The sequence below is a fragment of the Streptomyces sp. NPDC001410 genome (genome assembly GCF_042895235.1).
GTDB lineage: Bacteria > Actinomycetota > Actinomycetes > Streptomycetales > Streptomycetaceae > Streptomyces.
The window spans coordinates 1-46,237 of the sequence record NZ_JBIAWE010000034.1; the positions used below are offsets into that span (position 1 = coordinate 1).

General features: G+C 67.3%; 44 protein-coding genes and 8 pseudogenes. 24 read left to right on the top strand and 28 right to left on the bottom strand.

The features are described 5' to 3' along the window. Positions 1-482: 482 nt before the first annotated feature. A complete protein-coding gene (locus ACFY3C_RS43680; RefSeq protein ID WP_390774882.1) occupies positions 483-992 on the bottom strand; it encodes a hypothetical protein in 510 nt (169 codons plus the stop codon). Positions 993-1,170: 178 nt separating this feature from the next. On the opposite strand from ACFY3C_RS43680, the gene ACFY3C_RS43685 reads away from it, so the two are divergent. Both ACFY3C_RS43685 and ACFY3C_RS43690 read left to right on the top strand, forming a co-directional pair. Then, positions 1,171-1,785 (top strand): class I SAM-dependent methyltransferase, encoded by a 615-nt coding sequence (locus ACFY3C_RS43685; protein WP_390774883.1) that lies wholly within the window; start codon positions 1,171-1,173, stop codon positions 1,783-1,785. Positions 1,786-2,148: 363 nt separating this feature from the next. Further along, entirely contained in the window at positions 2,149-2,334 is a 186-nt protein-coding gene (locus ACFY3C_RS43690; RefSeq protein WP_390774884.1) for a hypothetical protein, read from the top strand. A gap of 622 nt (positions 2,335-2,956) precedes the next feature. Here ACFY3C_RS43690 and ligA read toward each other — a convergent pair. Then, positions 2,957-5,041 (bottom strand): NAD-dependent DNA ligase LigA, encoded by a 2,085-nt coding sequence (gene ligA, locus ACFY3C_RS43695; protein ID WP_390774885.1) that lies wholly within the window; start codon positions 5,039-5,041, stop codon positions 2,957-2,959. Positions 5,042-5,324: 283 nt separating this feature from the next. Between ligA and ACFY3C_RS43700 the strand changes: the two genes are divergently transcribed. Together ACFY3C_RS43700 and ACFY3C_RS43705 are read left to right on the top strand one after the other, a co-directional pair. Continuing rightward, entirely contained in the window at positions 5,325-5,738 is a 414-nt protein-coding gene (locus ACFY3C_RS43700) for a hypothetical protein (protein WP_390774886.1), read from the top strand. A 23-nt stretch (positions 5,739-5,761) separates the two neighbouring features. Beyond that, the gene (locus ACFY3C_RS43705; protein ID WP_390774887.1) at positions 5,762-6,469 is read left to right on the top strand and encodes a hypothetical protein; all 708 of its coding nucleotides are present in this window, start codon (positions 5,762-5,764) and stop codon (positions 6,467-6,469) included. A gap of 14 nt (positions 6,470-6,483) precedes the next feature. On the opposite strand, the pseudogene ACFY3C_RS43710 reads toward ACFY3C_RS43705, so the two are convergent. Next, positions 6,484-7,090 (bottom strand): annotated as a pseudogene (locus ACFY3C_RS43710) (IS5 family transposase); the annotation flags it as partial. 857 nt (positions 7,091-7,947) lie between these two features. Between ACFY3C_RS43710 and ACFY3C_RS43715 the strand changes: the two are divergent. The 3 genes from ACFY3C_RS43715 (at position 7,948) to ACFY3C_RS43725 (ending at position 10,022) form a co-directional block, all read left to right on the top strand. After that, on the top strand, positions 7,948-8,385 hold the full coding sequence (locus ACFY3C_RS43715) for an Rrf2 family transcriptional regulator (RefSeq protein WP_390774888.1): 438 nt from the start codon (positions 7,948-7,950) through the stop codon (positions 8,383-8,385). Positions 8,386-8,508: 123 nt separating this feature from the next. Beyond that, entirely contained in the window at positions 8,509-9,507 is a 999-nt protein-coding gene (locus ACFY3C_RS43720) for a zinc-binding alcohol dehydrogenase family protein (protein WP_390774889.1), read from the top strand. A gap of 32 nt (positions 9,508-9,539) precedes the next feature. Then, a complete protein-coding gene (locus ACFY3C_RS43725; RefSeq protein WP_390774890.1) occupies positions 9,540-10,022 on the top strand; it encodes a GNAT family N-acetyltransferase in 483 nt (160 codons plus the stop codon). 242 nt (positions 10,023-10,264) lie between these two features. Here the strand turns inward: ACFY3C_RS43725 and ACFY3C_RS43730 are convergent, their stop codons facing one another. Continuing rightward, entirely contained in the window at positions 10,265-11,104 is an 840-nt protein-coding gene (locus ACFY3C_RS43730; RefSeq protein ID WP_390774891.1) for an SDR family oxidoreductase, read from the bottom strand. Positions 11,105-11,196: 92 nt separating this feature from the next. Between ACFY3C_RS43730 and ACFY3C_RS43735 the strand changes: the two genes are divergently transcribed. Further along, positions 11,197-11,568 carry a winged helix-turn-helix transcriptional regulator gene (locus ACFY3C_RS43735; protein ID WP_390774892.1) on the top strand — a complete coding sequence of 124 codons (372 nt, stop codon included), beginning with the start codon at positions 11,197-11,199 and terminating at the stop codon, positions 11,566-11,568. 126 nt (positions 11,569-11,694) lie between these two features. On the opposite strand, the pseudogene ACFY3C_RS43740 reads toward ACFY3C_RS43735, so the two are convergent. The 6 genes and pseudogenes from ACFY3C_RS43740 to ACFY3C_RS43765 form a co-directional block, all read right to left on the bottom strand. Then, positions 11,695-11,891 (bottom strand): annotated as a pseudogene (locus tag ACFY3C_RS43740) (transposase); the annotation flags it as partial. Positions 11,892-12,114: 223 nt separating this feature from the next. After that, positions 12,115-13,122 (bottom strand): RNA-binding protein, encoded by a 1,008-nt coding sequence (locus ACFY3C_RS43745; RefSeq protein WP_390774893.1) that lies wholly within the window; start codon positions 13,120-13,122, stop codon positions 12,115-12,117. Between the two features lie 131 nt (positions 13,123-13,253). Continuing rightward, positions 13,254-14,507 carry a cytochrome P450 gene (locus ACFY3C_RS43750; RefSeq protein WP_390774894.1) on the bottom strand — a complete coding sequence of 418 codons (1,254 nt, stop codon included), beginning with the start codon at positions 14,505-14,507 and terminating at the stop codon, positions 13,254-13,256. Between the two features lie 143 nt (positions 14,508-14,650). Beyond that, positions 14,651-15,784: an IS630 family transposase gene (locus tag ACFY3C_RS43755; RefSeq protein ID WP_390774895.1), complete on the bottom strand. Its 1,134-nt coding sequence runs from the start codon at positions 15,782-15,784 to the stop codon at positions 14,651-14,653. Positions 15,785-15,811: 27 nt separating this feature from the next. Next, complete coding sequence (locus ACFY3C_RS43760) at positions 15,812-16,582, bottom strand: hypothetical protein (protein WP_390774896.1); 771 nt, start codon at positions 16,580-16,582, stop codon at positions 15,812-15,814. Between the two features lie 310 nt (positions 16,583-16,892). Beyond that, the gene (locus ACFY3C_RS43765; protein WP_390774897.1) at positions 16,893-17,552 is read right to left on the bottom strand and encodes a TetR/AcrR family transcriptional regulator; all 660 of its coding nucleotides are present in this window, start codon (positions 17,550-17,552) and stop codon (positions 16,893-16,895) included. 188 nt (positions 17,553-17,740) lie between these two features. On the opposite strand from ACFY3C_RS43765, the gene ACFY3C_RS43770 reads away from it, so the two are divergent. Continuing rightward, positions 17,741-18,859 (top strand): serine hydrolase domain-containing protein, encoded by a 1,119-nt coding sequence (locus ACFY3C_RS43770; RefSeq protein WP_390774898.1) that lies wholly within the window; start codon positions 17,741-17,743, stop codon positions 18,857-18,859. A 144-nt stretch (positions 18,860-19,003) separates the two neighbouring features. Here ACFY3C_RS43770 and ACFY3C_RS43775 read toward each other — a convergent pair. After that, a pseudogene (locus ACFY3C_RS43775) lies at positions 19,004-19,298 on the bottom strand (transposase); the annotation flags it as partial. Between the two features lie 343 nt (positions 19,299-19,641). Then, the gene (locus tag ACFY3C_RS43780; protein WP_390774899.1) at positions 19,642-20,340 is read right to left on the bottom strand and encodes a hypothetical protein; all 699 of its coding nucleotides are present in this window, start codon (positions 20,338-20,340) and stop codon (positions 19,642-19,644) included. Positions 20,341-20,499: 159 nt separating this feature from the next. On the opposite strand from ACFY3C_RS43780, the gene ACFY3C_RS43785 reads away from it, so the two are divergent. After that, complete coding sequence (locus tag ACFY3C_RS43785; RefSeq protein WP_390774900.1) at positions 20,500-20,679, top strand: hypothetical protein; 180 nt, start codon at positions 20,500-20,502, stop codon at positions 20,677-20,679. Between the two features lie 444 nt (positions 20,680-21,123). After that, the gene (locus ACFY3C_RS43790) at positions 21,124-21,522 is read left to right on the top strand and encodes a DUF6234 family protein (protein WP_390774901.1); all 399 of its coding nucleotides are present in this window, start codon (positions 21,124-21,126) and stop codon (positions 21,520-21,522) included. 81 nt (positions 21,523-21,603) lie between these two features. Here ACFY3C_RS43790 and ACFY3C_RS43795 read toward each other — a convergent pair whose 3' ends face one another. Continuing rightward, positions 21,604-22,419 (bottom strand): hypothetical protein, encoded by an 816-nt coding sequence (locus ACFY3C_RS43795; RefSeq protein ID WP_390774902.1) that lies wholly within the window; start codon positions 22,417-22,419, stop codon positions 21,604-21,606. 158 nt (positions 22,420-22,577) lie between these two features. Here ACFY3C_RS43795 and ACFY3C_RS43800 point away from each other — a divergent pair, with 158 nt between their 5' ends. Both ACFY3C_RS43800 and ACFY3C_RS43805 read left to right on the top strand, forming a co-directional pair. After that, positions 22,578-22,661 (top strand): hypothetical protein, encoded by an 84-nt coding sequence (locus tag ACFY3C_RS43800; protein WP_390774921.1) that lies wholly within the window; start codon positions 22,578-22,580, stop codon positions 22,659-22,661. A gap of 238 nt (positions 22,662-22,899) precedes the next feature. Further along, complete coding sequence (locus tag ACFY3C_RS43805) at positions 22,900-23,286, top strand: hypothetical protein (RefSeq protein WP_390774903.1); 387 nt, start codon at positions 22,900-22,902, stop codon at positions 23,284-23,286. A gap of 36 nt (positions 23,287-23,322) precedes the next feature. Here ACFY3C_RS43805 and ACFY3C_RS43810 read toward each other — a convergent pair whose 3' ends face one another. Next, positions 23,323-23,748: a contact-dependent growth inhibition system immunity protein gene (locus ACFY3C_RS43810; RefSeq protein ID WP_390774904.1), complete on the bottom strand. Its 426-nt coding sequence runs from the start codon at positions 23,746-23,748 to the stop codon at positions 23,323-23,325. Positions 23,749-23,857: 109 nt separating this feature from the next. Further along, positions 23,858-24,628: a transposase family protein gene (locus ACFY3C_RS43815; RefSeq protein WP_390774905.1), complete on the bottom strand. Its 771-nt coding sequence runs from the start codon at positions 24,626-24,628 to the stop codon at positions 23,858-23,860. Between the two features lie 160 nt (positions 24,629-24,788). On the opposite strand from ACFY3C_RS43815, the gene ACFY3C_RS43820 reads away from it, so the two are divergent. Next, positions 24,789-25,295, top strand: coding sequence for a DinB family protein (locus ACFY3C_RS43820; protein ID WP_390774906.1), 507 nt, complete (start codon positions 24,789-24,791; stop codon positions 25,293-25,295). Positions 25,296-25,341: 46 nt separating this feature from the next. After that, positions 25,342-26,109, top strand: a pseudogene (locus ACFY3C_RS43825) (transposase). A 427-nt stretch (positions 26,110-26,536) separates the two neighbouring features. Here ACFY3C_RS43825 and ACFY3C_RS43830 read toward each other — a convergent pair. The 3 genes and pseudogenes from ACFY3C_RS43830 to ACFY3C_RS43840 all read right to left on the bottom strand — a co-directional run bounded on the left by ACFY3C_RS43830 (position 26,537) and on the right by ACFY3C_RS43840 (position 29,145). After that, on the bottom strand, positions 26,537-26,695 hold the full coding sequence (locus ACFY3C_RS43830) for a hypothetical protein (protein WP_390774907.1): 159 nt from the start codon (positions 26,693-26,695) through the stop codon (positions 26,537-26,539). Between the two features lie 701 nt (positions 26,696-27,396). Further along, on the bottom strand, positions 27,397-27,936 hold the full coding sequence (locus tag ACFY3C_RS43835; protein WP_390774922.1) for an SMI1/KNR4 family protein: 540 nt from the start codon (positions 27,934-27,936) through the stop codon (positions 27,397-27,399). A 295-nt stretch (positions 27,937-28,231) separates the two neighbouring features. After that, positions 28,232-29,145: pseudogene (locus ACFY3C_RS43840) on the bottom strand (IS982 family transposase). 70 nt (positions 29,146-29,215) lie between these two features. Between ACFY3C_RS43840 and ACFY3C_RS43845 the strand changes: the two are divergent. Beyond that, positions 29,216-29,605: a hypothetical protein gene (locus tag ACFY3C_RS43845; RefSeq protein ID WP_384685512.1), complete on the top strand. Its 390-nt coding sequence runs from the start codon at positions 29,216-29,218 to the stop codon at positions 29,603-29,605. 149 nt (positions 29,606-29,754) lie between these two features. Here the strand turns inward: ACFY3C_RS43845 and ACFY3C_RS43850 are convergent, their stop codons facing one another. Beyond that, on the bottom strand, positions 29,755-30,630 hold the full coding sequence (locus tag ACFY3C_RS43850; RefSeq protein WP_390774908.1) for a phytoene/squalene synthase family protein: 876 nt from the start codon (positions 30,628-30,630) through the stop codon (positions 29,755-29,757). Positions 30,631-31,465: 835 nt separating this feature from the next. Between ACFY3C_RS43850 and ACFY3C_RS43855 the strand changes: the two genes are divergently transcribed. Continuing rightward, positions 31,466-32,251, top strand: coding sequence for a hypothetical protein (locus tag ACFY3C_RS43855; RefSeq protein WP_390774909.1), 786 nt, complete (start codon positions 31,466-31,468; stop codon positions 32,249-32,251). Between the two features lie 682 nt (positions 32,252-32,933). Here ACFY3C_RS43855 and ACFY3C_RS43860 read toward each other — a convergent pair. Next, a complete protein-coding gene (locus ACFY3C_RS43860; protein WP_390774910.1) occupies positions 32,934-33,902 on the bottom strand; it encodes a TIGR01777 family oxidoreductase in 969 nt (322 codons plus the stop codon). A gap of 574 nt (positions 33,903-34,476) precedes the next feature. Between ACFY3C_RS43860 and ACFY3C_RS43865 the strand changes: the two are divergent. Next, a pseudogene (locus tag ACFY3C_RS43865) lies at positions 34,477-34,830 on the top strand (IS701 family transposase); the annotation flags it as partial. A gap of 434 nt (positions 34,831-35,264) precedes the next feature. Here ACFY3C_RS43865 and ACFY3C_RS43870 read toward each other — a convergent pair. Beyond that, complete coding sequence (locus ACFY3C_RS43870; protein WP_390774911.1) at positions 35,265-35,864, bottom strand: hypothetical protein; 600 nt, start codon at positions 35,862-35,864, stop codon at positions 35,265-35,267. Positions 35,865-36,508: 644 nt separating this feature from the next. Here ACFY3C_RS43870 and ACFY3C_RS43875 point away from each other — a divergent pair. Next, a complete protein-coding gene (locus ACFY3C_RS43875) occupies positions 36,509-36,976 on the top strand; it encodes a DUF6210 family protein (protein WP_390774912.1) in 468 nt (155 codons plus the stop codon). Positions 36,977-36,997: 21 nt separating this feature from the next. Here ACFY3C_RS43875 and ACFY3C_RS43880 read toward each other — a convergent pair. Beyond that, positions 36,998-37,410 (bottom strand): annotated as a pseudogene (locus tag ACFY3C_RS43880) (transposase); the annotation flags it as partial. 39 nt (positions 37,411-37,449) lie between these two features. On the opposite strand from ACFY3C_RS43880, the gene ACFY3C_RS43885 reads away from it, so the two are divergent. Continuing rightward, complete coding sequence (locus tag ACFY3C_RS43885) at positions 37,450-39,012, top strand: hypothetical protein (RefSeq protein ID WP_390774913.1); 1,563 nt, start codon at positions 37,450-37,452, stop codon at positions 39,010-39,012. A 46-nt stretch (positions 39,013-39,058) separates the two neighbouring features. Here the strand turns inward: ACFY3C_RS43885 and ACFY3C_RS43890 are convergent. Both ACFY3C_RS43890 and ACFY3C_RS43895 read right to left on the bottom strand, forming a co-directional pair. Next, a pseudogene (locus tag ACFY3C_RS43890) lies at positions 39,059-39,469 on the bottom strand (Tn3 family transposase); the annotation flags it as partial. Positions 39,470-39,740: 271 nt separating this feature from the next. After that, complete coding sequence (locus ACFY3C_RS43895; RefSeq protein ID WP_390774914.1) at positions 39,741-39,923, bottom strand: hypothetical protein; 183 nt, start codon at positions 39,921-39,923, stop codon at positions 39,741-39,743. A gap of 136 nt (positions 39,924-40,059) precedes the next feature. Here ACFY3C_RS43895 and ACFY3C_RS43900 point away from each other — a divergent pair, with 136 nt between their 5' ends. Beyond that, positions 40,060-40,359: a hypothetical protein gene (locus ACFY3C_RS43900; protein WP_390774915.1), complete on the top strand. Its 300-nt coding sequence runs from the start codon at positions 40,060-40,062 to the stop codon at positions 40,357-40,359. 607 nt (positions 40,360-40,966) lie between these two features. Here the strand turns inward: ACFY3C_RS43900 and ACFY3C_RS43905 are convergent. Continuing rightward, positions 40,967-41,332 (bottom strand): hypothetical protein, encoded by a 366-nt coding sequence (locus ACFY3C_RS43905; protein ID WP_386577213.1) that lies wholly within the window; start codon positions 41,330-41,332, stop codon positions 40,967-40,969. Positions 41,333-41,892: 560 nt separating this feature from the next. After that, the gene (locus tag ACFY3C_RS43910) at positions 41,893-42,426 is read right to left on the bottom strand and encodes a GNAT family N-acetyltransferase (RefSeq protein ID WP_390774916.1); all 534 of its coding nucleotides are present in this window, start codon (positions 42,424-42,426) and stop codon (positions 41,893-41,895) included. A 581-nt stretch (positions 42,427-43,007) separates the two neighbouring features. On the opposite strand from ACFY3C_RS43910, the gene ACFY3C_RS43915 reads away from it, so the two are divergent. Together ACFY3C_RS43915 and ACFY3C_RS43920 are read left to right on the top strand one after the other, a co-directional pair. Next, positions 43,008-43,421: a hypothetical protein gene (locus tag ACFY3C_RS43915; protein WP_390774917.1), complete on the top strand. Its 414-nt coding sequence runs from the start codon at positions 43,008-43,010 to the stop codon at positions 43,419-43,421. A gap of 102 nt (positions 43,422-43,523) precedes the next feature. After that, a complete protein-coding gene (locus tag ACFY3C_RS43920; protein WP_390774918.1) occupies positions 43,524-44,060 on the top strand; it encodes a hypothetical protein in 537 nt (178 codons plus the stop codon). Between the two features lie 279 nt (positions 44,061-44,339). Here ACFY3C_RS43920 and ACFY3C_RS43925 read toward each other — a convergent pair whose 3' ends face one another. Then, positions 44,340-44,510, bottom strand: a complete 171-nt coding sequence (locus tag ACFY3C_RS43925; protein WP_386577207.1) for a hypothetical protein — start codon at positions 44,508-44,510, stop codon at positions 44,340-44,342. Positions 44,511-45,036: 526 nt separating this feature from the next. On the opposite strand from ACFY3C_RS43925, the gene ACFY3C_RS43930 reads away from it, so the two are divergent. Further along, a complete protein-coding gene (locus ACFY3C_RS43930) occupies positions 45,037-45,393 on the top strand; it encodes a hypothetical protein (RefSeq protein ID WP_390774919.1) in 357 nt (118 codons plus the stop codon). Positions 45,394-45,396: 3 nt separating this feature from the next. Here ACFY3C_RS43930 and ACFY3C_RS43935 read toward each other — a convergent pair whose 3' ends face one another. Continuing rightward, positions 45,397-46,044 (bottom strand): hypothetical protein, encoded by a 648-nt coding sequence (locus ACFY3C_RS43935; RefSeq protein ID WP_390774920.1) that lies wholly within the window; start codon positions 46,042-46,044, stop codon positions 45,397-45,399. Between the last annotated feature and the right edge of the window lie 193 nt (positions 46,045-46,237).

The window sequence follows — 46,237 nt, forward strand, 5'->3', positions numbered from 1 at the left end:
CCGCCTCCAGGCCATCGAGCGGGACACCGACGTGGCCTGAGCAGTGGTGCACATAACTCTGTACTTGGTGGTGCACTCAGACGAGTACGGGGACAACGGGCTCGCCGACCGCCTGGGCCATCCCGAGCACCCTCTCCATCTCATCGTTGATCGGGTAACCCACAACTACATCGATCTGAATGCCCATGATGCCTGAGGCTACTGGCCGCTTCTGACACGCCGGCCCAAAGCTCCTGCGCCTCGTCGACCACGGCGTCGTCTGACCACTGCGCGCAGAGTGCCCCAAGGGCGGACATGACCGTCATGGCGCCGAACACGGCGCCGAGGGGGTTGGCTCAATGATGGGTGGCGGTGCATGAAGTGGGCGATACTTCCGTCTCGTCGCAACACGTCAGTAGCCTCCACGATCAGCGCGCGAGAGTCGGCGGTGACCTTCTCAGCAGCCCGTGAGCGGCCTTCTCCTGAACGGCAGGAATCCGAGGTCAGTACCAGCGGCTGAACGCAGCAGCGCCGGATCCGGTCTCTGCGGCGTGTCGAATAACCCGCACCGGCGCCTCGATGAGTTCCACCGCATCGAAATTGGGGGCGTCGCCCATCGCGGTCATGCAGGTGGTGACCCGGGTGAGGGCCGCGCTTCGCTGTGTGCTGGAGAGGAGAAGGGCTCCCTCGGCCCGGGGCAGGGCGGTCCTACCCTGCTCGGCGGACAGCAGGAAGTCCCCAAACCAGCCGGGGAGCATCGCCGATCGCTGTGCGCCAAGTCCATAGCGCAGGGCCGTGACCGGGTTTGCCTTGCGGGCAGTCGCGACCAAGAGGCCGACGCCCTCCGTCTCGGGCATGAGCGTCATGCTCGCGTCCGCGACCAAGAGGCCGACGCCCTCCGTCTCCGGCATGAGCGTCATGCTCGCGTCCCGCATGGCCTCCGCCGCCTCAGTGGGCGCGTTGGCGTCCTCAACGAAGCGCGCGAATCGCCGGGCGACCGGCGTGGGTGCCAAGGGTTCTGAAGGGTCTGCGGGACGCTCGAAGAAGGGCTCTTGGACGCCGTCGTTCGACCACCACGCAAGCGCCTCACCAAAACCCGGCGGCCTCTCCCAGACGCCTGGCCGTTTGAGGTGGATGTAGCGATCCGGCAGTGCGCGGGCCTCCTCGTCAGGGTGCCCTTACGATGATCCGATGCGCCAGGCCGACCCGAAGCCGTACTGGAACACCAACGTCGCCCGGCACCCGGGCATCCTCCGCGCCGTGCCCGAGGGTTGCGGCGACGCGTTGGACGTCGGCTGCGGGGACGGCCTGCTGGCGCGGAAGCTGGTCGGGCAGGCGAAGCGCGTCACAGGGATCGACAAGTCGCCGGAGATGATCGCCTGTGCACGCGAACTCGCTGCCGGCTACCCGGGGCTCACATTTGTCGAGGGCGACTTCCTCACTGCCGGTCTCCCCGCCGCGGGCTACGACTTCATCTGTTCGGTGACCACGATCCATCACATGGACTTCGAGGCGGCCCTTGTCCGTATGCGTGAACTGCTGCGGCCCGGCGGCACGCTGGTGGTCGTCGGCCTCGCCCGCGAGGCGAGCATGGGGGAGTGGGCAGCAATGATCGCGGCTGCCCCGGTCGTGCGGATCACGAAGGTGCTGCGTCGTGCGCGCGGGCCGGAGGGCATGCCGGTCGCCGTCCCGCAGATGAGCTACGGGCAGGTGCGGGCTGCGGCACGATGCCTGCTGCCCGGTGTGCACTACCGTCGGCACGTGCTCCGCCGGTACTCGCTGACCTGGGAAAAGCCCGCCCGCTGATCTGGCCTCGACGATTGAGCCCTCTCTCCGTATCGAAGGGTTTGTGCGTCATGTGATCTTCGTATCTCGAATCCTCCTGAATGGTCATGGGTAGCGCGGAGTTCGAGACCGAGGGCCATGGTCGTCGCGGAGCTGCTCATGTTTCTCGTCCCGTGGTTCGGATTGCCGATGGGCAGCCCGGAAGGCGAGGAGAACGTTTGGACGTAAGTGATTAAGGAGTGGCTGCCCGGGCTGACAGATAGACGGCTTCGGCAGGTGACCTGGCCGGAGATCGACAATCACCGCGACTACATCAAGAACCTGCTGGAGACAGTGACCGTCTCGACCATGCACCAGCCGCTGCGTGACGAGTAAAAGGTCCAGGTGCCGATCTCCGTCTTCCGCCGCTGGGGCTACGCCATGCTGCCGGACGAGGCGGCGAGGTCGCAGGTCACGGTCTTGCGGGAGGAGGTCGAGCCCGGTTCGGAGGCCCAGATTGACTACGGCTTCCTCGGGCAGTGGATCAACGTGCGCACACAGGCCGGCGGCACCGGGTCTGGGCGTTCGTGACGGTGCTGCCCTACTCGCGGCACATGCTCGTGCGTTCGGTGCTGCATCTGGACCAGTACGCATGGACGGAAGCGCACGTCGCTGCCCGGCCCGAGCGGAGCGGAAGGTTTCCTCGTCATCCGGCAGCTCGTCCACAACGACATAGGGCAGGCGGAGGTAGGCGCACAGCACCTCGATGCAGGTCTGGCGCAGAGCTGCAGTCGGAGTGGCAGGGCGCAGGGCGCTGGCCCCTTCGATGCGATGGCCCGCCTCGTAGACGCGTTGGTGCCGGTAGCCGTTGACCAGGGCGTCGACGGCCACCCCGATAGGACAGCTTCATGAGGTCGAACAGCGTCTTGGAGTGGCTACAGAATCAGACTGCCCTGCTGTTCCGGCCGAGGCCGGGGGCGCAGGGCAGTCTCACCCTCCACGGGAACATCACCGGCCCCCGCCGGCGGCGGCGACGGCGACGGCAACGCGCCGCCGTACGCAGCCTGTCCCCGGGATGCCGTGTGAACTCCGGACAACCTCACGTATCCGGGCCGCAGCAATGCAGCAGGCTGGCTCCGCCCACTGGCAACGGCACCTACCTGCACGCTGGACGCGACCTCACTCCCAGTCGCGTCCACGCCTCCCCGAGGCCTCAGGGGAGGAGGTCGGCGACCAGGGTGGCGAACTCGTCCGGGGTGGCGAGACGGATGCCGAGTTGCTCGGCCTTGGCGCGCTTGGAACCGGCTCCGTCGCCCGCGACGACGAGGGTGGTCTTCTTGGAGACGCTGGAGGAGGAGCGTCCTCCGGCTCGTTCGATGAGTTCGTTCATTTCGTTGCGGGAGAGTTGTTCCAGGGGGCCTGCCATCGCGCCGGTGACCACCACGGTCATTCCCGCGAGGGGGCCTGTCTCCGTTGGGGCGGCGGCCGAGCCGTCGGGGACGGTGGTGCCGGCTGGGGGAGGGGTGGCGCCGGGCTCGGTCATGTTGACTCCGGCGTTGGCGAGCTTGTCTATGAGCGGTCCCAGTTCCGCAAGCTCTGCGACGATCGAGGGGGCTTTCTCAGTTCCGATGCCGTTGACCTGCTGCATCGCTTCAGGGGCGGCGGTGCGGATGTTGTCCATGGTGGCGAAGTGGCGTGCGATGCGCCGGGACATGGACCGGCCTGTGCCACTGACGCCGAGCGCGCACAGCACCCGTGCCAGCGGCTGCTGCTTGGCCTTCGCGATTGCGGTGAGGAGGTTGTCGGTGCTGGTTTCGCCCATCCTCTCGAGGTCGAGCAGCTGTTCGCGCTTCAGGGTGAACAGGTCGGCGAGATCGGTCACCAGGCCCGCGTCGACGAGCTGGACGACGCGGGTGGTGCCCAGTCCCTCGATGTCGAGCTGGTCGCGGCCGGCGGCGTAGGCGAGGGAGGCAACCAGGTGGCAGTTGCGGCCTTGTACGCACCGCCAGCGTTCCTTGCTCTTGTCGATGTCGGACCCGCAGCGTGGACACTGCTCAGGGAACGCGATGGGCTTTTCGTCGCCTGTGCGCAGGTGGGTGACCGGGGCCTCGATGCGGGGGATGACGTCTCCGGCGCGGTGGACCATGACGTGGTCGCCCAGGAGCAGGCCGCGGCGGGCGATGTCGGCGGGGTTGTGCAGGGTGGCGTAGGTGATGGTGGAACCGTCGATCACGACAGGTTCGAGGACCGCGCGCGGCGCGATGATACCGGTGCGGCCGACGTTCCACTCCACCTCCAGCAGGCGGGTGATCTTCTCCACGGCCGGCAGCTTGTAGGCGATCGCCCACCGTGGTGCGCGCGAGCCGGATCCGGCTGCCTGCTGGTCGGCGGCGAGGTCGGCCTTGATGACGATGCCGTCGATGCCGAATGGCAGCTCGGCACGCGCAGTGGCGATCTCCTGGATGTGGACCAGGACCTGCTCGTGGGACTCGGCCACGACGTCAGGGACCGCTGTCCGGGCGCTGGTGTGCACGCCGAACTCGGCGGCCAGATGCATCAGGTCGCTGTGTGCGGAGGCATTCAGTCGCTCGGCAAGGGCTGGGTTTGTGTCGGGCAGCGGCAGCAGGCCGTAGCCGAAGAACGTCATCGGGACCGTGTAGGCGCGATCTTTGGCTCGCAGTGTGCCGGCGGCCGCGTTGCGGGGATTGGCGAACGGCTGTCCGCCTTGTGTCGTGCGCACCTCGTTGGCGTGCTCGAACTGGGCATTAGTCATGAGAACTTCGCCGCGCACCTCCACGGTCACCGGCTCGGCCAATGTCTCGGGCAGCCCCTCGATGGTGCCGATCGCGTGCGAGACGTCTTCTCCGGCCGTTCCGTCCCCGCGGGTGATCAGCTGGGTGAGGCGGCCGCCGTGGTAGCGGGCGGCGATCGCCAGCCCGTCCAGCTTCGGTCCCACGCTGAACCGTGTGACATCACGCCCGATGCGGCGGGCCAAAGACGCCGTCCAAGCGGTGAATTCCTCCGCAGAGAACACGTTGTCGAGGCTGAGCATCGGGACCGTGTGTGGCACATCGCCCTCTACGGCGCCGCCGGCGACCTTCCCTGTGGGGGAGTCGGGCAGCACCTGATCCGGGTGCTCGGCCTCCCATGCGGCGATCCCCCGGACCAGCCGGTCGTAGGCGTCGTCGTCCAGCGGCGAGGTCCCGCCTGCGTAGTAGGCGGCCGACGCACCAACCGCATCCTCGACGGCCTGTGCGTAGGCGGCGGCGTCCACGATCACTGCTGCAGAAGTTGTCATGTCCGGCATCTTGCCGCTCACCACTGACAATGGGCCCGGCTGTGCCGGGTCACCCGCCTGGGGTCTTGTTCGAGTTGGGCGTGATCTCGCACGCTGCGAGGCCGCAGCTCCCGTCGAGGCGGACCTCGGGTCCGTTGAAGCCGAAGTTTCACGTCGACGGACAGCAGGCTCCGGTGGCCCGCATGCCCAAGGACACCGTGTACAGCAGCTTGAGCGAATATCGCGTGCGCACCGGCGCCCCGGGCTCCACCAACTTGCCAGCTGTGTAACCAACTTCGGCGTCATGTCGGCCGACCGCCTACCGCTCGGCAAGGTCGGCTCGCGGAGGTGGGCGCTGCGTGACGGCGAGTGGACCGTCATTCAGGACGGGCTGGGCGAGTTGACCGGTGAGTCGGTCGGTGTCGGTACCAAGCTGCGTCCCGACTCCAGACTGGGAAACCTCATCGCGGTGCCGGCGAGCGAGTTCGCCTTCATCACCCGCCTCGACTTCCGGTCACCGGAATCCGCCGGGTTCGAACTGACACGTCTCCGTGGAGTCCGTGCACGATGCGCCGCCACAATCCACGACGACCGTGTCAACAGGCTGCTCGTCCTGGACTGCGTCGCGAACAACGCCGAGCACCACGCCCAGGAAGCGGCGTCTTGGAACCACTACGAAATGACTTCAAAACCGCGTTGGGGCTTGGACGGTGGGTAGCGGCCGCATGCGAGGATGCAGCTGTGCTGGATGAGATCGACGCGGTGGACTGGAGTTCCATACCGGGCCATCCCGACTGGTATGAACCTGATCGTGCCGCCCGTGGTCTACGTGCCCTGGCCGAGGCAGCGAACCTGGTACAGGCGGCGGAGGCCGGCTCGCGGCTCGGCGGCGGTGGAATTGTTCATGGCCACAGTGCCGCTGTGTTCCCAGCGGCTGTAGTTGCGGTCCCGCGGCTTCTGGACATCGCCCAGCAGGGTCACCCGGCGGCAAAGGACACCGCGTTGGGGCTGCTTGACGAGGCTCTGTCGTGTTATCCGCATGCCGGGTACACGCGCGTGGTAGCTCCTGACGGCACTGCGGTTCCCATCTGCTGTGCCATCGCCCACCATCTGCGAGCCCGCACCGATTTCCTTGTCGGACTGGGCAAGAGGGGCAAGTCATTGCTGGCCGACGCGGCCGCGCACTGGCGCTTCGAGATCCGCGAGTGCGTCGCCGACAGCAGCGACACGGCAGCCTTCGGCACCTTGGCCGGCTGTTTCCCCGACGGCGTGCATGCTGCGGAAATGCATCTCGAGGGTGTCATCACCGTGCTGAGCGAACTCACCCTCGAATACCCGCCCGCGGAGGGCTCTCTCGAAGCATGCCTGCGGGTGATCGCCCGGCATCCGGGCGAACTGCCCCCAGGTGCCCTGCTGTTTCCGGCGGAGTGCGGGGATCGCGTGCACTGACCGGCTCCAGTCCATCAAGGACCCTTTGGTCCAGAGACCGGCTGCGGTCGTGACGCGGTAAGACACCTCCAGTAGATCAGGGCGCACCTGAGGGTGAGGAAGGCTTCGTGGATGTCGTCGCGGAGCTCCCAGCGGATCCGCAGGCGGCGGACCCAGTGCAGGTGGGCGAAGGCGCGCTCGACGACCCGGCGTTGGATGGCCAGCCCGGAGCCATGCTCGATGCCGCGTCGTGCGATCTCGGGCTTCACACGGAGGTCCCAGACAAGGCGGTGGTACCTGTCGTGGTCGTAGCCGCTGTCGCGGAGAACGAGGTCGGGGTGGCGCCGGGGGCGCCCGCGCAACCGCGTACCGAGGGCACCGCTTCGAGCAGGGGAATGAGCTGGGTGACGTCGTTGCGGTTGGCGCCGGTCAGCGTGACGGCGAGGGGATGCCGGTGGCATCGGCGATCAGGTGACGTTTGCTGCCCCACCTGCCCCGATCGACAGGGCTTCGCCACGTCTTGGATCTCCCCTTTGGCGCTCGGAAGTGCGAGCCGTCGACCGCCGCCCGGGAGAAGTCCAGAGCGTTCGCGCTGCGGAGCCTGGCGAGGAGGGGCTCGTGGAGCCGGGGCCACACGCCAGCCCCGGGGGCCCCGGAGACCCAGCAGTACTACGCCCCACGGGGTCGTCGTCCAGGCGGATGATGCCGTTGTCAGCGAGCAGGCTCGTTCTGCACCGCAGGAGGGCCGACGATCTGGTCTGTGCATCGAGGATCGATCCGGCGTCGGCCCCTCGGGGCGTGATGCGTCTGGGAATCCTCGTGCGATAGAACGGAGTTCTGGACACGGTCATGGTCGGAACCTGGGACATTCTCGGGGGGAGACTCATGGCCGTCATCACCGGCATCCTGCACGCCAGCGACGCCATCGACGCCGTCCGCCGCGACGACGGCACCATCGTCCCGTCCCGCGGAGCCTGGGCGCCGCAGCAACACGTCGACCAAGCCCGTAAGGACGGAACTCCGATCACCATGAAGGGCCTGGCTGCTGCGGCCGGTATCTCCACCGACTTCATCTCCCCACACCCCGACGTACGCCACCAGGTGGAGGCTCTGCCTCGGGCGCGAAGGTGCGGGGCGGGAGTGGCGACCAACAGTGTTCCGGACGTCGATGCAGCCTCCAGCACGCTGGTCCGACGACTGAGCCAGGAACCGGCTGGCGCCCGGCGTAAGTACCGTGAGGAGGTAGCCGAGCTCCGCCAAGCACTGGAGGTAGCCCATGGCGAACTCCTCATTCCGACCGGACGGTTGAAGAATTCGACGGATGGAGCAGACTGGCCCTCGGCGTCTCCGCATACCTGGCCTGGTGCGACTTCATGGACCGGGTCCGTTATGAATGCTGCTCTGAGGGCGCTTCGTTGTTCTTTCGATGAGCACCACCCGAACCCCCCCGACCGAAGCCCTACTGTAACTGTTATGGTTGCAGCGAGGGGGTGAAGGACGTGAGCGCGAACAGCAGGATGACGGTTGCCGTCCATGTGCTGACCTGGATGGCCCTGGTGCACGGCCGCGGGCGCGATGTGGTCACCTCGGACCAGATCGCCACGAGCGTGGCCACCAACCCCGTCGTGATCCGGCGCAGCCTCGCCGATCTGCGGAAGGCGGGCCTTGTGACGGTCCGTCACGGCGCCGGGGCCGGCTGGACGTTGGGTCGCCACCCGGAGTCCATTGCGCTTCTCGACGTCTACGGCGCGGTGCACGACGAGCCCCTGTTCGCGCTGCATCGCGGCGAACCGAACCAGGCATGCCCCGTCGGCCGCGGCATCCAGCCCGCGCTGCGCCGCGTCTACGTCGACGCGGAGGAGGCCGTCCGGCGGGAGCTCGCGGGGGTCTCGATCGCGGACGTCCTGCGGGACACGCTGGCCACCCGTTCCGGCTGAACCGTCGAGCGGTGCCGGCCGGGGCTCGCCCTTGCGTGCAGTTGTAACAGAACCTGTTTCATTGACTTGGACCATCAAGGGTCGCCGGACGGCCCGTGATCCGACATACGGAGGTGGAACGCCATGCGGGCGATCGAGTACCGGCGCCACGGCGGCTACGACGAAATGCGGCTCGTGGACCGTCCCGCCGAACCGGCCACCGGCGGCCGGGCGTCGATCCGGCTCTCCTACGCCGAGGTGAGTCCGGCCGACAACACCATCAGGGCAGGCCGGATGGACCCCTCCCTGCACCAGACGCCGCCCCATATACCCGGCGGCGGCGCGGTGGGGCGGATCACCGACCCCGGCGCGACCGGCCTGGCCGAGGGCGCGCGCGTCGTGGTCGGCGGCGGCGGGCTCGGCTGGCGCACCGACGGCACCTGGCGCGAGCAACTGACCGCGGACGCCAATCAGCTGATACCGATTCCCGACGGGGTGAGCGACGAGGCCGCCTGCGCGCTGTTCGCCGGTGCCGGATACAGCACCGCCTACCTCGTCCTGACCCGACTTGCCGGGCTGAAGGCCGGCGGTACCGTCCTGGCGCCAGGCATCGGTGGCTCCGTCGGCATGGGCACCGTGGAGGTGGCCCGCGAACTCGGCGCATCCCTGGCCGTCTCCACCGCAAGCCGCACCGACAAAGCCGAAGCCGCCCGTGCCGCCGGCCACGAGCACGTCATCGACCTGTCCCGCGAATCCCTGACCGACGGCGTCGCGCGCATCACCGACGGCAGGGGCGTGGACGTCGTGGTCGACGGCGTCGCCGGTCCGCTCCTCGGGGCCTGTATCGCCTCTCTCGCGCACGGCGGCGTCTACGTCGGCGTCGGATACTCAGGCGGCGTCGAAGGCACGGTGAACATCACCGATCTGATGTGGAAGAACGCCACCGCCTACGGCTACACGTTCACGATGACCCCGCCGGACGTGGCACGCGCCGCCCGCGTGACCCTGCTGGAATGGCTGCGCGCGGGCCGCATCACCCCCGCCATCGCCCGCGTGTTCCCGCTGGAACAGGCGGCCGAAGCGCAGCGTCATCTGATCGAGGACCGGCCCTTCGGCCGCGTCCTGCTCACCATGGTCCGCTGAACCGGGCCGAAACAGCAAGGGGGAGCTACGACATGCAGCCTCGCAAGGCCTCCACAGCAGATATACCGGAACTGATCCGGCTGCGCGCCGTCGCGCTGGAGAGCCTGAGCACCGATCCCGGACCGGCCGACGCACCGTGGCGGCAGATCGCCCGCGACTGGTTCGACGAGCGCATCAACCGCCGCGACGACTGCGTCTGTCTCGTCGTCGGCGGCGACCCCGGCGAGCCTCTCCTCGCCTGCGGTATGGCCTGGGTCACCTACCATCTGCCCGGTTCGCGCTGGCCGGACGGGCGCCGGGGCTACCTCGACGGCATCGTGACCGACGCCCCGGCCCGCGGCCGCGGCCACGCACGCCGCATCGTCGACGAACTGGTCGGCTGGCTCCACGAGGCGGGCATTCACTACATCCAACTGCACGCGAGCAAGGCCGGGACGCCGGTCTACGAAGCCGCGGGCTTCGTCACCGGCCACTACCCGGGCATGGACCTGATCACGGCACCGCCGGCCAACTGACCCCTCATGGGCCGCGCAAGGCGCACGCGGAAGCGAGTCGGTCTTCGAGCTTGTCCTCGGTGTGCCCGGCGGCGTCTTGCCGCTGACGCTGTCACCAGTGCAATTAGCTCCGTTCACCATCGCGACGCCAGACCTGCGCGGCCCAGCACCTCGCGCGCCGACGACGGCGGCAGTACGGAGGTGGGCGCCTCGTGCGGCCGCAGCCGCACGAGGCTGCCCGGGTGCTTCAACTGAGTTGTGCCTCAGCGGAAAACGGCGATGTTGCGGGCGACCCAGTCGTTGAAGTGGCGCGGGGCACAGCCGAGGACTCGTTCCACGTCCGGGCTGATCCGCAGTTCGGCCGGGTTCGGGGCGGAGATGATGTCCAGGGTGTCGTCGGCGAGTTCCACCGGCACGAACTGGGTCATCGTGGACTTGGCCTCGTCGCGGGTGAGTTCGTGGAACCGTACAGGCGAGCCGAGCGCGGCGGCGATCGCCTCCGCCTGCTGACGCGGCGTGATTACCTTCGGCCCGGTGAGCTCGTACACCCCGCCGGTGTGCCGGTCGTCCAGCAGGCAGGCCGCCGCGACCTCGGCGATGTCCGCGGGGTCGATGACCGGCACCCCTACGTCGCCGAAGGGTGCGGCGACCGTCCCTTGCGTGCGGACGGACTCCGCCCAGGCCAAGGCGTTGGAGGCGAAACCGCCGGGTCGCAGGACGGTCCAGTCCAGGCCGGACTCCCGCAACGCGTCCTCCACCGCCCGCATCGCGACCCGCGACGGGCCGAGCGGCCTGGTCGCCACGCCCTGCGAAGACAGCAGGACGACCCGGCGGACCCCACTGGCTGCGGCCAGTCCGATGATGTCGGCCGGCCTGGCTTCGGGGGTGTGCAGGTCGCCGGACAGCAGGAGGAACAGCGTCTTCGCCCCTTCCAACGCGGGTGTGAGGCTTGTCAGCTCGGCCAGGTCGGCCGCCACATGCCGGACTCCGTCCGGCATCGCCACCGCGTGCCGCGACACCGCCGTCACCTGCTCGCCCGCCTCGGCCAGGGCCTGAGTCAAAGGCCGGCCCACATTCCCGGTAGCCCCGGTCACCACGATCATGTTCAGCTCCCAGTTCGTTGTGCACTGCGGCAATTGACGCTAGGAGTCGGGCTTACTTTTCGTAAGAACATACCCAGAGGTAAGCTCCCGACATGAGGGAAGGCGCGCAGCTGACGCAGGCCGAGGCGGGCCATCGACATGAGGTGTTTCACACCGACTGCCCCGCGCGTGACGTGGTCGACCACGTGACCAGCAGGTGGGGTATCTGGGTGCTGATCTCCTTGCGGAACAACGACCTTCGGTTCTACGAGTTGCGCGACAGCATCCAGGGCATCAGCGAGAAGATGCTCGCTCAGACCCTGCGCGCGCTGGTCCAGGACGGCCTGGTCTGGCGGGAGGTAGAGCCGACGTCGCCGCCCCAGGTCACCTACGGGCTGTCCGACTTCGGTCAGGACGTCAGCGAGCCGCTGACGGACTTGTTCAACCGGATCACACAGCGGCTACCCCCGCGCGGCCCGGCATAGTGCGGTAGTGGTCGGCCTCGAAGGCGAATCCAGCGTGACCTAGTGACCTACGTCGATGCGTCGGCGGTAACCGGCGAGGCTGTCGAGGATCTGCTGGAGCTTCTTGCAGGTCAGCTCGGCGAATCACGGCTCGACCAGGTTCAGCCAGGACGAGCTGGTCGGGGTGAAATGCAGGTGGAACCGGGGTGGGCCAGCAGCCACTTGCGGACCGGCTGGGTCTTGTGGGTGCCGTAGTTGTCCACGATCAGGTGCACATCTAGGCCGACCGGGACCTCCCGGTCGAGTTTGGCGAGGAACTTCTTGAATTCTGCGGTGCGGTGCCGAACGGTGGGCCCATCTCACAGGCATGGAACGGCCCTGAAGGAGCCCACTTCGCTCGCAATCAGGACCGTGCACGAGGGCTTCAACAAGGTGCGCAACGACGCCACTGGAATCACCGGAGACGACCGGCCCCCACGGTCTCGGTCGTGGCACCCGGCAGATGCCCTGGCCAAAGGGACGGCATCCGAAGCTTGCCGCGGGGCCCCATCGACCTGGTCGGAGGGCTCACCCTTTGGGCTGACGGAGTGCCCAGTCTCGGTCGCTCGGCGTCGGCTCGGTTCGCCAACGAGCTCGTAGGACTCCGTCGTTGTCGGGCATGACAGCGGTGCACAGAGGCACACGTTCACCGGCATATACAGGCAGGAGTGCGGCAGCGCGGGCACTGGATATCCGGGCGGTCAGTTCCGGGAACTGCTCCTCGTCGGCGATGGCGCTGTGGATGAGGCCGTCGTCGTGCTGCCACAGGGCTTCGACGAGGCCATCGGCGGGGAAGGCTCTCAGGACGGCGTCGATGTCGGTGGACAGGGGTGGCCAGACAGCGAGACGGGCCCGGGGAGCCAGTCCAACGCGAACCGGGCCGATGGCGCCGCTGGTTAGGTGGTGCCATCGTGAGACGCCTTGGAGATACATCTCTTCCAGGATTCCTGCGTGGCCGGTGGCGACTGCTCTGTGCAGGTCTGCCCAGAAGTCATCATCTCCGGGCCGCTGGATGTCTTGCTCTTCCTCCTCGGACCTGAATGCGTACGGGGAGGCGTCCAGGCGTTCTGGGAACAGCCCGAGTTCGCGGGTGCGGGCCAGCGCTTCCTCGCAAGGCTGGCTGCTGCTCACGTAGACGTATTGGTCCCACCCCACGTGGACCGCGAACGTGTCCTCCGCCTCCAGTCGGCACCAGGCACCGCTGTCGCGCAGCATGACCCGCACCAGCTCCAGCGCGACATCGAGCAGCACCTGTGCCCCGTCGTGGAAGCCGGCCTGGCCGGCTCGGAAGAGCCCGTCCAGGCCGAAACCGTCTGCCGGAGGCTCGACACCGAAGTACGCGACGGAGGGAACCTGCGGTTCGCGTACGACCAGGTGATCGATGCCGGTGTCCGTGGCGAAAGCCGCGACCGCCTGAAGATAGGCCGCCTCGATCTCGCCGTGGTCGCTAGCAGTGTCCTCAGGGCCGGTGTAGTGGCCATGTTCGTCGCGGTCAGCGGGGTCGTACTTGGTCACGCGGTACACGTAGGTCAGCACGGCCCCATCCTTCCGCACACGCTCGACACCACACCGAGGCCCTCAGCGGTGGAGTGGGGTGTCCTCATGCCCTTCAGCGTGGGGCCTGGTGAGCCGAGGTCAGATCCGGGAATCCGGCGCCACACCGCGCCTCAGCGTCGGACCGGGCGGACCGGGAGCGCTTCGACGCTGTTGCCGATGAAGCTGCGCTGGCGGGGCAGTTCGGCCTCGGGGACGGCGAGGTCGAGGTCCGGGAAGCGGGCGAAGAGCCGTTCCAGGGCGATGGTGGCCTCGAGGCGGGCGAGTGGGGCGCCCACGCAGTAGTGCACGCCCTGGCCGAAGGAGAGGTGCCGGGCCGCGCCGGGCCGGGTGACGTCGAAGCGGTCGGCGTCCGGGCCGTGGACGGCCTCGTCGCGCCCGGCGGCGGTGTAGCCGGCGAGGACCGGGGTGCCCTGCGGGATCACGGTGCCGCCGAGGGCCAGGTCGCGGGTGGGGTAACGGAAGGGGAACCAGCTGACTGGTCCGTCCCAGCGCAGCGTCTCGTCCACCACGTCCGACCAGGTGGCCTTGCCATCCAGGACCAGCGCCAGCTGGTCGCGGTGGGTGCACAGTGCCCGTACGGCATTGCTGATCAGGTTGAGGGTGGTCTCGTGACCGGCGGCCAGCATCAGGCGCATCGTGCCGATGAGTTCGGCCTCGTTGAGCCGGTCGCCGCCGTCCTCGCGGGCGGCTATCAGGGCGCTGGTCAGGTCGTCGCCGGGGGCGGCCCGACGGGCGGCCGCGATCGTGCCGAGCAGGTCGACGAGCTCGCGTACGGCGGCCATCACCTCTGCCGGGGTGGTGTCGGTGGCGATGATCACCGTGTAGGTGAGGTCGTGGAGCCGGCCGTGGTGCTCGGGGTCCACGCCGAGCAGCTCGCAGATGACGCTCAGCGGGAGCGGGAGCGCGAAGTGGGTGCGCAGGTCCGCGATGCCGTCCGGGTCCTCGGCGGCGGCTCGGCCGAGGTCGTCGAGGAGGCTGGCTGTCAGCTCCTCGATGCGTGGCCGCAGCCGCTCCACCTGGCGGGCGGTGAAGGCGCTGCCGACGAGGGAGCGCAGCCGGCGGTGGTCGGCGCCGTCGGCGGTGTGCATGCCCTGGGCGTTGGCGAAGACCCGTAGCGGCCAGTCCGCGGGGATCGTGCCGTCGTTCAGGGCCGGGCAGTGGTGGGCGTCCTTGGCCACGTCGGGGTGGGAGAGGAACTCCTTGAGCGCGTCGTGCCCCAGGACGACCGCTGCGGGCACCCCGCCGGGCAGAACGATGTCCGCAACGGGCCCCAGGGCTCGCAGGTCGGCATTCAGGGCGTGCGGGCAGCCGCCGGCGGGGTCGACGACGTGGGCGGGCACGGGAGCGGGGGTGGGGGAGGACAAGCTGGGACTCCTGACCGTATGGACGAATACCGGGCCAACAGTGCGGTGTCGAAGGCCGGTTGTACAAGTCCGTCCCGCCGACGCCTCGGCCGGGGGCCCGGTCCCGGCGCGGCAGCGCAGCGCCGACAGCTCCTAGTGCCGTGTCAGGCAACGTTCGCCCTGTCGACCACCCCGCGGAGGCGTTCGTCGGCGGCGTGCTTGTTCCGCCAGATGATGTAGCGGCGGATCATGCTGCCCTGCTCCTTGTGGCTGGCGTGGTCCGTCCCGTCCAGTGCGAAGTAGCGCAGGGCGGTGAACTGGGCCTCGATGCGGTTGAGCCAGGAACTGTTGGTCGGCGTGTAGGCGAACTCGACGTTTTTGGCCGCGGCCCAGTCGCCGACTCGGGTGTCCTTCTTCGTGGTCAGGTGCGGGGAGAAGTTGTCGAGCACGATCGCGATGCGGATTTCCGGCGGGTAGAGGCTGCGTAGGTAGCGGCAGAACTCCAGGAACCTCGTCCGGTTCTTCTTCGGCTTGATGTGGCCGTAGAGCTTGTCATTGCCGAGGTCCAGGGCGGCGAACAGGTGCCGGACCCCGTGCGGGCGGGTGTAGGTTGCCCGCCTGCGGCGCCTCGGCTCACGGTCGGGGTCCCTGTGCCGTCCGCCGCGCTCGGCCCATTGCCGCCCGGGGTGGGGCTGAAGGTTGAGCGGGCCGAACTCGTCGAGGCATAAGACGACTTCGGGTTCGCCGTCCTCGGGTATGACCTCGCCGTCGGCGATCGCGTAGAGGTGCTCGACGCGGGCCTTCTTGGCGGCGTAGTCGGGATCGCGGGAGGTTTTCCAGGTCTTTATGCGTTGAAAGGACACGCCCTCCTCACGGAGCAGGATCCGAAGGCCCTCGTGGCTGATGTCGTCGACCACCCCCTCGGCGACCAGGAAGTCGGCCAGCTTGGCCAGGCTCCAGGTCGAAAACGGCAGGTCGTGCTCGGCCGGCTGGGACTTGGCGATCTTCTTGATCTCAAGTCGTTCGGGCAGCGTGAACTTCTTGGGCCGGCCGCCCTTGTACTTCGGGTAAAGGGAGTCGAAGCCGTCAGCGTTGAAGTTGTGGATGACATCCCGGACCCGGTCTTCGCTGGTGAACGTCACCTCGGCGATCTTCGCCACGGTCATGCGCTGCGCGGACAGCAGCACCATCTGAGCCCGCCGCCAGGGCACCACCGACCCGGTGCCCCTGCGGACGTTACGCAGCAGGCGCCGTCCCTCGCCGTCATCGAATCCGCGAACCCGTACCTGCTCTGCCATCCGCACATGATCTCGTTCAGTGCACGGTCATGCGGGTATCCCGGGCGGCGCGTAGTGGCGCAAGTAGTCACGCAACTGAGGCCCGAGCCCGGACAGGTCATTTCCGTTCAGGGCATGCCAGAGACGGTTCTCGATCCAGAACCGATGGGCGAATTCCTCGAACGAAGGTGCACACCAGAGGATTGCGGCCCTTTGCTCCTCCGGATCGTCGAGATTGGTCTCCGTCTCTTCCCCATCGCGCCGTGCCTCGTACTCGTATTCGTAGTCGAGATAGGAGTGCACCACGAACGCCTCACCCGAAGAACGGAGGTAGAGGTACCAGATGACGCAGTCCTGTTGATCCCGCAGGAATCGCACGAGGAAGGCCCCAGGCTCGACCGGACTGGGCAAGGGCTCTGAGATATCGGTCCAGCAGCAGGTCACCGAGACCTCGTCTAGCGAGTAGTGCAGCTTCGAGTCGGCCTGGAAGGTGGCGAAGTCCCGCGGCAACGTCAAGCCTCTGGCCGACAGGTCCTCTGCCAAACGATTGAGCGCCGTGACCTGTTCGGGAACGGGTTCGCCGGTACCACCGAGCCATTGAAAGACGCCCGTGAACTGGGTGGAGTCGAGAGGTGGCAGACTCTCGTACGGGTAGTACTCGTAGGTGTAGCGGCAGGTCCGGTATTCACCCAGGTCCGTGGCACACCACGCAGAGTCGAAGCCGACCGAGGACAAGTCAGGCCCTGATCGTTCACCAGGCATCGGCCCCCCTTTGATCACCGTGAGCGGAGTTGTCGGCGTCAGCATCGCACCGCCCACTGACACCCCCTGCAACGGGTGGGCGAAGCTAGCTCTCACTGGTAAGGGCGAACGTTGCCTGATGCGGCACTAGTTGCGCCACCAGACCAAACGCGTGTGACCGTCCTGTCACTGCCTTGCCTGAAGCGACCGCAGGTGGTGGCTGGCGCCCTCCTGCCGGCCCCAAACGGGGTGATACACCGTCAGGCGCTGCCCTGTCCGCCCTCGCCCGCGCGTGAGCGCATGGCGCAGCTGCTGCATGACGAGGTCGAGCTTCGGGCGGCACGCCCTCGCGCCGCCCGCGATCGGGGTTCTCTCCCGAGCCGGTCGGCTAGCTCGAGCGGATTGCGGCTTCGATGTCGGCGAGTTGGGCAGCGAGGATCTCCTCGAAAGCGGCGCGGCGGTCCGCCCCGAGGGGGCGGACCTCACGGGCAAAGTAGGCCAGGGCCGGGAAGCGTTCGGGGTCGGCGCCCAGTACCGCCATGCGGAACAGCTCCATGCCCTGTTCGTGTTCTTCCGGGGTGACCGTGCCGGCCTCGGCCTCGAAGGCGATCAATGCGACGATGAGGACCGCGATCCGGTGGTAGCGCACCGGGATCTCCTCGTCGGGCAGTCCCGACGCGCGCAACGCCTGTAGCACCTCTTCCATGACCAGTCGGGAACCGGTGCCGCCTGATGCGTAACGTCCCCAGACTGCTGCGAGCTGGGGCTGCTGCCCGAAGGCGTCTCTCACGCGCAGGGCCAGGGCGGTGATGCGCTGCTTCCAGTCGCCCTCGGCGCGGTGGCCGTCCATGGCGGCCAGGAGAATCCGGTCGGCGACCGCGCGTAGCAGTTCGGTCTTGCTGCGGAAGTGCCGGTAAAGACTGGAGGAATCGGTCCCGAGGGCCGCGGCCAGCCTACGTACGCTGAACGAATCCGCGCCGCTCGTGCGCAGCAGCTCCGCCGCCGCATCCAGGATCTCTTCGGTCGACCAACGCCTGCGGCCTGCCATCTTGCTCCTCTCGCCGGATTTCAGCCTAGCCCATGCACTTGGTGTTGCACGCACCGCGTGCATAATGGGGACATCGGCACGCCTGACGGTTCGACAGGAGGCGGGCCGGCGTGCCACTCGTGCCCTGTTGTCCGGGGTCAGACGACCGATACGGAGCTGACCCCGGGGAATACGAAAGGACGCATGACATGAAGAACCCACTGGATTCCGCAGCGCTGGACGCGGCCATCGAAACCGTCCACCGCGCCGGGATGCCGGGCCTGTTCGCCGAGGTGCGAGACGGCGACCAGGTCTGGCGCGGCGCCGCCGGGGTCGCCGATGTCGCCACCGGCCGCCCCGTCACCGCCGACATGCGGCACCGCGTCGGCAGCATCACCAAGACCTTCACCGCCGCCGCGGTGCTGCAGCAGGTCGAGAGCGGTCAGATCGGGCTCGACACACCGATCGGCCGGTACCTTCCGAAGCTGGTTCCCGGAGAACGCGGTGACGCGATCACGGTCCGGATGCTGATCAATCACACCAGCGGCTTCGCCGAGTACCTCCCGTACGCCTACCCCTCCCTCAAGGCGTACCCCGCCCTCGCGGACACCGGACCTCAGAGCCTGGACGACCACCGGCTCACGCGGTTCGACCCCACCGAACTGATCGAGATGGGTGTCACCGCACCTGCCGTCGGCCCCCCGGGCGGTACGCCGGGGGTGTACTCCAACACCAACTACCTGCTCCTCGTCCAACTCCTGGAACAAGCGACGGGCACCACGGCCGAGCAGTACATCACCCGGAATGTCATCGAGCGCGCCGGGCTCCGGGACACCGAACTCCCCGCCGGACCGCACGTCAACGGGCCGCACTCGCAGCTCTACGAGGCGTGGTTCGGCATGATCGACCCGCCACGCGACTACAGCGTCTACGACATGTCATGGGTGGGGCCGTCGGCCTCGCTGATATCAACCGTCTCGGACGTCAACCGCTTTTACACCATGCTGCTGGCCGGGGAGATCGTCAGCCCGTCGTCGCTGGCGCAGATGCAGCGCACTGTCCCGGTCGTCTCCCAAGAGGGAAAGACGATCGAATACGGCCTCGGCCTGCACCCGATGGAAGGTCCCGGTCAGGGCATCTTCTGGGGCCATGGCGGCACGGTCTGGGGTGGTGGAGCGCTGGCCATGACTCGTGCCGACGGCAAGCGGCAGATGGCGGTCGCGGTGAACATGCAGAGGTGGAACAGGCTCGACTCCTCCAGCAAGCCGCAGCCTCATCCCATCGACGACGCGCTTGCGACTCTGTACCGCGTGGCGATGTACGGCTGACCTGGATCGTAGGGGGCAGCACTGCGCGGGCTGAGGGCGGCCACAGCCCGGCTCCGGGCTCGTGCACGGCCACGGTCCGCAGCGGCCGGTGGCCCTGCTCGTCGAGCTGGGCGATTTCCTGTTCGTATTCGACGGTGATGGAGCGCGCAGCTCGGCCAGCGTGACCTCGTGCAGACGCGGCCAGACTCCCGCCTCGGTCCACTCCCGCAGCCGTCGCCAGGCCGGCCGTCACCCCACTGCAGCCGATGCGCTCGGCAGGCAGATCGGCCCCAGCTCACTCTCTTGCACAGCACGCAGACGATCCCGCAAAGAGCCGCCCGTCGTCCACCAGCAGACGGCCCGGATAGCGACGACGACGCGGCGCACGGGGCAGGAGTAACGGGACCATGCGCTCCCACACGTCGTCCGGCACAAGATCATCCGACACCCGCAAGACCATGCCGCTATGCGGTCCAACTCGTCGAGTCCGCCGCTCAGGCCCGCTGGCGAGCTGTGAACGCACCCGACCTCGTCGCCCTCGTCCGAGCAGGAGCCGATTCGAACGAGGTGAACTCGTCGAACGCCCCGATGCTCACGCAGCCTGAACTGCCCCACGAACCATAGGATTTGACTGTTCCACTGTTTCTCGGCGTCGTGGTGGACCACTCACTCTGGGACGTGATCTCAACGCCTCCCCCTGTGACTCGTGCTCGGGCCTCCCCGTGTGGTGGACGCGCTGATACGGCGACTCGGCACTCTTGAGCAGCGGGCGTGCGGTATAGGGCCTGGTGCTCAGCTTGAGTTCAGGGGTAGAGGGTGCTGCCCACGTGCCGCGAGAGCTGGGCGGCCCACGCAATGGCGCGGTTGCGGCCCGAGCCCTCGCCGTCCGAGACGGTGAGCAGCACACCGCCGACCCGGACGTGCACCCTGTACTCGGTGTGCCGACCCTCGTAGTTCAGTGTGTGGATCTCCAGGAACGCCTCGTCGCCGATCCCCTCCAGCGGCTCCACGGCGTATTCCTCGCTGGCCGAACCTGCTTCCGCGTCGGAGGTGAAGGACGGACAGTGCCGCATGATGTCCTGCTCGACGCGCAGGAGGTCGCGGGCCGAGGCGATGGGCAGCGACGTGAGCGTCTGTGTGGCCACCGCATGCCCTTCGTTGGCCTCGCGGTCCACGAACATCGAGATGGCTGTCGCGATCGTTCCGCGGTAGGAGGCCGGGCCCAGCCAGGCCGGGTCCTTGTTGGGCGAGAGCGAGAGACAGTAATCCCACCGACCTCGCCGCTGCTCACGGGTGCTTTCGAAGACCATGGTGTGCGACTCGCCGGGCTCCAGATTCCGGCCGAAGGCAGAGTCCGGCAGCAGCGTCTTGCGCAGTTCCTCGCCCGTGAAGGTCCGCTGGGGCGGGGCAGCGGCGTCGCGACCGGGTGCGGTCGCTGGCCCTGGGGGCGTCGTGAGCCTGGGGCCAGCGGTGGGGCTCTGCCGCGCAGCGGTAGGGCTCACGGACGGGGACGGGACACCGCCCGCCTGGCTCCGGTTGCCGCCGCACCCCGCCAGGCCTGCACCCGCCACCACTGCCGCCGCAAGCGTCCCGATCGCTCGATGTCTGTTCACCGGTTCCCTCCCCAGGCTTGCCGATCGCCGGTCGCGTCACCGTAGTCGATGGCAAGCCGTCTGGCCGCCGCCGTCACCGACCCCGACGGCAACGGCGAACTGGCCACCGAGGCCGACAGCCCGAGCGGCAGGAACGTGACCGACACCTGGACCACCCAGCTGGTCCTTGGCCACACCCAAGACATGTCCGTGATCGATGGAGAGGCCGAGGGCCTGGCGATCGACTAGCTGCTGCAGGAGCAGGGCGACCGGATCGCCGCACGCACCGGCTTCGATCCGCGCACGCTGACCACGCCATACCGCTGGTTTCGCATCACCCCGCGCACGCCGCATCCAAGCCTGGTGCGAGGAGAACGAACTGCGCGACCGCGCGCTGATGCGCGGTGGCCGTTGGGTGATCTGACGCTCCTGCCAGGCGCACCGCCCGGCAGGAGCGTCAGATCGATGGGAATGCAGAGAGATCCTGTTGCATGGATGACCCGCGGACATACCGGTGGCGAAAAGTTGATCACTGGGCCGTGATGTGAAGGAGCGCCAGGACGCGATCGTGGAGCCGCACGGAGGATGCCGCTGTCTGATCTCACGTCACTCAATCCGCAATCTTGGTAATTACTCCCGGAGTTGAGTACATGTGCTCATGCACATCAGCACCAGCCGCGGCACCCTGCACCCATGACCGACACCCTTGCAGCCCCGGAACGCCGGCGCCCCTGGTCGCACAGAACACGCCTGGGCGTGGACCTCACCCTCGCGATCCCGCTGTTCTTGTTGGAGACCGCGTGGCTCGTACTGGACTGGATATACGGCTTCGGCCTGGAAGTATGGGCAGCGCAAGGCGACCAAGCACGGATCGACGCGGCCAGCCTCGCGCACATGGGGCGGGTACGGATGCTGCTGATCGCCGTACTCATCCTGGCAGTTCTCGCGGGAATCTTCCGTGCCCGCTGGACGGTGATCGCACACCTGCTGGTGGCTCTCCTGGCAGGCGGAGTGCTGGCAGCCGCGCGGCACGAGTGGGACAACAGCCACTCCACGTCACCCGCTTGCGTCCGCTACAGCGCGAACTGCTGAGCCAGCCGGGCGCGGATCGTGCCACGCTGTCGCCTGTTGCAGACGTATCGTGTACCTGGAAGTTCCAGGCGATCGCATCGATCACCTGACGGTGATCACGCCGTCGCTCGCCCTGCTCAGGCGCCCGGTCCGGTAGCAGCGGCTCAATCCGCGCAACTGGGCGTCACGCAACGGCACGCCAGACCAACGATCAGATGATCGGAAAGACACTCCCTGGTGGCGGGATTGATTCAGCGGGCGGTCACTTGATCGCTTTCCGTGTTTCGGCACGGACCTGGAGCATGGTTTTGGTGGCTCCAGGTCGATGTCGGAGGGGTCCTGATTGGTCGTCGCTGCGGTGTACCCGCCTACGCAGGCTGCCGTGTTGTCATCTGCCCAGGCGCAGGGCGGGTAGAGCATGGTCGTTGCGGCCTTCGCGAGGCTGATCACCTCGCAGGTCACTGTGGTGTTCGAGCCGGCCGGGGTGAAGTCCTGCGGCGGCTCGGCCACGCTCTCCTTGTCGGCGTCGGTCACGGGCGTCATGAGCCTGCGGCAGAGCAAGTCGGGGGTCTTGAACCGGCCGTAGACGCCGGAGACCGTGAGGACGCCCTTGGCCTGATCTCCGCCCAGGGTGTACCGGCTGACCACGGCCTTCACGTCCCTGACCTCCCAGTCGGTATTCGCCTCCTCCTCGATCTTCGGGCCGTCGGTGTCGGAGAAGTCTGCCGAAAATGTGTAGCGGCCGTCGACAACGGTTCTGGGCTGGGTCAAGGCGTACTTGGCGTCTGAGTATCCGCCGTCAAACTTCACGCCGGCCAGCGCGAGCGTCACCCCTATCGCGGTGAACCCGGCGACCAGGCCAGCGACGACAATGGCGATCCGCCGCTTCGATGAAGCCCGCTGACGTGCTGGGGGCACGCCCCAGGCGTAGGGCTGCTGGGGTGTCCAGCACCGTACTGCGGTGGGACAGGCGGTTGGTGGCCGTACGGCCAGGCGGGCCCGGCGGCTGCTGAGGCGGAGGAGGCATCGACACGCCAGCACGCTACTGCAGCGCCGAAGGCCACTCGATCGTAGAAGTGTCCCGCCAGCTGCGGACCGCTCCGGACACGGTCCAAACCTGGCACCGCCGGTTCCTCGAACGCGGTCTTGATGACCTGTGAGACGACCCGCGCTCGGGTGTTCCACGGAAGATCACGGACGCTGATATCGAGCGGGTGATCGTCAAGACACTCGAGGAGACCCCGAAGAGCGCGACGCACTGGTCGACCCGGTCGATGGCTGCGGTCACGGGGATGTCGCAGTCGACCATCTCGCGGATCTGGCGGGCGTTCGCGCTGGCGCCGCATCGGTCACAGACGTTCAAGCTGTCCACGGATCCGCTGTTCATCGACAAGGTCCGTGACGTCGTCGGCCTCTGCCTCGCCCCCACCGGAGAAGGCCCTGGACCGGTCCCAGCCAGTGCTGCCGATGATGCCCGGTGTCCCCGAAAGCCGCAGTCACGGACTACGTCCGCGCCGGCACTACCACCCTCTTCGGCTCCCTCCACATTTCACGCCCGCCAGCGCGTCGTGGCTGAACCTCTTCGAGCGGTGGTTCGCCGAGCTCACGCAGAAGAAGCTCAAGCGCGGCGTCCACCGCTCCGTCCAGGCCCTCGAACGCGACATCCGCACCTGGCTCGCCGACTGGAACGACCACCCCAGGCCCTTCATCTGGACCAAGACCGCAGACGAGATCCTCGACAAAGTCTCCGCCTACTGCCACCGAATCTCTGGTTCGGATCGTTAGCCCTTCGCGAGTTCCTTCACCCGCGCCTTCATCGGGTCAGCGAAGCGATTCGAGCCGCGCGACGAAGCGGGCGAGCTCCTCGGCGGCGCCACGAGGCAGGTCGGCGACTACTGCCTCCGGCAATGCCGTGATCACGGTGCGCAGCCGTGCGCCGAGGTCTGGCAGCAGGGACCAGGTCGAAGCGGGGGCATTCACGGTGGCAAGCAGCAGGTCGCCCTGGTAGAAGTAGGCGTCAAGCAGCGGCTCCTCAAGCAGCAAGCGCACTGCGAGCGGAAGGACGTACGGCAGCGCCACCTGCTGAGAGATGAGGGTGTGCAGATCCGCCGGCCCGAGTTCGCCCAGCGGAACACGCCGCAACTCATGCACCTTGCGAACCAAATGGGTCGCGTCAGAGGCAGGAGGCACCCGGTGGGATGGGTCCAGTTCATCGAGCGTGCGGCCGAGGTGCAGCAGATGGTCCATAGGGTTCATTCTCGCCGGAACGGGCAGGAGATCTCAGACTCAGGTCACTAAAGGGTGTCGCACAAGGCTGTCTTCGGGCAGGCCAGAGCCAGTGAGCGGGGCTGTCTGCTCATGCGGCGAGGGCGAGGTTGTGCATGTGGGCGACGGCCTGGACCGCGTGATGGAGCCCGTCGCCGCGCTGGCGGCAGTCGCGGAGGATCTTGTAGTTCTTCATCCGGCCGATCACATGTTCCACGCGGGCGCGGACCCTGCGGTGCTGGGCGTTGTCGTCCTCCTCGCCCTTCAGCAGAGGTCGCCCGGGGCGTTTGCGGTGCGGCACCGCCGTACCGCAGTTGAGATAGGCACCGTCAGCGAGCACCGTCAGGCCCTGGCAGTGCTCGCTGAGCCGGGAGGCGCGCCAGGCGTGCGCGTCCGCCGTGGTGCCCGGCACCGGACGCGCAGCTGCGATCACCAGACGCGTCTCCGCGTCCACGATGACCTGCACATTTGCCGAGAACCGGTAGTTGCGGGAGGAGGCGCCCACGCCGCGGTCGCGGACCGGGACGAGCGTGTCGTCCACGATCCACAACCGGTCTGCTGTATCGGCCGGGCGGGAGGCGGGCTCGAGTGCGAGCAGCGGTCCCAGCCGCTGGATGACACGGCACACCGTGGAGGAGGAGACGTCGAACAGCGGGCCCAGCTGCCGCATGGTCAAGTTTGTGCGGTAGTACACCGCGACCATCAGCACCCGCCCGGCCAGCGGCAAGGACCACGGCCGGCCCCGCAGAGTGCCGTTGCCGCCCCGCTCCCGCACCACCTTCAACAGACCCGAAAACTGCGTCATCCGCAGCCCCGTGAATATCTCCACCCACACCCGCTCAGCACGTAACACCGCGGCCATACATAGGAGATGCCCAGCTCAGAGCCTTGTGCAACACCCTTTAAAGGTTGTCCCGCAATTGATCTCTGGCCCCTCAGCGTCGGTGGAATAGTTGGGCGTTGGCGTCCGCCCTTCGGATCAGGGGTGGCCTGCGGGAACGCATTCTCGCCATGATCGCCTGGTGGACGATGACCAGCGCATACACCCCTCGAAGGTGGCCGACGACCGTGTGTCGCTCACCTCGTTCCTCGACTACCAGCGGGCCACCCTGGCCATGAAGTGCGCGGGTCTGACCGGCGAACAGCTGAAGCAGAAGGCGATCCCGACCTCAGGACTCACGCTCCTGGGCCTGGTGCGCCACGCGGCCTCCGTCGAGCGGAGCTGGTTCCGCTTCATCGTGAACGCGGAGGACGTCAAGACGCCTTGGCCCGGCGAGGTCGACGGCACGTTCGCCGAGTTCCATGTCGAGGACGCTGACGTTGGCGAGGCGTTCGGTGTCTGGCGCGAGGAGTGCGCCCGTGCCCGCGCCGTCGCTTCTTCCTTCGATTCCCTCGACGACACCGTCAACTTCCGCGGCGAGACCATCTCACTCCGCTACGTCCTCACCCACATGATCGAGGAGTATGCGCGTCACAACGGCCACGCCGACCTACTGCGCGAGGCGATCGACGGAGCCGTCGGCGAGTAGATAGGGGAGCGTTACGGGTCGGCGAGCACCACGAGATGATCGCATCATGGTTGCTGTGATCACTGCGGCGGAGCCCTCTCGGATAGCCCCGTTCACTGGGGTGAGCCCGCGCTGCTTCTCCAAGTTGGTGACTGCACTGCGGCGCGAGGGAGCCGACTCGGTGCGGCGGGGCCGGCCCTGGAGCCTGCCGCTGGAGGACCGGGTGCTGCTGGTCGCGGCGTACTGGCGCACGAACTTGACGCTGCGCCAGCTCGCTCCGCTGTTCGGCATCTCGAAGTCGGCGGCCGACCGGATCATCGACCAGCTTGGGCCCGTGCTTGCGTTCCAGCCGCGTAAGCGGTTCCGCAAGGACACCGTGCTCATCGTGGACCGAACCCTCGTTCCCACCCGTGATCACAACGTCGCTGAGCAGTCCAAGAACTAACGGTATTCCACCAATCACCAGGTCGTCATCGACGCTGATACCCGACTCGTCGTCGTGGTCGGCCGACCACTGCCCGGCAACCGCAACGACTGCAGGGCATGGGAACTGTCCGGCGCGAAGAAAGCTGTCGGCCGCACCACCGTAATCGCCGACGGCGGCTACCGCGGCACCGGTCTGGTTATCCCGCACCGTCGCCGAAAGGGCGAAGACCTGCCGGACTGGAAGGAGGAACACACCCGGTCGCACAAGCAGGTCCGGGCCCGCGTCGAGCACACCTTTGCGCGAATGAAGTGCTGGAAGATCCTGCGCGACTGCCGGCTCAAGGGCGACGGCGTCCATCGCGCCATGGTCGGCATCGCCCGCTTGCCCAACCTCGCGCTCGCGGGGTAGCGGTGCGGCCCGCACAGCGACCGCCCTCACTTCAACCAACTCAAAGATCATTTACGGGACAGCCCTTAGGTAATGTCCCTACATCGGGTTCAGCGGCCGGCGTCAGTCGCCGCACAGCGGCTCCTGGAAGTCCGGGCAGTCGACTGCGTGTCACTCGCAGACCAGGATCTCCCCTTCACTGAGCATGACCACTGCATGCCGGGGCATGCAGTGGTCGCACGGCCAGATCTAGTACGCAGTGCCGTCCTCGGTGAAGGCCCGCAGGCCGAGGGAGCCGACGGGGGCGTTGCGGGTGATGTTCGGCCTGCGCGCATGGGCGTCGGTCACCGGTCCAGTATCCGCGTCGCGGAGGGATCCGGCCCCAGGGCTGGTGGGCTTGCATGTTGAGGTGTCGTGTATTCAACGTCTGCGCAGGAAGTTCAGCCATTCAGCGTGTGCCGTCGCTCTCCGGTGCAGCTGCGATGTGGCGGAGGCAGAGGTCTGCTGAGGTGAGGTGCGGCTTGTCGAGAGCAGCTGAGTAGAGGTTCATCTCACGAGCTGCCTCGTCGAGGTGCTGCCAGAAGGCCAGCGGCAGCTCACCGGTCATGCCCGAGGTCGACAAGGTCGTCGAAGGCGAGTCCCAGTTCGTTGTGGTCGAGCCACTCGTGCACTCCGCTTGGGCCGATCTCTGTTGCCTGGGTAAGGCAGGACGTTGCTGCAGTGAGATGGTCTCGAGTGGTGGTCCACGAGGGGGTAAGCGGGTGATCAGTCACCTGGAGATCCTCTCGGATTAGACGGCTCCGACGCCGTGATCACATCAGGCACACCAAGATCATCACGCTTGTGGCCATTGCTCGTTGTAGCATCACGCGCCGCAAGGACGAAGCGATCGATGGTCGGCCGTCCCTATGGCGCACCACTACCGGCGGAAGGCAACTGAGTGGAGACAATGGAGCGGCGCTCCCCAGTGTGGTTCAGGGTGCCGATCGCCTGCTCGGCCATCTCGACTGTTGCGGCCGCGGTGGTCCCGGCCTCCAGCGGCCGGTCCGGCCTGTCGGCCGAGCATGGTGACGGCCAGTGCCTCCAGAGAGCACGGTGGACCCGGCGAGCAGCAGCATGCGAGGTAGGTGCCGCGCGGGCCATGCGCCAGCGCGCTCTGATGCGCCAGACTCAGGAACATGGCCTTCGTATTGGTCCGCTCTGGGACGGAGTACAGGATGAGACGAAGGCCGTCTTCACATCCGCTGAACATGCGAGAACACAGCACAAGGTCGAGTCATGTTCGACACTGGATCATGAATGGCAGGTTCAGGGGGTGTGCGTGAACTTGCGGAAGTTATGCGGGCTGGTGGGAAATGCCGAAGACAGGATGTCTGAGCGGATGTCGCCCTGGAGTACAGCTGTCAGGTACTCGGCGAAGCTCAATTCGAGGAACTCCCAGCGTTCACCGCGGGCTTCGTTGACCAGTACCGCGAAGTCGGTGGGTTGTTGGCCAGGCAGGATCCGCCAGAAGAGCCATTCACCATTGTCGGTGGTGCTCCACGGGATGATGCGGCTTCCCTCCGGTTCGAGCTCGGCTGGTTTGTCCTCGAAGTCGAAGATGTCTTCGTAAGCCTCTTCCCGCTCTGCGGCTGACTTGGCGAGATCGTAGTGCTGGTTCGGAGAGGACGGCGCGAGGATGTACAGGTAGCCGTCGACCTTGCCGCCGCCGACTTGCTCGACGAACTCCTTGTAGTCGTCGGGCAGCGTCACCTGGAGTTCTGACTCGATGCCGGACCAATTCTGCTGCTGTGCAGTGGTCGTGTCTGCTTCCAGGATTTCGATCAGGCGACGTACATGCTCGTTCACTGGAGCTGTCCTTTTTTCAGTTCTTGGGTTCGTTGGGGAAGTAGACGCGGTTGGTGCCGGTGCCTGAGGCCGGGAGCTCATATGGGCCCGCCGCCAGGTCACCACCGACCCACTGCCCCGCCGGACGATCCGCGGCGGCCGCTGCCCCCCATCGTCATCGATTTCGCGGACCCGCACACGCTCAGCCACCCACTCAGCATGACGCAGAACGAGCCGCCCGGATCACGGACCGGACGGCGCGTCACAACAGGGCGAACGTTGCCCGATGCGGCACTGGATGATCTAGTCCAAGGGGTCAGTGATCGTAGGCGATCAGTGAGCGTAGGACGGTGTGTCCGGTGGCGTCGTTGTGGCAGATCGCAGCGGTCAGCGCGAGGATGCGTTGCATGACGCAGGCTATGACACCTTCGGGTGTGCGCCCCCGGTGCCGTTCGAGGTCAAGCTGTCCCTTGAAGGTCTTGTTGATCGATTCGATGACCTGTCGCAGTGGCTTGAACAGGGCTGCGCCAGGCCGTTCCCGTTCACCTTTACGGGCAGGCCGCAGCAACTGGACTCCATGCTCGGACAGTTCGCGTTCGATACCACGGCCGATGTAGTTCTTGTCGCCGATGAGGGTCTGTCGGGGGCGCTCTCGCAGAAGCTCGCATTCGGCTGCCAGGAGGTCAAGGAGGGTCTCGCGTTCGTCGGTCTTGGCCCCGGTCAGGGCGAAGGCGATGGGCAGGCCCTGAAGGGTGCAGACCAGGTGCAGGCGCAGGCCCCAGAAGAAGCGGCTGTGGCTGGCGCAGTAGCCGTATTCGGCCCAACCTGCCAGGTCGGAGCGTTTGACGGTCTCGCGGGAGCGGCCGCATTCCACCGGGGTGGAGTCCACGACCCATACGTCGTCGCTCCACACCGAGGTGGTGGTGGCCAGGATCCGGTTGACGCTTCGCATCAGACCGGCGGCCTTGCCAGCCGCTTGTTGTAGCCGGGCTGCTGGGGCAGGTAGGGGAAGAGGTGGCGCAGGTGGGCACGGGCATGGCGGAGCCATTTTGCCTCGGAGGTGTAGCCGAGTATGGCCTGCATCGTGGCGAGGGTGACCAGTTCGGCATCGCTCAGGCGGGGCGTAATGCCGACCGGCGGGCGCCACGGCGCCAGGTCGGGATGCTCCTTCAGCATGTCGTCGGTCGTCGCATAGAGTGCTGTCGCGAGGGTGTCCACGCCGTTCGTCACAAAACGATCTTGGACACCCTCGTTCTCGTCTCCGCAGGCACCCCTTGGACCACACCACCAGGAGGAACCAGTGTCATACCCGCAACTGCTCACCCCCGAGGAGAAGCTCGCCGACGCGAAGAAGCTGTTGAGCCTCCCGCGTATCGTCGTGATCTGCGGCTCCACCCGCTTCATGACCGAGATGAACAAGGCCGATCTGCGGGAGACCAAAGCCGGAAAGATTGTCGTCAAACCGGGCTGTGACATGAAGTCGCCGCACGAACTTTGGTCCGATCCTGTCGAGGCCGAGGCGCTGAAGGTTCGACTCGACGATCTGCACCGGGCGAAGATCCGGCTCGCTGATGAGGCGCTCGTAGTCGGCGACTACATCGGAGACAGCACCCGAGCCGAAATCGCCTACGCCCGGTCGCTGGGCAAGCCCGTGCGGTTCACGCACCCTGAAGTAGACCCTGACGCCTGACCGCCCGCTGCCACCTCGACAACCAGGGCCGGCAGCCCGCCGCCTGACCGTCTCGCGGTGGCTTCGGCCGCCGCCCACCCCACGCCCTCCGCAGGCATCCCTTGGGATTGATCATCTAGTGCGCAGAGCAGCGCACAGCTTCTACGCCTTCAGCGCTGTTGCTTCCTGAACGCCCGATACTCCTGCCAGAGGATCTGCAGAGTCGTTGAAGCGGCTGGGCTCGCCCCGTTCTTGAGGACAGAGCCGCCGACGGCCTTCACTGCCTGAAGGCGCAATTTCTGGACGGCGATCAGGGCGCGCAGGAACGGGCGATACTGCGGCTCCACGAGTGCGGGCAGCTCCCGTGCCTGCAAGAACACGTGATCAGCGAGAGCTGCTTGGGCGTTCACCACCCTCTCCATCGCAGGCACGCACGCCTCGGGCCGTTCACGAAGATCTTCAACGTCCAGACCATGACGCATCAGCTCGTCCCGGGGAACGCCGATGTGCCCTTCCTGCAGGTCCTCGGGCAAGTCGGCCAGGAAGTCGGTGCGCTGCATCGCCTCGATGAGCTGGCGGCACCCCCTCTCGAACGCCTCGTACTGTTCAGCCCCTGGGAGCGGGCCAATGAGGCAGGCCGTGAGCATCAGGGCCGGCATCGAGTAGCAGTCCACGTATGTCTGCAACTCGGCCTCGCTCTCGAAACCGTGCCAGGCGGCCTCGACGGGAGTTCCGTCCAGGAAGTCGCGTACGCGCTCGGCCATCTGCGGATGGCGCCGCACTGTGTCTTCCAGGGCCCGGAGTGTGTCCTGTTCGGTCTTCGCGCCATCCAGGACTGCCTTCACCTCACCGTTCCAGGAGTGAAGAGCCTCGTGCCGAGCACTGAGGTCTCCGAGGTCGATTCGGCGGTCCGTTTCGTGCATGAAGGCGACTGCGGCCAGGACGTATGGGCGGAGTTCGGCGGGAAGCAGTAGGCGAGTCGCAAGGTACTCCTCACGGCGGTACCTCCGTACGAGCTTGCGCTGGACGTCGTAGTCCCGCCGCATGCTCTGATCACTGATGCCAGCCTGGGTCAGGGCGGCGGACCATCGGGACACAGAACGATCTCCTCGCGTCGTGGCTAGTTCCTGGCTCATGCGGCGGCAGTCAGTGGTCAGGCGCAGGGGCCGTGCGCATCAGGCGCGGGAGGTCCGCGTTGCCTCGCTGACCGGGGCTGATGCCTTGAAGGTCCAGGATGTTCTGGGTCTCGGGCCGGCGGTGAGCCCAGGCAGGTTGCTTTCTCTGGGCGGTGCCCTGCGAGTGCCGGCGAGTACGACAGGGAGGCGTCCTTGCACTTCGCCGTTTCGTACTTGTCCTACGGCCTTTGATGGTGTGTCCAGCCGCACACCCCGGTGGTGTGGTGGATGCAGTGGTGGGCCGTGTTGGTGAACGGCAGTGTCGCCGAAGCGGTCGGTGCGCTGAAGAAGGCGCCGGCCAGGGCGACAGCGAGGGCCGGGACAGCAAGACGTGCGCGCAAGGGAATCCCCCCTCTGATGTGGAGCAAGTGCAGCGGGAGTTTATAGCTGTTTGAGCCAACAGCGATGCCAGATCGATTGGTGCTTGGGGCGAGGCCTGTGTGTGGGCCAAGGTGCACGCCGTGATGGTCACGCGACCGCGGATTTGTCGGCCAGGGACCGGAGTTTGGGTATCAGGTCGGGGTGGTCCCGGCGGGGGCGTGCCGGACGGCGATGGCTGGCGACAGTCTGGCCGTCGAGCCGAGGGACTGCTCCAGTGCGGGCACGAAGTCGCCGGTCGAGCCGGGTTCAATCTCCTGCGAAGAGCGTCGTGCTCATGCATGACGCCGCACACGAGGCTGACTCCAGGACGCTATAGCCTCCACCTGTGACCAACAGCCGCAGCCAGAGCGACGAACCTCACCTAGCAGAAATTCCCCACCATCAAGAGCTTTTGGACGGTACGGATTGGTCTTCCCTCGAGACCCCGTCTGGGACGGGCGAACGCCTGCCGGCGGCGCTGGCACGCCTCCTTGACACCGACCCGGTCGTCAGGGCGGCCGCCATGGTTGACGCGCTCGGGGCGGTGATCCACCAGAACACCATCTACGAAGCCACCGTGCCCGTTGCCCTGTACGTTGCGGCCATCCTTAACCACCCGGCCACCGAAAGGGGCGACTTGGGCCAGGACACCACCCCGGCATTGCATTACCCCACCCGCGCGGCACTGCTGGAGTGGCTCAGCAACACCGCCTACGATGCCAACGACGAGTGCGTCGCCGTCGGCGAACGCATCTGGGGTGACGGCTATCTCGACGAATACCCGGAGATGCGCGCGTTTCGGGACCTGCGCCCGGCGATCTACTCTGCCGTCCACCCACTCCTCGGTCACGTCACCGCGAATGTACGCGAGGCGGCCCTCGTCGCCGCCATCCCCCTGGCAGAGCATCCTGTCCTCGCTCCACAGCAAGGTGAACTGGCCGACCATGCCCGCTCTCTGCTGACCACCAGCACCGACCGCCGCAAACGCGACCGAGTCCTGGAGGCAATGGAGGTGTGGGGCCACGACATCAGCGGCCTGGAAAACGCCGACGACGTTGCTGCTCGCGAATTCCATGCGCGGCGGATCGCCGAGCGCTGGACGGGCGGGTACGTCGAAGACCCGCCGTTTTGACTCGGGATCCCGCAGTGTATCCGGGCGTCACCGCGTCACCCGGAGTGCGCGTACCACAGAGACTGAGCCAGAACCAACTCGGTCCCGCGGTGGTGATGACCTTGAACGGGGTGCCCTTGCCGTCGCAGATCAGACGATGCTCACTGCCCGTCTTCCCGCGGTCGACCGGCGAGCGACGGTCCAGACCCAGCACCCGCACTTTTCTTCGCGCGGATGTGAGAGCTTCGACGCAGGCCCGCGACCAGTCCAACTCGCCGGCAGCGTGCAGTTCAGTGAGCAGGATCTGGTGCAGACGCTCGAACACACCCACTTCGTGCCACCGGCCCAGCCGACGCCAACTCCAGCGGTATCCGCGCCAGGTGCCTTCTCCGGCCTCGGCGGCAGCAGCGGCTCGATCAGCGCCCACAACCCGTCGTCCATGATCCACGGCCGAAGACTCACACCCTCCTGAATTGCCGAATCATCACGCCGGGCACGCCCCAGGGCGGCGTCGTTCAGTGGGTCTGTCCGGCTTGATGACGCGATGGCGAGGGTGGTCAGGGGGCGGGTGGCGTTGCGCGCGTGGTGGGGGAGGGGGCGGCGATACTCCGGTGTCCTGCTATGCGGAAAGCTCCGATGGCGAGGTTGCGCAGGCTGGCCACGGCCCGAGGGGGCCGCCAGATTCACCGGCGTCCCGGATCGTTCACCGGCGTGCCGGGGACCCGCCCCCGGCCCGTTTGCGCACCCGACGCACCAGCTCGTCGGCGGCCTGCGGCCACTGAGGGTACTGGAAGTCGAAGCCTGCCTGGGTCAGTCGGCCCGGGACGACGCGGCGGCTCTTCAGCAGCAGTTCGGTGTCGGAACGCAGAGCGAACGCGCCGACCTCGGCCATCCACTTGGTCGCCGGGAGGCCTACCGGCACACCCCACGCGGAGCGCAGAGTGCGCATGAATGCGCGCTGCGGCAGGGGATGGGGAGCCGCCAGGTTCACCGGCCCGGTAATGTCCTCCCGGTCCATCAGGAACTCCACCGCGCGCACGAAGTCGTGTTCGTGGATCCACGACACGTACTGCGCTCCGCCGGCGACCGGGCCGCCGAGACCCAAGCGGGCCAGTCCCAGCAGTACGGCGAAGACCCCGCCGGGGTCCGGGCTCATCATCATGGCCGAGCGCAGGGCGACCTTGCGGGTGGCCGGCGTTTCGGCCTGCTGCTGAGCCTGCTCCCAGGCCTTGGCGATATCGACGCTGTACGCCCAGTAGTCCGGCACGCCCGCTTCGGTGCCGCCGATCACGCCGGTGGCCTCGTCGTTGGGGGCGTCGAAGCGGTGCGCGTACACCGTGGCGGTGCTCATCTGCAGCCAGACCCGGGGCGGTCGGGCAGCGCCCGCGATCGCGGCGCCCACGCCCCGGGTGGAGTCGACCCGGGAGTCCATCATGTCCTGCAGATTGGCCGCCGTGTATCGGCAACTCACACTGCGTCCGGCCAGATTGATCACGACATCGCTGCCGTCGACCGCCGCCGCCCATGGCCCCAGGGTCTTACCGTCCCATTGGACCTCGTCCTCGCGCTTGGGATGTCTGGAGAGAATCACGACCTCGTGGCCGGCGGCGTCGAGTGCGCGCTTCAAGACCGCGCCGACCTGTCCGGTCCCTCCAGGAATCACGATCTTCATCGACTACCCCTCCTTCGTCTCGAGGCGAGCCTAGACCAAAGAGTTGAACGCGTTCAAAACTGCGAGGTGTGATCCGCGATTCGAGCTGGCCACGCCGTGCGGCGCACGACGCTGTACGTCAGCCGAGCTGTCTGATCAGGGCGCGTCGTCCGGGAATCGGCGTGCAGGGCCCTGGGCGACCCGTTCAGTGGGTGTGTCCGGTTTGATCGCGTGATGGCGAGGGTGGTCAGGGGGCGGGTGGCGTTGCGCGCGTGGTGGCGGAGGGCGGCGGCGATACTCCGGTGTCCTGCCAGGACCTGTCCGGACGATCACGTGCGGAGCCAGATGACGATGGCTGCGACGGTGACGGTGCCGAGAAAGACGAAGCCACCGCGCGAGCGACCCAGCCCCTCACCCGATGCACCACCTCCACCAGGCGGCCGACGGCCGTGCAGGTTCTGCCACGGTGTTTCCGTCCGGCTGTTCTGCCGTTGTGGCCCCTCTTTGATGCGGGGCTGGCGGTGGGTCGGTGCGAGCGCCGGCGGCATTCTGGTGTGTGCGCACGATGGTGGAGTCCATGGAGATGTCCCAGTCGATGTCCGCGCTGGTGCGGGTGGTCGGCCGGCGCTGGACAGTCGAGGAGACGTTCCAGGCAGGCAAGGGCATGACCGACGAGCACCAGGTCCGACGCTGGACCTCCTGGCACCGCTGGATCACTCTCTCGATGCTCGCCTACGCCTTCCTCGCCGCCACCGAACGCTACGACCGACCTGCCCCCGACGGCTACCTGACCCCCTTGACCGGCAACGAGATCCAGCACCTGTTCGTGGCACAGATCGGCCCGGTCCACGACCGCGCACACCGCCTGCGGTGGTCGCACTGGCGGCGTCGACATCAAGCCCGTGCGCGCCAGTGCCATTACCGGCGGCAGGCGGCAGTCCGGCCGTGAAGATCACGATCTACGGCTGGAGTACTCGGATCCAGAGCCCAATCACCGCCCACTCAGAAAGAGAGCACCCCGATGACCAGCATCTTCCAGCCCCCACGCCCTCTGTTGGCCCACCGAGACGGATGACCAACAGGGGATTCTCTCGTTTCGAAGGAATTGTGCGTGCCATCACCAGCTTCCAGCTCAACTCCCGTACTCCAGTTGCCTCAGCCGCCCGGCAAACTCGTGCGCCGACGGCGTCAGCAACCGGTCATTCCGTGCCTGTGAGGCTCCGCTCCCACCCACTTGGCCACATGGAAGACCTTTGCACGCCCGGGCCGGGAGCCTCGACCTCGCTGAAAGACCAGACGGCGGCCAAGGCATGCACGGGCTCTCCCTGATGACTGCACTCGGATGTCAGTCCGGGGTTGTGCCTGTTCAAGGGGCACCGGTGCTCATCTCTCGGGGTCCGGCCAAGTCGCCACAAGGGCTCGCCAATCTGGAAAGCGGTTACCGGAGACCTTCTCCTGGGTGATCTCACCGTTGAGCCAGCACACTTGCTCGGGGCCACCGTCGCCGGTGTCGAACAGGCAACATACTCCGCCGCTGGCGGCGGTGAGGTCGGTGAACACCCTCCTGATGTTGGGCGACCGCGCGAACAAGCGGCTCATCCCCGACGTAGCTGCCCAGCACTCCACCGACGCGTAACCAGGGTGCAGGAGGGACTCGAAGCGGATCGTCGCGTAGACGTAACCGATCTGGATGCGCCCGTCCGCCGCGGGTTCAGGGCCGCCCGTCTTCGCGTACTCGCGCAGTGCGTCATCGACGTCGAACATGATGGATGTGTCGAGCTGGAGCGTGCTGCTCGTGGAGCAGTCGACCGGCTCGCTCATGAAGTGGGACGTGAACGGGAGGACGAGCCGCTCACCGTCGGGCAGGGTGACCTCGAGCGGCGGCACGCGACGGGCCGGTGGCGCCAGCTCGGCCAGATTGGCCAGCGCCTTGGCGACGTTTCTGGGACGCAGGTAGATGTCGTAGCCGTAGGTGAGCCCCATTCTTCCCCCTCTGCCAGGTCGACCCGCACCTTCTCATGAATCGTCCGGGCGGGGGCCTGCCGGTTTCCCAGGGGGCGCGCCGATCCGGCGCCGTAGTCGTTCACACCTGCCCCTTGACGCGTGGGATCACCGTTGATCTGGTGCGTCCTGGTCCCACCAACACGAACACCAACCCTGCCGACGGGCCGACCACCGAAACGATCACCGGCTTCACCGCCTTCGGGGCGCTTCGCGGACGCGTTCGAGATCGTGGCGACCGTCACCCACCTGGCAAGTCGGGGCGGTAAAACAAAAACCTATCAAAGACTCACAAACCACCCTCTGAGACGGACCCACACTCACGGAACCCGCGGCAGACCCCGAAGGCACGAGCAACCCACTGATTCATCCGGGTCGCGAAATCCGACACTGAGGCGATGCACGAGGCCGACAGGGATCCGTAGTCGTCGAGACTGGCTACGAAGTCCACATCGGCCCAGCCACCACGGAACAGCACAACCGACAGCTCGGACTCCCCGGGCCAGAGATGACCACGCCAACTGAGTCGGGGTCGTGCACCCGAGCCCTGTCTGTCTCCAGAGGCTGAGGCCACGGCGCCCCGGATCCCTCTAGGCCATGTCGCATAATTGATCTTGAGGTGGGAAATGCCGTTGAGCACGCGGCCGACGATCGAGAAGACTGCCGCCGTGAGCTCTCGACGTTTCGTAACTCTTGATCAGGACGGTACGGCCGATGGGTGGCTGCACGTGGTCGTCGAGGCCCGGACCAGCGTCTTCTATCACCAGCAGTACGGCGGCCACATGTGCCGACAGGGACAGGTGGAGGGCTTCCTGGTGCCGGTGTTCGGCCCTGATGCGCTGGACGCACTGCGCCAGCTGTTCGAGGGGGAGTTCGCCGGCGGCGGCATGTGGAACCGCTCCTGGCCGGACGACGAACGCGAGAGGCTGCGCGGAATCATCGAGAGCATCCCCTATTGGGCATTCGACGGACACACCGAGCAGCTGCATTCTCTGAGGCTGAACGAAAACCGGATGCGTGACGCTGATGAGGCATGGGTGCCTGTGATCGCGCCAGACGGTCCTGGAGTTCTGCTGTGGGCCAACTCGGACTGAACGAATCAGTCCCCCGGCCGTCCGCAGCCAGAGGGCCAGTGCCGCGATGACCACCCCGGCCTCATATCGGGCCGCCAGCTTGTCGAACCTGGCTGCCACGGCGCGGAATTGGTTGAGCCGCGCGAAGCACCGTTCGACGACGTTAGGGGCCCGGTAGACCGTCTTGTCGAAGACCGGAGGCCGGCCGCCCTTGCCAGCTCGGCGGCGCGGTTGGCCACCTGGTCGCGACGCTCCGGGACGGTCGCCTTGATGTTCCGGCGCGGCAGGAGCTGGCGGATCTGCCGCGACGAACAGGCCTTGTCCGCCACGACGCGGTCGGGCTTGGTGCGCGGGCGTCCCGCCCCGGCGCACGGGATGCGGATCGCGTTCAGCACCGTGGGGAACACCGTGCAGTCGGCCGCGTTGCCGGTGCTCAGCACGAGGAGCCCGCGACCGCGGGCGCCGCGGTCGCGGTACTGGCGGAGGCGAGGGACGTGCTGCAGGACGTGGCGCTGAGGGGGCAGGTCGAGCGGCTGATCTCCCGTCATTCTCCGCAGAGTGCCCAGGCGCCCGCGCCGGCCTCCAGCCCGGAGCGCGAACCCGACATCGCCCCGCCCCCGCTGCCCAAGGCAGCGCGGCTGGACGGCCCGGAGGACGACACCCCGGAGGACGTCACCGCGGCCCTCAACGTCTGGTGGCGCCGCCACCAGGGCGACGGCCCGTTCGAGGACGCCCTGCTGGACCGCCTGATCCGCCACGCCCACCAGGACCGTGGCGGGTTCGCTGCCGTGCTGCGGACGGGGATCGCCGATCACCTCGATTGGTTCTCTCAGGCCGGAAACCAACCGTGGAACCCCCTCGGGGTGGCGGCGGCCGTGTGCGGTGTGGCGTGTCCCAGTAGCGGGTCGGCGTTCGACACCATGGTGGAAATCCGAGGCCGGGAACTCGTCGAACGGATCCAGAGGAGTGTCACGCCCCCGTTCCCGCTGGCCACCGCCACACACGACGACGGCACGATAGAGGCGGCCGAACTCGTAGCACGGATCGCCGAGTACGAGCGACTGGAGATCGAGCCCGGGCCGGTGGACCTGGCGCAGGCGCTGCTACGGGTCGTCCCGGAGGACGATCCGGACGCGCGCGCGGCCGCCAAGGCGCTCACTTCCCCCGTGGGGCGCCGCCTCGCGGACCGGCTCCGGACGGGCGGACGGGACACGGATCCAGCCGCCTACCCCGAACCGTTCGCCACCCTGCTGGCCGGACCCGAACCCACCGAAGGGCACAGCCCCGTCTACACCCGTTCGGTGTTTCCCTGCCGCCCGGAAGACCTCCCGTGCGACCCGGACATCCAGGCCGACTGGGCCTGGCACATTGCGCGCCGCAACAGCGCGGGCATGGACGGCCGGGCCCTGGAGCGGCTTGCGGCGCTGCCCGGCCCCGAGGGCGAGGCGATGCACCGCGCACTGGCCGAGGGGCTGAACGATGACCGCCGCGAGCACCGGGCGGCCACGGTGGACGCACTGGTCATCATGGTCTCGCGCGGAGAGTTGGACTCGGCGCGACTGGCCGCAGCCCTCGGGGGTCTGACGGCGCCGGTGGCCTCCCGCCTCTCCTCCGGGCTCAGGGACGCCTCGGCGGCAGTGGGGGCGCGGGCGGTGTGGCCAGTGCTCTCGGGGCTCCTGGCGCAGCTGCTGCCGTCCGGCGCGCGCATCCACGGCCTGAGCGATCTGCTGGCGCTGGCAACGGACCTCGCCGCCCGAGCCGGGGCGTGCGGAGAGATACCCGGCCTGACGGAGGTGGCGTCCCGGCCGCCGAAGTCCCGCCTGGTGAAGGAGGCACGCCAACTGCACGGTGTCCTGGCCGGGTGGAGACGGGCTGGGAGCGCTGTGGCGCCCCCAGCCTTCAGTCGTGGAAAAACGCCCCCGTCGCTGTCGGCCCAGCTGGTCCGCCTCCCCGCCAGGCCTTCGTACGGCAAGCCGAATCGCAGTACCGGCGCGACCGCCTGTTGCCCTTTGTCAGCTCCATGCCGCACTGGCCGCACCGCCGGACGTTCCTCCTGAGCATACCTCCAGGGTTCTCCCATCCAGCGGCGCAGGCCATGGCCGGTCACTCCTCGCCGGTGGCGTCCGGGTCGCGCAGGGGCCGCAGGCCAGGCCGCCGGGCAGGTCGGGAAGCTGGAAGGAGTATCGGCCGTGCATGTTGATGGGGTGCGGCAAGAACGGCGAGAGGTGGGCCACGTCCTCGTCGCGGGCGTCGAAGCTCCGCGCGTAGCTGGTTCATCGCGGCGTCCATGTAGTGGGTGTTGAACAGCACGAGGGCGTTGAGGACCAGGCCGAGTGCGCCGATCTGGTCCTCCGTGCCGTCCTGGTAGGGCTGGTAGAGCTGCCCGTGCCTGCCATGGAAGATCTTCCGGGCAAGGGAGTGGCGGCCTTCCTGGAGGTTGGCCTGGCTCTTGATCTGCCGGCGGCAGCCGGGTTCGTCGGCCAGGCCCAGGATGTGGAGGGACTTGGCGATCCGTCAGCTCCCGGTCCGCGTCGTCCAGAAAGAAGAAGCGCTCCAACTCCGTACGGGACGGCGCCCCGTCGTACGCCGCATACTTCGAGGCTTGCTCATCCGTCAGAAACTCGACCGGCACCCCGGACCTCCACACAGCCAGTGATCAACACGACTGTCGAAGGCTTCCGCTCCCGCCGAACCCCAGGTCAAAGCGCTCTCAAGCCTCCGGGGGCTCAGCGCCGGTTTTCGTTCCGTTGTTCCTTGCCCCCCAACTCCGGATCGCCGACGTTGATCAGGCCACCGTTCTGAGCGAGGTGGGACAGCAGGCGGCGCGCCTCGGCGAGCCGGGCCGGACCGGGGAGGCGGTCTGCCAGGTGCCGTCCGCGGAGTACGCGGCCCTGCGCTCGATGTCCTGCCGCACGCTGTCGCGCCACTTGAAGTGATGCACCGCGGAGTCGTTGTCAGGGGCGCGCACGGCGAGCCTGCACGCGCTTCAGCTCCCGGCGCTCTGACGAGCCGCCCCCGTGCGCCGTTGCCGTCGCCGTCGCGGCGGGGAGATCGTGGGGCGGCATCCGTCGAATCCAGCGGATAAGGGACAGGAGCGCCTGACCATGGCCATCATCGTCACCTTCGACCTCGAGAACACGCCTGCCGCTCAAGAGTTGTACGACACCTGCATCAATCGCGTCACCGATGGCCAGGGCTTCACCTCGGCGGCCGACCTGCCCGTACCAGGACTGCTCGCCCACGTCGCGGGGCCCGTCGGCGGCTGTTGGCGGGTCACCGACGTGTGGGAGTCTCCCGAGTCGTTCGAGGCATTCGCCAAGATCCTCGGCCCTGTCATGGCCGACCTGGGCTACGGACATCTCCAGCCGGACGTCTCGCCCGCCCATAACGTCGTCCTCCGCTGAGCCGAACGGCCGGGGGAGGGGGGGGCTGCACGTCGCTCCCCGGCCCGTGTGTCCGGAGCGTCCTCGGTTCGGGTGAGGTGACGGCCGGTGCCCGTGCCCGGCGGGGGAGCCTCGGCTACGGTTGCCCAGTCGGGTGGGCCGTGGGGCCTGGGGGCGGGCGTGGAACTGAAGCGATGGCTGGACCGCCAGATCGGTGCGTTCGAGGCGTGGGCCTAGCTGTACGAGGATTACGCGGCCCACTCAGCCATGGCGGTCGACGCGGAAGCCTGTGCCGCCGCGTTCGACGAACTGACCGGCCGACTGCACGGCAGCTACCTGTTCCTCCGCCCCTGCTACGCGGGGCAGACAACCAAGCATCCGCATCGGGCGCCGTCGCCGGAGAACACTGCCGTCTCCTTCGCCGATGGCATCAGCAGACGACCACACCCACGGCACAACCGCGGCCCAGCGTCGTCGTCCGCAACGGCGACCAGCCGCAGCCGGGCGAACACCGCTCCCTGCCCATGCGGCCAGCGTAGGAAACGAAGAGAGCCGCCGGGAATTCCCCATCGCACTGGCGATCAACTGTCCCCAGCGTCACGTACGGAGAGTGGCCTCGCCATCCTGGTCAGGCGAGATCTGTCAGATCCTCCGCGAACACCTGCGAGAGAGGCTGCGGTCCCACATACTGCTGGCAGTTGCACTGACCAGCCTCGTAACGCAGCGGCTTCTTGTTCTCATCCCAGGCCACTGGCACCTCGACGCGCTCGTGGCACTGGCCCTGCTTGTCGTGTTTGGCGAGATGGTGCGTGCATCCGCACACTGGCTCCGGAGACTTGTTCGCTGCTTCGACGGCCAAACGTTCCTGTCTTGCCGCCTCCAGCAACTCCAACTTGCGCTCATGCCGATTACGCAGTGCGGTGCGGACGTTGTCCGCTGCCCACGCGAAGCCACCCGTCCAAAAGACGATGAGAACCCACCAGAACCAGTCCATCCGCTGTCCCCTCCCCCTGTGCTACTGCGGACCAGCATAGATGGCTCATCGGAAGCGCGTTCGCATTGTCATGGGGGCCTCAGACACAGCTTCTGAGACCACGGCCGACGCGCGTGCGTTTGTCACCGGAGCCGAGGTCAGCGGCAGCGAACGTGACGTCACTACCGGGGCTGTCCCGTCCACCCCGGCGTCGGATTTCGCCGGGGGAGGGAGGAGCGGTCGCCTACTCGGCTGAGCGGGCGCAGTACGGTGGCGGTGCGGTCGTCGGGTTGAAGGCGCGGAAAGCGCGAGGTCAGGTGATCTGGGGCGTTCAGGCCGTGGTGCAGAACGGTACGGGGAACAGCAGCTCGCCGTGGTCGAGGAGGCAGCCCGCCACTCCTGCAGATTGGCGCCCGGCCGGCCCTTCGGTCACGATCAGATGCCGTGCCGGAGGGCAGCGAGCGAGTTCGGGCACTGGGCTCGCTGTGCACCGCCCGAGATGGCGTTACGCCGTGGCCGCCTCGTGCGTCGGGCTGCCTCATGGGGCGATGGACGACTACGGTGACCACCGCTGGCTGTAGTTAGGCCTCGTACTCTGTGAGGTCGATTCCGTACACCCGCAGGTCGTGGCCCGTGTCCGGGTCTTGCGCAGTGCCCGTTGCACGCATGCCGAGTTTGTCCAGCACGTTCGCGGACGCGGTGTCGCTGGTGCGGCACACGGCGACGACCCGGTCCAGACCGCGGTCCTGGAGGGCGAACTCGAGCGTGGCCTGGGCCGCCTCTGACGCGTAGCCCTGCCCCCAGTACTGGCGCCCGAGCCGCCAGCAGACCGCCACATGGTCCGCGACGGCGGGCGGGGAGTCGGCGAGGTACAGGCCGACCGCTCCGGCCAGCTCCCCGGATGCGAGGAGTTCGACGGCGAAGATCCCGAAACCCTCCTCGTCCCACTCCTCCTCCCAGGCCTCGATGTCCTGGGAGGTCTCCTCAAAGGAGCGCGGCGCACCGTCGCCGACCCACCGCATCACGTCCGGGTCGGCGTGGATCTCGGACATGGGGACGAGGTCGTCATCCAGCCAGCGGCGCAGGAGAAGACGGGGAGTGTGGATCTCGGTCATGGTCCCATCTTGCCCTTTACTTCCCTATGGCTCTCACCACGAGTTCCGGCAGCATGGGGCCGTCCCCGAAGGCCGATGAGGTCCCATCGCTCAAGTCGGGTCAGGAAGGCGCACCGGCCAGGACTTCCACCTGAGACCGTACCCGTCACCCGGGCCGACCGAATTGCCGACCAGCCGGCCGTGGTCGGCGCGATGGTCTCAGTGCCAGATGGCGCTGCTGCGTTCTGATGGCCAGACGATCAGAGCGGAGCTCTCCGGCGCCGGCGTAAGCAAGACGTCCGACTTCCGCACGTGCGTCCAGCCGACACGCGTCGTCACCCCGTCGGGGCCCCCGCGGAACCGTGTCCGGGTCCGGCGCCCCGAAATGCGGTCTGGCCGGGAGAGGACGTCCGAGAAGGTCCGTGCCTCCCCCGGTGTAGCCGCCGCCACAAACCGGCCTCGGTCTATCCAGGAGGGTTCTGACGCCGTGATCACACCAGCCACGGCTGGATCGTCTCACCCTGATCACGCTCCGGGCCCGCAGCCTCTGGCGGGACATATCTCGGTCGCCCGCACAGATTCGGCATGAGAGCCTCACGCCCGTGGCTACTGAAACCGAGGTGGGAGAGCTGTTGCACCAGCGCGGCTGGCGGACGGCATTCACAGTCGCTGAAAGGGTGAACGCATGGGCCGCCCTGGTGAGCGTCATCGAGCGCGGCTACGGCGACGACATCTACGAGTACACCAACGACCTCTACTGCCGAAACTGGCTGCACGAGGCGTGGCTCCTGCTGGACGACCACGTCGTCCAGCTCTGGACCCCGCAGATCAAAGCTGTGGACGACCGGTACAAGGCCGCGACCGTCGACGACGACGGCCGAGCACTCGACCAGTTTCACCGGTTGCCCGACCCCGACCTCTGGTGGTGGCGGCGACACCCCCGCATCCTCACCGGAGGCCTCGGGCGTTCGCTTCGCTCGGCCGGCGCCATCGGCGCCGCCCCAGACACAGCATGACCTTCAGCCTCGCGAGGTTACGGGACAACTTGGCCCGCGCAACAGCGGCGGGCTACTGTACGGACACGCCGCGTCACTCACGGTTCAGATGAGGAGAAACCTGTGTCATCGCCCTGCGACCCTCAGCACGCTCCCGCTGGCGATGTGGGCGCAGCACTCATGATGATCGACTCTCGGCTCAAAGCCATCTACAACGGCAAGGCCCAGACCGACGCCGAACAGCAAGCGCTGACCGACCAGTTCGCCGCGTCCTTGGGTCCCGGCGGCGTCGATGACATGCTGGACGGCGCGTGCACGCTCATCTACATGTTCATGCAGTGGCTGCGGATGGCCTACGAGGACCACGGCAAGGATGTCATCGAGTACGTGGTGCCCAACCTTGTGGCCTCGATGCGCATGATGCCCAGGAGCGTCCGTCCCGAGGCCATCCCCATGATGGCCGGCCTGCTCGTCGCTGCAGGCACCGGCCTGAGCCCCAGCCTGTGGCGCAAGCAGTACGGATACTGGTCAGAGGACGAGATGAATCCCCTGGAAGCCACCGCCTTTCTGCTCGCGGAGCACGTCAACCGACTTACCGACGACCGCGACTTCGCCACTCGCATGATCACCGAAGCCCTGGCCGGTGTGGAGGAAGGATGAGATGCAGCCTCCCCAGGTGATCAAGGTTCCGTGACGCGGAACATGCGCCCTCCAGTCGGCGGCTGCGGTGGCGAGGACTGGGCCAACGTGGATTCGAATGTATGAACGACTCCGTCGGAGGGATCACTCCCTCGACTGCCCCTGCGACGGGAGTGATCATGCTCGGTTGCGAACCGATGCAGATCGGCCCATGTGTACGGTGTCGGGGACTCGCGGTGCGGTACGGCAGCAACGCTCAGACGCTCGCCCGGCCTGCCGTGCTAAGGATCAGACGCCCACCTAGTGGACGATGCGCGTGGCCGCCCCGTCCTCGGGGTTCCCGTACTCCGAGATCAACTGGGCATCGCTCATGCGGTCGACTTCTTCGCTTCGCTCGACGGGGAAGAGCACGTGGGTGTCCTTGTCCGTCCAGTACTCGATGATGCGAAGTGTGTCGGTGGCTCGGCTCATGCTGTGCTCCCTCGCTGCGCGTGGGGTTCACCTTGCATCTGTGCAGGCTGAGGGTCAATGGGAGTAAGGGCTTCCGATTTGGCAATCGGAAGAGTAGGTTCCGCTTACCCCGCGTCGGCGTCCTTGGAGACGCCGGCCCGCCGATCCCGGGGCGGCGGGCCACGCGGGGGCTAGGCTCCGCCTGCCGGATCATGTGACTGTCCGGGGGGGGCTCGTTGATCCTGCGCACCGTCTAGCGGTCGCCGACCCGGCCAGCCGGGTCGACTGGAGCATGGTTCGACTCGGCATCTTGCCCGTCACGCTCCTCCTCCCGCACCCGCAGGTTCACCAAGGGGGGCCCTGGATGCAGAACACCAGCACGAGCGTCCGTGGCGGGGCCGCCTGGCGGGGGTGGTGGGAGGCAAGGGACTCGGCCGTTCCCGCGGTGGCTTCACCACGAAGGCCCACCTGAGCGCGGATGGTCTCTGCCGGCCGTTGTCGTGGTGGTCACGGCCGGGCAGCGTGCGGACACCCCCAGTTCGTCCCGGTGCTGGAAGAGATCCGAGTGCCCCGGCTGGGATCGGGGCGTCCGCGTAAGCGGCCGGACAGCGGCGCCGCGGACAAGGCGTACAGCAACAGTCCCTGTCGCGACTACCTGCGAAGACGCAGCATCGCGCACACCATTCCCGAGAAGTCAAACGCCCGGGCGGCCCGCTCACGAAGGGGCAGAGGCGGCGGCCGGCCACCAGGCTTTGACCTGGAGCGATACAAGAAGCGCAACACGGTGGACCGAGCCATCAGCAAACTCAAGCAGTCGCGGGCGGTGGCCAGGTACGACAAGCGCAGCTATGTCTTCCTTGGCACCGTCACAGCCGCCGCGCTCGTCATCCGGCTCAGGATGTGATCGCTAGTATCCGGTCGTCCGGAGCCACCGCAACGTTGCGACGATCTCTTCGCCGAAGTCCTCGCACAACACAAGCAACTCGCGACCGGCGTCGGAGTCGAATAGTCCTTCATGGGGGAGCGAGCGGAGGGCGTCGTGGCAGGCCGACTCGATGGCAGAGTTCCGAGCGGCTAGATAGCCCTGGCCACTGACCTTGTCCGCCAGGTCGGCAAGGTACTGGCGGTGGGATTGCTCCCACGGGTGGGAGTAGAGCGAGCCCTCGACGAGACCGTCGAGGTAGTTCGCCAGGCCGGATGTGGTTTCGACTACGCGCTCGACCTCGACTGAGCGAGGGCTGTCGAACCACGCACCGAAGGTCAGCAGGCTGTCGATGGTCTCCAACTGGATGAGTTCGATCGTGTCCGGGTCTACTTCGGATGCGAACAGTTGGGCCGTGCGCAGCTCGGCGACGGCCTGCAGGTATGCCCGATCCGCAGCTTCACTGGGAGCCTCTGCTGCCAGGCGAAACAGAGACTCCAGTACGGATGGGTCGATACCCCACGCTTCGTCCAGTTCGAACGCGAGCAGCGGCGCACGCCATGGCCACAGGGCCAATGCAGCGGCCTGACGCCGCTGGTCAGGCGACAGGGCCGCCAACCGCTCGTTTCGCACGCCCTGCGTCTGCCCTTCCGATTCGCCTTCTCTGCCTACCCGCTCCCTCATCAGGCAGTGTAGGAGCCTCCGACGGATTGCATGATCGGCGGGACAGTGCCTAGTAGTGCTTCGTTAGGTTCTGGCTCTGGTTCTGCTTGGGGTGAGGGGGCGGCCGCAGGTGGTGCAGGTGCCGGTCCAGCACCTCAACAGG

Excerpts from the sequence above, each read along its gene's own strand:
- ACFY3C_RS43685 (WP_390774883.1), top strand. The coding sequence starts at position 1,171 with ATGCGCCAGGCCGACCCGAAGCCGTACTGGAACACCAACGTCGCCCGG.
- ligA (WP_390774885.1), bottom strand. The coding sequence starts at position 5,041 with ATGACAACTTCTGCAGCAGTGATCGTGGACGCCGCCGCCTACGCACAG.
- ACFY3C_RS43700 (WP_390774886.1), top strand. The coding sequence starts at position 5,325 with ATGTCGGCCGACCGCCTACCGCTCGGCAAGGTCGGCTCGCGGAGGTGG.
- ACFY3C_RS43720 (WP_390774889.1), top strand. The coding sequence starts at position 8,509 with ATGCGGGCGATCGAGTACCGGCGCCACGGCGGCTACGACGAAATGCGG.
- ACFY3C_RS43725 (WP_390774890.1), top strand. The coding sequence starts at position 9,540 with ATGCAGCCTCGCAAGGCCTCCACAGCAGATATACCGGAACTGATCCGG.
- ACFY3C_RS43730 (WP_390774891.1), bottom strand. The coding sequence starts at position 11,104 with ATGATCGTGGTGACCGGGGCTACCGGGAATGTGGGCCGGCCTTTGACT.
- ACFY3C_RS43735 (WP_390774892.1), top strand. The coding sequence starts at position 11,197 with ATGAGGGAAGGCGCGCAGCTGACGCAGGCCGAGGCGGGCCATCGACAT.
- ACFY3C_RS43755 (WP_390774895.1), bottom strand. The coding sequence starts at position 15,784 with ATGGCAGAGCAGGTACGGGTTCGCGGATTCGATGACGGCGAGGGACGG.
- ACFY3C_RS43765 (WP_390774897.1), bottom strand. The coding sequence starts at position 17,552 with ATGGCAGGCCGCAGGCGTTGGTCGACCGAAGAGATCCTGGATGCGGCG.
- ACFY3C_RS43770 (WP_390774898.1), top strand. The coding sequence starts at position 17,741 with ATGAAGAACCCACTGGATTCCGCAGCGCTGGACGCGGCCATCGAAACC.
- ACFY3C_RS43785 (WP_390774900.1), top strand. The coding sequence starts at position 20,500 with ATGGCAAGCCGTCTGGCCGCCGCCGTCACCGACCCCGACGGCAACGGC.
- ACFY3C_RS43790 (WP_390774901.1), top strand. The coding sequence starts at position 21,124 with ATGACCGACACCCTTGCAGCCCCGGAACGCCGGCGCCCCTGGTCGCAC.
- ACFY3C_RS43810 (WP_390774904.1), bottom strand. The coding sequence starts at position 23,748 with ATGGACCATCTGCTGCACCTCGGCCGCACGCTCGATGAACTGGACCCA.
- ACFY3C_RS43815 (WP_390774905.1), bottom strand. The coding sequence starts at position 24,628 with ATGGCCGCGGTGTTACGTGCTGAGCGGGTGTGGGTGGAGATATTCACG.
- ACFY3C_RS43830 (WP_390774907.1), bottom strand. The coding sequence starts at position 26,695 with ATGACCGGTGAGCTGCCGCTGGCCTTCTGGCAGCACCTCGACGAGGCA.
- ACFY3C_RS43850 (WP_390774908.1), bottom strand. The coding sequence starts at position 30,630 with ATGCGGCGGGACTACGACGTCCAGCGCAAGCTCGTACGGAGGTACCGC.
- ACFY3C_RS43860 (WP_390774910.1), bottom strand. The coding sequence starts at position 33,902 with ATGAAGATCGTGATTCCTGGAGGGACCGGACAGGTCGGCGCGGTCTTG.
- ACFY3C_RS43870 (WP_390774911.1), bottom strand. The coding sequence starts at position 35,864 with ATGGGGCTCACCTACGGCTACGACATCTACCTGCGTCCCAGAAACGTC.
- ACFY3C_RS43875 (WP_390774912.1), top strand. The coding sequence starts at position 36,509 with ATGCCGTTGAGCACGCGGCCGACGATCGAGAAGACTGCCGCCGTGAGC.
- ACFY3C_RS43900 (WP_390774915.1), top strand. The coding sequence starts at position 40,060 with ATGGCCATCATCGTCACCTTCGACCTCGAGAACACGCCTGCCGCTCAA.
- ACFY3C_RS43905 (WP_386577213.1), bottom strand. The coding sequence starts at position 41,332 with ATGGACTGGTTCTGGTGGGTTCTCATCGTCTTTTGGACGGGTGGCTTC.
- ACFY3C_RS43910 (WP_390774916.1), bottom strand. The coding sequence starts at position 42,426 with ATGACCGAGATCCACACTCCCCGTCTTCTCCTGCGCCGCTGGCTGGAT.
- ACFY3C_RS43925 (WP_386577207.1), bottom strand. The coding sequence starts at position 44,510 with ATGAGCCGAGCCACCGACACACTTCGCATCATCGAGTACTGGACGGAC.